Raw genomic sequence first — 55,879 nt, 5'->3', positions numbered from 1 at the left:
CGAGATCGTGCGCGTCAGCACCCGCTCCTCCTCGCTCTTGTTCTGGCCGAAATAATAGAGGCCGAGCGGACGATCATGCGCGTTCACATAGTCGATTGCGTCGTCGATCGTCTTGTAAGTCTTGACCGGCAGAACGGGACCGAAAATCTCCTCCTGCATCACTTTCATGTCGTCGGTCGGGTTGCGAACGATGTGGAGGGGCATCTTGTGGCCGTTCGAACTCGCGAAATCCTCTTGCCCCGGGTTGACCTCGATCACCTCGGCACCCTTGTCGCGCGCGTCGGCGAGGTAACCCTGCAAGCGGTCGAAATTGCGCGTGTTGATGACCGAGGTGTAATCGTCGTTCGCGAGCAAGGTCGGATAGAGCGACGCTGCGCCCTTGCTCACGCTTTCGATCACCTCCTCTTCCTGATCCGCGGCGACGAGCAGATAGTCGGGCGCGAGGCAGATCTGGCCCGCGTTCATCAGCTTGCCCATCGCGACGCGCTGCCCCGCGAGCGCCTTGTCGGCGCTGCGCCCGATGAAGGTCGGCGACTTGCCGCCAAGCTCGAGCGTCACCGGCACCAGATTATCGGCGGCGGCGCGCATGATATGCCTGCCGACGCTCGTCGCGCCGGTGAAGATCAGATGGTCGAAGGCGAGCTTCGAAAAGGCGATCCCGACCTCGGGGCCGCCGGTAAACACCGCCATCTCGCTCTCGTCGAAATAGTCGGCGACGAGCCGCGCCATCAGCGCTGACACATTCTCTGTAAATTCGCTGGGCTTGATCATCGCGCGATTGCCCGCAGCGAGGATGCCCGCCATCGGCACGAAGACCATGCCTACGGGGAAGTTCCACGGGGCAACGACACCCACGACGCCTTTCGGCTGATAGACCACCTCGGCCTTCGCGCCGAGCAGACCGAGCGGGAAAGTCGGCTTCCTTTTCTCGCCCTTCGCCCAGCTCGCCATATGCTTCTTCGCATGTTTGAGCGCGCTGACCGAGGGCAGGATGTCGGTCATCAGCGTCTGGTCGCGGCTGCGATGCCCGAAATCCTCGCTCACTGCCTTCGCGAAATCCTCGGCATGATCGACGAGCATCGCGATCGCACGATCGAGGCGATCGGTTCGCACCGCGAGGCTTTCGGGCATGGCGGCGGTGAAGCTCGCCTTCTGCGCGACGAGGATCTGCTGCATCCGCGCGATCTCTCCGTCGATTCGGTTTTCCATACTTGCCTCCCGTCCTTGTTTCGCTCGTCAGATCATGACGGCGATCGGGTTGCAAGATGAAACCCGCGCACCATCGCAACGCCAACTACGGCATTGCCGCAATTTCTCGCTTGAATAAGCCACGGCATTGCCGTATATAACGAAAATGCACGCGGTCATCGAAACCAACGCCTATCTCTCGGCCGCGAAGGACGCAGGCATGAGTGACCACGAGCGGACGGCGGTCGTCGATATGATTGCCGCCAATCCGCAAATTGGGGAGATCATGCCGGGATGTGGAGGAGCTCGCAAGCTCCGCTTTGCCAAGCCAGGCAAAGGCAAGTCAGGCGGTTATCGCGTCATCAGCTATTTTGCGGGCGATGACATACCGGTCTTCCTCCTCACAGTGTTTGGCAAGGGAGAAAAGGTTTCGCTGTCGCAGGGCGAGCGCAATGCTCTCGCTGCCCTGACGAAGACACTCAGGAGCACGCTGTAGGAGGTTATCATGACCAAGCGAGCATATGACAAGATCACCGCCGGTCTCAACGATGCGATCGCCTTCGCGGAAGGTGACACCACGCGGGGCAGGGTTGTGGCCGGGCCGGATATCAAGGCCATTCGCGGCAAGGTGAAGCTGTCTCAAGCCGCCTTTGCCGAGAAACTCCACATCAGCGCCGCCACGCTGCGCGATTGGGAGCAGGGCCGCCGGGTGCCCGAAGGACCAGCGCGCACGCTGCTCGGCATGGTCGACGCTGATCCGGAAGCAGCGTTCAAGCTGCTGGCGAAGGTGGCGGGGTGACGGATAACCGTCACGCTTCCCACCCCCTTCCGGTCGCTCACCGCATTACGGCGACAGCCAAATCAACCTTCCGAACGTCCTCCCGAAAAACTTCTTTCCTACAATATCCCGCTATGCTTCAAGATTGCGGATGAGCAGCATTTTTTCCATGCCAGCCCGCGATCCACCCGCCCCGGCGAGCGCCAGTCCGGCACGGGACCGCATTGGGCTGAACTTCCCTGAACTTTGAAATGACGGCGCCAGATCGCGGGACCGATCCTCGCTACGGCTCCTCAGAAGGGTAATACCAAGCAGCGGTGATCGGCCCCTACCCCTTTCGCATTTGCAGCATTTGGGCTAATCGACCCACCGACCAACTTTCCCACCGGAGTCTCTCGTCATGACCGCCACCGATCCCGTCGTCTTCCTGTCCTATGCCCGCACCCCGATGGGCGGCATGCAGGGCGTTTTGTCGGATGCGAGCGCGACCGATCTCGGCGCCACCGCGGTCAAGGCGGCGGTCGAGCGCGCCGGGGTGAAGGGCGAGGATGTCGAGCGCATCTATATGGGCTGCGTGCTTCCCGCAGGGCTCGGCCAGGCGCCGGCGCGGCAGGCGGCGATCAAGGCCGGGCTGCCCAAGTCGGTGCAGGCGACGACCGTGAACAAGGTCTGCGGATCGGGGATGCAGACCGTCATCATGGGCGCCGAGGCACTCGCCGCGGGCAGCATCGACCTCGCCGTCGCGGGCGGCATGGAGTCGATGACCAACGCGCCCTATCTGCTCAAGAAGCATCGCTCGGGCGCGCGCATCGGCCACGACACCGCCTATGACCATATGTTCCTCGACGGGCTGGAGGATGCTTATGACGCGGGCCGCGCGATGGGGACGTTCGCGCAGGACACCGCCGATGCCTATCAGCTCAGCCGCCAGGCGCAGGACGATTATGCGATCGAATCGCTGCGCCGCGCGCAGGCCGCGATCGCCGACGGCGCCTTTGCCGCCGAAATCACCCCGGTCACGCTGACCACCCGCAAGGGCGAGGTCGTCGTCGATACCGACGAACAGCCAGGCAAGGGCAATCCCGACAAGATCCCGACGCTGCGCCCCGCCTTTGCCAAGGACGGCACGATCACCGCCGCGACCAGCTCGTCGATCTCCGACGGCGCCGCCGCCGTCGTGCTGACCCGCCAGTCGGTCGCCGAAAAGAAGGGCGCAAAGCCGGTGGCAAAGCTCGTCGCGCACGCCGCGCACGCGCAGGAACCCAAGGACTTCACCGTCGCCCCGATCGGCGCGATCAACAAGGTGCTGGCAAAGGCCGGTTGGTCGATCGGCGACGTCGACCTGTTCGAGGTCAACGAAGCCTTTGCCTGCGTCGCAATGTTCGCGATGCACGACCTCGGCATCCCGCACGACAGGATCAACGTCAACGGCGGCGCGACCGCGCTCGGCCATCCGATCGGCGCGAGCGGCACGCGCATCATCGCGACGCTGATCGCGGCGCTGCAGAACCGCGGCAAGAAGCGTGGCATCGCCAGCCTGTGCATCGGCGGCGGCGAAGCGACCGCGGTGGCGATCGAGCTGGTCTGACGAACCGTCGACGCTCAACCGCGACATTTTGCGACACTAATGTCCTGAAACTAAACGCGGCATTCCGGACCGGTTCAAGCGCGCTCGCCTAATCCTTCTCCTGTCATCGGGCAGATCCCCTCCCCCCTGACGGCAAGACAAGGAATGGCACATGAAGAGCAAATTTCTCACCGCCGGCCTGATCGCCGCCATGATGATCCCGGCGGCGGCCTCGGCCGCGACCTCGCCCGGCGAACTGCGCCGCGACCGGCAGGACATTCGTCAGGAAAAACGCGACGTCCGGCAGGCAGTTCGCTATGGCGACCGGCGCGACGTCCGCGAAGAACATCGCGAATTGCGCGGCGCGCGTCAGGAATATCGCGAAGACGCGCGCGACTGGAAGCGCGACCGCCGCTACGCCAATTGGCACGCGCCGTTCCGCTATCGCAGCTTCGCGGTCGGAACCCGGCTGGGCACGCGCTATTATGCGCCCGCCTATCGCCTGGCCTATGACGCACGCTGGCACCTTCCGCGCGCCGGCGCCGGGCTGACCTATGTTCGCCACTATAACGACCTGCTGCTCGTCAACCTGCGCAGCGGTGCGGTTGTACGCGTGCATCGCGGTTTCTTCTGATCCGCAGAGGACTCGAAACGGAGCAAAGGCCGGGCGGACAAGCGCCCGGCCCTCGTCAAATCAGTCGCCCCAGATATGGCCGGTTTCGATCCAGCCCTTGCGGCCCCTGACGTCGAAGCGGCACCAGCCGTCCTTGCAGTCGGTGATCCGGCCGACGACGCCGGGTTCGGCGCGATAGGCGACCGCGGCGCCGGGCGTCGGCGATTCGCGCATCGGGCGGATTTCGCCGGTGACGATCGCGGTGCGCGTGCGGCTGAGCAGGCGCGCCGCCATCCACCCCTGCGCGCCGTCGGGGTCCTCGACCTTGCGCCACAGATCGTGGCGCGCGATCACTTTCACCGGCAGATCCTTGCGCCGATATTCCCACAAAACCGGCACGTCCATCGACGGCCCCTTGCGCATCCGCGCGCGATCGACGCTGATCGACGCCCAATAGGGCAATTGCACCTCGTCCGATGCCTGTGCCGCCGCCGGCGCATAGCGCGCGACCGCCACGACGATGCCCGGACCGATAGCGGCGACGGCCACAATGACAGCGAGCAAATGGCGGATTTTCATGCCACCGCCTTGTCAAAATCCGCGCGCCTTTTCAACCGGTCGCAACAGCGCGGCGGCCGATCGTCCACAGGCTTGTCGCGACTTGGGGTCAGGACCTGTTAATTGCATGTTCGAGGCGTCGAAATGGCGAAGATATCGCCTCCGCGCGGGCGCAGCGGGTAGTGGTTCTGCCCGCAAGACCGCGCGGAGGCGAGATCGAAGCCATTTCGGCGTCCCTTCGGGATTTGGCCGATCCCCGCCTTCGCGGGGACAGGCTTTGTCCATTGCTTCGTTGGCAAGCCTTGAAATATCGACATATTCCTACGCCTTGCCTCCTCGCACCGAACAAAATCGCTTCAAACCTCGAACGTGCAATTAACAGGTCCTCACCCCGGCCTCTTGACCCCCCGCGCGGCGCGCGCTCTATCGGCGGCCATGCCCGACTCGCCTCGCCCGAAACGCCCGCGCGTCATCGTCACCCGCCAGCTGATGCCCCATGTCGAAGGCCGCATGGCCGAATTGTTCGACGCGGTGCTGTCGGCGCACGACCACGCCTTCTCGACCGAAGAACTCAAGACAGCGGTGCGCGACTGCGACGTCCTCGTCCCCACGGTGACCGACCGGATCGACGCGGAGATCATCGAAGCGGCGGGCGACCGGCTCAAACTGATCGCCAATTTCGGCGCCGGGGTCGATCATATCGACCTCGCTGCGGCACGGGAGAAGGGGATCATGGTCGCGAACACCCCCGGCGTCTTTACCGAGGATACGGCCGACATGACGATGGCCCTGATCCTCAGCGTCCCGCGCCGCTTGGCCGAGGGTGAGAAGCTGATGCGATCGGGGAATTGGCAGGGCTGGGCACCGAGCGCGATGCTCGGCCACCGCGTCGGCGGAAAATTGCTCGGCATCGTCGGCATGGGGCGCATCGGCCTCGCGGTCGCGCGGCGCGCGCGCGCCTTTGGCCTGTCGATCCATTACCACAACCGAAAGCGCCTGCCCGAAGCGATCGAGGAGGAACTCGGCGCGAGCTATCACGCGAGCCTCGACACGCTGCTCAGGATCAGCGACGTGGTGACGATCCACTGCCCGCACACCAGCGAAACGCACGAGATGGTGAATGCCAGGCGCATCGCGGCGATGAAGCCGAGCGCCTATCTGATCAACACCGCGCGCGGCGAGATCGTCGATGAAAAGGCGCTGATCGCGGCGCTGAAAGCAAGGCGCATCGCGGGCGCGGGCCTCGACGTTTATGCGCGCGAGCCCGACGTCGACCCCGATTTGCTCGCCCTCGACAATGCCGTGCTGCTCCCCCACCTCGCCTCGGCGACGATCGAGGGACGCGAGGCATCGGGCGAAAAGGTCATCGCCAACATCCGCGCCTGGGCCGACGGCCACCGCCCGCCCGACCAGGTGCTGGAGGGGTGGGTTTAGCGCTGTTTCCGCGCGTCAACCGCTGTTCATGGCCGCTCTGGATTGTTTCGCTTCGCTCGCAATGACGATGCTCTATTGAACTGCGTCATTGCGAGGAGCGCAGCGACGAAGCAATCCAGAGCGTCACTCGCTGCCGTCAATGATCACTGGCCACAGATCGTTCCAAAGCGGGTTGTCCGCCTCAATCAGCGCCAACTTTTTGGCGCGGCTTCCGGCCTTGATCTGCTTCTCGCGCGCGATGGCCGCTTCCATTGTCTCGTCCCTCTCGAACCACACGAGAATTTTGCAGCCATAGCGTTGCGAGAAGCCTCCAAGACCCTCGCGGTGCTGCCAGACACGGCGAACGAGCAGTGATGACACCCCGGTATAAATGGTCCCGTTGCGCCGGTTCGCCATCATATATACCGCAGGCTGACGTTCGCGCATGGCTCCTCTGGATTGCTTCGCTTCGCTCGCAATGACGGTGGATATTAATCCCCCGTCAGAATCCGGTCGACCAGCTCCTTCACCGTCGGCGTGAAATTGTTCGAATAAAAGGGATCGGTCTTGAAGTTGAACGCGGCGTGGCCCGCGAACATCAGATTCTGTTCGACGTCGCCGCCGTGCGCGATGTCCTGCAGCGTTTTCTGGATGCAGAAGCTGCGCGGGTCGGCGAGGTAGCCGGTCGAATAATCGTCATGGTCCTTCCACGCCGAAAAGCCGCAGTGCGACAGGCAGCCCATGCAGTCGGCCTGGTCCTTGCGGATCATGTCGCGGTCGCTTTCGGTGACGAAGACCACCGTATTGTCGGGGGTCTTGAGCGCTTCGGTATAGCCTTCGGCGAACCAGTCGCGCGCGCGGTCGCGGTCGTGCGGCGTGACCCAGAAATTCCTGCCCTTCACCCCGACGTCGAGCTGGACGACATGGTCGCCGGCTTCCTGTTTCGAATAGGGAATCTGGCGCTCCGACCGCGCTTCGAGGTCGCGCAGGAAGGGGTTGCGCACCGCGCTCGAGTAAAAGCCCGTTGGCGAAAAGCGGTGGAGCAGCACATCGCCTTCGTCGAGCGTGCGCAGCCGGTCCTTCCAGTCCTGCGGAATCGGGCTTTCCCGCGTCAGCAGCGGGCGCGTGCCATATTGAAAGGCGATCTGGCCGAGCTCCGGATTGTCGATCCAGTCTTCCCAGTCGCGCAGATACCAGACGCCGCCCGCCATCACGATCGGCACCTCGTCGGCGATGCCTTCGGCGCGCATCGTGTCGCGCAGCGCCTTGACGCGCGGATAGGGATCTTCGGGCTTCAACGGGTCCTCGGCATTCGACAGGCCATTGTGTCCGCCCGCGAGCCACGGGTCTTCATAGACCACCGCCGCCATCAGATGCGCGACCTTGTGATAGGCGCGCTTCCACAGCGCGCGAAAGGCGCGCGCCGAAGAGATGATCGGCAGATAATGGACATTGTGGCGCGCCGCGATCTCGCTGAGCTTGTAGGGCATGCCCGCGCCGCAGGTGACGCCGGTGACGAGACCCTTGGCGCGTTCGAGCACGCCTTCGAGAACCTGCTGCGCGCCGCCCATTTCCCACAGGACATTGATGTTGATCGCACCCTTGCCGCCGGCGATGTCGTGCGCACGCCTGACCTGCTCGACCGCGCCGTCGATCGCATAGGCGACCAGTTCCTGATGCCGCTCCTTGCGCGTGAGCGCGCGATAGATTTGCGGGATGATCTTGCCTTCGGCGTCATAGCTGTCGGCGTTGACCGCCGAAACGGTACCGATCCCGCCCGCAGCGGCCCATGCGCCGCTCGACGCATGGTTGGTCGCCGACACGCCCTTCCCGCCCTCGACGAGCGGCCACACTTCACGGCCGCCGTAAACGATGGGCTTCAAACCTTTGAACACTGTAAACCTCTTTCTCTCCGCCGGCGCGCAGCACGCTGCCGGTCCCCGATTTCCGTTTCCGTAAGCGGAAGACGGCGCCCCTTGTCAATCAATCCCTGTCCGGTGCCCGCTGAACGGGCTGTAACCTTCCAAGGATAAACTATAGAGATTTTCGTAGGCCGCGACCATGATTGATTCGTCGAAGCGTTGGGCGGCAACGCGCCGATTATCGGCGCCGACGGCGCACCGCAGCGCCCGGTCTTCGGCCATTCGCGCCAGCGCGGCGCGAAACCCGGCCTCGGCGGCCGCGACGAAGGGCCGGTTGGCCTTTGACACCATCGCCGCGACGTCGCCGACATTCGGGCTGACCACGGGGAGTCCCGCCGCCATCGCCTCGATCACCGCGATCGGCGCCTGCTCGCTGCGCGACGACAGGGCGAGCAGGTCGAAATGCCCGATCCAGCGCGCCGGCTCGGCCATGAAGCCGGGCAGAACGAGGCGATCGGCGATGCCGCACGCCGCGGCCTCGGTGCGGATCGCATCGCGCTCCGGCCCCTCGCCGACGATCACCAGCCGGACATTGGCGGGCAGCGCCGCGACCGCGCGCACGAGGCGCGGCAGATCCTTGACCTTGCGCAAGCCGGCCACGGTTCCGATCACGACCTCGCCCTCACGGCGCCGAAGGCCGGGGATCGCAATGCTCGGCGGGGCAGCATAGGCGGCAACGTCGATGCCGTTGCGGATCAGGCGGGTGCGCTTTCCGGCGCCCCATTCGCGGGCGGCGATGCGCTGAAGCACCGTCGATGGCACCACGACCGCCGCAGCCGTCGGCAGCGCGGCGCGGCGGAACAGGCTCCGCTTCCAGTCGCGCCGGACACTCTCATCCTCGTTGAAGCCGTCCTCATGGTGGATCAGATCGGGCATGGCGCCCGGCCAACGCGATCCATGGACACGGCGCGCCATCACCCCGTCCATCGCGCCCCAATTATAGCTCAGCACCAGATCGAAGTCGCAGAAATAGCGCGCCAGTTCGCGATAGCGAGCGAGCGAGGGCTTGCCGTGCAGTTCCGGTGCGTCGGAGGGAAAATCGACGGTGATCGCGGGATCAATCGCCGCGCGCGCGCCGAGCGCCCCGGGCACGGCGGACAGGATCGTGTGATGCGCCCGATCGCCCATCAGGTTCATCAGGCGAACCGCGCGCGCCTCCTTGCCGCCGAGCGAAAAGCTCGAATGAAGATGGAGTATCCGGATCGGCCAGCGAGACCGGGCTTCGTTGCGAGCGCTCACGCGGCCGGAAGCTCCGCCATCCAGGCGTCGATCGCCGCGCGCGCCTCGGCCTCGTCCAGCGTCGGCGCATGGCCGACCCCCGGCACCTCGACGAGCCGCGCGTTCGGAAGCGCGTCGGCCATTTTTCGCGCCGCGCCCGCCGCCAATATGTCGGAGAGCGCGCCGCGCAGGATCAGCACCGGCACGTCGCCGAGCGCGCGATAGGCGGGCCAGAGGTCGATCCCCTGCTCGTCGCCGGCGAGCCGCAGCGGCGCCGCGATCTGCTTGTCGTAGTCGGTGACGATGCGCCCCTCTGGGGTCAGCCGGTGTGTGCGCTTGGTCAGCCGCAGCCAGTCGTGGATACCGTAACCCGGATAGATGGCGCCGTTGAGTTCGGCAAAGGCGCGCGCCGCGTGCACCCAGGTCGGCTGGCTGCCGCCCGCACCGATATAGTCGCGGATGCGCTCGAGCCCGGCCTTTTCGAGTTCGGGTCCGACGTCGTTGAGCACCGCGCCGGCCAGCCGCCCCGCCATGCTCGCCGCCATCAGCATCGAGACGAGACCGCCGAGCGAGGTGCCGATGGTGGCGAAGCGGTCGATCCCCAATTCGTCGAGGAGCGGCACGACGTCCTGCACATAGGTGAGCGGCACATAGGTCATCGGGTCCTTCGCAAAGGCGCTTTCGCCGCGCCCGCGAAACTCGATCACGATCGTCCTGCGATGCCGGGCGACGTGCGGCGCCAAATCCTCGAAATCGCGGACATTGCGCGCGAGGCCGGGCATACAGAGAATGGGCGGCGCCGCGGCGGCCTCCTCCGGCCCGTCATAGACGCGCGCGTGCAGCCGGACGCCGTCGGCCGACCACCAATAATGGTCGCTCCAGTCGCGGCTGATCTCGTCCTTGACCGAAATGGGCCATCCCCCTTTTTTCGCCTGTCTCGCGCGCATCTATCGCCAACCCCGGCGCGCGGCGCAAGCGGTCGTTCGCAGCGCCGCCAGACGGTTGCCGCGCCCGCCTTTCGTCGATAAGAGCCGGGGGATGCTCCAGCCAGCGACAGATGCCCGTGTCCCGCCGATCGGCGCATTTCCGTGTGGCGGACGGTTGCGGCGATGAGCGAAGAATTGATCTCCCACGAACCGGCGACCGGTGCCGAATTGTGGCGCGGCGGCATCAGCGACGTCGACGCCGAAGTCGCCGCCGCGCGGCAAGCGTGGCCCGGCTGGGCCGCGAAGCCGCTGGCCTATCGCGCCGAAACGCTGCGGCGCTTTGCCGATCGCGTGAAGGCGGATGCCGAAAGCTTCGCCGACCTGATCGCGCGCGAAACGGGCAAGCCGCTGTGGGAAGCGCGCACCGAGGTCGAATCGGTAGCGGCCAAGGTCGATATTTCGGTAAAGGCCTATGCCGAGCGGACGCCGAACCGCCGCATCGAGGGCGCGATGGGCCTGCGCCACGCGGTGCGCCACAAGCCGCACGGCGCGCTCGCGGTGCTCGGCCCGTATAATTTCCCCGCGCACCTGCCGAACGGCCACATCGTCCCGGCACTGCTCGCGGGCAATTCGGTCATTTTCAAGCCATCGGAAAAGACCCCCGCGGTCGGCGCGAAGCTCGCCCAGCTATTCCATAGTGCGGGTGTTCCCGAAGAGGTGCTGCGGCTCGTCATCGGCGGCCCCGACCAGGGCAAGGCGCTCGCGGGGCATGACGGCATCGACGGCCTGCTCTTCACCGGGTCGGCGCGCACCGGCGTCGCGCTCAACCGCCAGTTCGCCGACCGCCCGGGCAAGATCCTCGCGCTCGAAATGGGCGGTAACAATCCCATCGTCGTCTGGGACACGCCCGACATTCGCACCGCCGCGATGCTCGTCGTCCAGTCGGCCTTTCTGAGCGCGGGGCAACGCTGCACCAATGCGCGGCGCCTGATCGTCCGGCAAACGGTGGCCGAAGCGCTGATCGACGAGGTGCGCAACCTGACGAACCGCCTGATCGTCGACCATCCACACGCCGACCCCGCACCCTATATGGGGCCGGTGATCGACAATGAGGCGGCCGACGGCCTCACCGAAAGTTTCCTGATTCTGATGTCGAACGGCGGCCAGGTGATCCGCCACATGACGCGGCCGATCGCCGACCGCCCCTTCCTGACCCCCGGCATCATCGACGTGACGGCGATGCCCGAGCGTCCCGACATCGAGCTGTTCGGGCCGCTGCTCCAGCTCGTCCGCGTCGACAGCTTCGAGGCTGCGATCGCCGAGGCGAACAACACCGCTTTCGGCCTGTCTGCGGCGCTGATCGGCGGCACGCCCCAGCTCTACGACCAGTTCTGGGCCAATGCCCGCGCCGGCGTGATCAACTGGAACCGCCCGACCAACGGCGCCTCGTCGGCGGCGCCCTTCGGCGGCATCGGCCTGTCGGGCAACCATCGGCCGAGCGCCTTCTACGCCGCCGACTATTGCGCCTATCCGGTCGCGAGTTCGGAAAGCGACGCGCTGCGCGCCTCGATCGGGGTCGGCCTGCGCGAGAGCGACCACGACGCGCCGAAGCTCGTGCGCAAGGGCTTTCTATAGCGCTCCGTCATTGCGAGCGGCGAAGCCGCGCGGCAATCCAGAGCTTCGCGAGGCCGCCCTGGATTGCTTCGCTCCGCTCGCAATGACGAGAGGAGATGGGTCGTTCGCCTATCCCCCCAAATTTACCTTCACCGGGGGCAAAAAAGGCTGCTTTGCGTTTCCTTCGCCGCCGAACCATTTTGGCGGCATGACAAAAGCCCCTGCCCCTCTCCCGTCCGCGGGCAAGCTGTGGCTCGTCGGCGCCGGCCCCGGCGACCCCGATCTGTTGACGCTGCGCGCGGCGCGGCTGATCGAGAGCGCCGACCTGATCGTCCACGACGGCCTGGTCGGCGAAGGCGTGCTCGCGCTGATCCCCGCGCGTGTCGAACGGATCAGCGTTGCCAAGCAGCGCAGCCGCCACACGATGAAGCAGGAGAGCATCAACGAACTGCTCATTCGCGAAACGCGCGCCGGCAAGCAGGTGGTGCGGCTGAAGGGCGGCGATCCCTTCATTTTCGGCCGCGGCGGCGAAGAGCTCGACGCGGCGCGCGAGGCGGGCATCGCGTGCGAAGTCGTCCCCGGCATCACCGCCGCCGCGGGCTGCGCGGCGCAGGCCGGCCTGCCGCTCACGCACCGCGAGGATGCGAGCGCGGTCAGCTTCGTCGCGGGCCAGTGCAAGGATCTGACCGATCAGGACTGGTCGGGGCTCGCGGGCCATGGCCGCACGCTCGTCATCTACATGGGCCTCGCGACCGCCCCCGCCATCGCCGACAAGCTGATCGCCGACGGCGTGTCCCCCGGCCTCCCCGTTGCGGTTGTCGAGCGCGGCACGAGCGCCGACGCGCGCGTGCTGCGCACCTTGCTCGCCGACCTCGGCGACCTCGTCGCGCGCGAAAAGGTGCAGAGCCCCGCACTGATCATCGTCGGCAAGGTCGCCGCGCGAGCCGACGCGCTCGATTGTCTCGGCGCTCCCGGCGCCTTTTCTTCGATAAGGGATTTTTCATGCGACTTCTGACCGGCAACGATCTGAAGAGCGGCGCGGTCATCTGGTGGACGGGACGCGACTGGTCGCTTCACGTCGAGGATGCCGCCGACGTCGGCGAGGCCGGCGAGGCGATATTGCAGGCGGAGGAAGGCGCGCGCCGCGTCAACACCCCCTATATCATCGACGGCACGCCGACCCCCGGCGGCCCGCGCCCCGCGCATATCAAGGACCGCATCCGCGCGCTCGGCCCGACCGTGCGCCCCGACCTGACATTGAAACCTGCCGACCCCGCTGCCGGCGACTGGGTGATCTGATGCCGATCATTCCAACATCCGTTCGTCCTGAGGAGCCATTGAGCTTGTCGAAATGGCGTCTCGAAGGGCTGTGTGCGCACCCCGTCCTTCGAGACGGGTCTTCGCCGAGGCTCAGCCCCTCCTCAGGACCAACGGTTTATTTTGGCGAGGCCCACAATGTATGAATATGACCGCTACGATCAGGCGATGGTCGACGCCCGCGTCGAGGATTTCCGCGACCAGACCCGCCGCCGCATCGCCGGCGAGCTGACCGAGGACCAGTTCAAGCCGCTCAGGCTCAAGAACGGCCTCTATCTTCAGCTCCACGCCTATATGCTGCGCGTCGCCATCCCCTATGGCACCTTCAATTCGCGCCAGATGCGCAAGCTCGCCGACATCGCGCGCAAATATGATCGCGGCTATGGCCATTTCACGACGCGCCAGAATATCCAGTATAACTGGATCAAGCTGGAGGAAGCGCCCGACCTGCTCGCCGAGCTGGCGACGGTCGAGATGCACGCGATCCAGACGAGCGGCGAGAGCATCCGCAACATCTCCGCCGACCAATATGCCGGCGCCGCCGCCGACGAAATCTGCGACCCGCGCCCCTGGGCCGAGCTTTTGCGGCAGGCGACGACCTTCCATCCCGAATTCAGCTATCTGCCGCGCAAGTTCAAGATTGCGGTGATTTCCTCGAAGGAAGATCGCGCGGCGCTGCGCTGGCACGACTGCGCGCTGCGCATCGTCCGCAACGAAGCGGGCGAGGAAGGCTTCGAAGTCTATGCGGGCGGCGGCATGGGGCGCACCCCCTTCATCGCATACAAGATCCGCGACTTCCTGCCTTCGGGCCAGATTTTCTCCTATCTGCAGGCGATCCTGCGCGTGTGGAACATGCACGCGCGCCGCGACAATATCCACAAGCAGCGGATGAAGATCCTCGTCCACGACCTTGGCGAAGAGGAATTCCGCCGTCAGGTCGAAGAGCAGTTCGAACATTTCCTGACGCTCGGCACCGACTTTCCGCAGGCCGAATACGACCGCATCGCCGCCTTTTTCGCGCCGCCGCCGTTCGAGACCGGCCTGTCCGACGACATCGACCTTTCGGACCCCGACTTCGCGCTGTGGGTCGACCGGCAGGTGATCGCGCACAAGGCGCCGGGCTATGCCATCGCGAACATCAGCCTGAAACCCGTCGGCGGCATCCCCGGCGATATTTCGGCCGAGCAGATGGAGCGCGTCGCCGACCTCGCCGAACGCTACAGCTTCGACGAGATCCGCGCGACGCACGCGCAGAATCTCGTGCTGCCGCACGTCCGCAAGGCCGACCTCTATGCCGTATGGCAGGCGCTCGACGCGGCGGGGCTCGCCGATGCGAACCTCGATCTCGTCACCGACATCATCGCCTGTCCCGGCCTCGATTATTGCAGCCTCGCCAATGCACGCTCGATCCCGATCGCGCAGAAGATCGCGCAGCGTTTCGCCGACGCGGAACGCCAGCGCGACATCGGCGAGCTGAAAATCAAGATTTCGGGCTGCATCAACGCCTGCGGCCACCACCACGCGGGCCAGATCGGCATCCTCGGCGTCGACCGCAAGGGCACCGAAAACTACCAGCTGCTGCTCGGCGGTTCGGGCGCCGAAGACACGTCGCAGGCGAAGATCACCGGCCCCGGCTTCGACGAGGAAGGCATCGTCGATGCCGTCGAGCGCACGATCGAGCGTTATCGCGAGCTGCGCACCGACGGCGAGCGCTTCCTCGACACCTATCGCCGCGTCGGCATGGACCCCTTCAAGGAGGCTATTTATGGCTGAGGCAGCCCTGCGTTTCCGCAACGACGACCCGGTCGAAGAGCCCGCGGTCACGCTCGACGCTTTTATCGAGCAGACGAGCGCAAGTGCCGTGCGGATCGAGGCGGGCGACGATCCGCGCCGTCTGATCCCGCACCTCGGCCGCGTCAAGCTGGTCGAAGTCGGCTTCCCGCGCTTTCGCGACGGCCGCGGCTTCTCGACCGCGCGCGTGCTGCGCGAGGCGGGCTATGACGGCGAAATCCGCGCCGAGGGCGACATCCTCGTTGACCTCATCTTCTTCATGCGCCGCTGCGGCTTCGACAGCTTCGCCCCGCAGGCGCCGCTGGGTCGCGCCGACGTCGACGCGGCGCTCAGCCGCTACGACTATGTCTATCAGCACGCAGCCGACGGCGCGGTGCCGATCTGGAAGCTGAGGCATGGCTGATTTCAGAAAATCCGTTCGTGCTGAGGAGGGACTGAGCTGGTCGAAGGCCCGTCTCGAAGCACCGCGCGAAGCCCTTCGAGACGCCGTTTCGACAAGCTCAACGGCTCCTCAGGGCGAAGGGCAAGAAGGGCGCGCGGACCGGACCCGCGACCGGATCGACGTCGCGCCGCGCTTCACGCAGGCCGACGTCATCCGCCTCAACAATCTGTTCCGCGGCCAGGACGCGGCCGAGGCGGTCGCGAGCGTGCTCGGCGCGGGGCTGATCGGCGAAACCGCGATCGTGTCGAGTTTCGGCGCCGAAAGCGCGGTGCTGCTCCACCTCGTCACGCGGGTCGCCCCCGACATTCCGGTACTGTTCCTTGAGACCGGCAAGCATTTCCCCGAAACGCTGGCGTATCGCGACGAGCTGACGCAACGGCTCGGCCTCAACCTCGTCAATGTGACGCCCGACCCCGAGGAACTTGCAAAAAAGGACGAGACGGGGCTTCGCTGGTCCTACGACCCCGACGGCTGCTGCGAAATCCGCAAGGTGAAGCCGCTCGAAAAGGCGCTGACCGATTTCGACACCTCGATCACGGGGCGCAAGGGATTCCAGTCGTCGACCCGGCAAGGCCTGCCGCGCTTCGAGCTCGACGGCAACACCGGCCGGCTGAAATTCAACCCGCTCGCCAACTGGACGCGCGAGATGCTCGACGCCTATTTCGAAGCGCACGACCTGCCGCGCCATCCGCTCGAAGCCGAGGGTTACCCGTCGATCGGCTGCTCGCCCTGCACCTCGAAGGTCAAGCCCGGCGAAGACCCGCGCGCGGGCCGCTGGCGCGGCTGGGACAAGACCGAATGCGGTATCCACGAGGTGGTGACGCCGCTGGGCGACGACCCGGCGAACGATCCGGCGTTTTAGGCAAGGCCTGAATAGAAAAGGAAGACGTCGCCCCAGCGAAAGCTGGGGCCGCTATCGTTCTGACAGGACGCGGGCGATCCCAGCTTGCGCTGGGATGACGATTGGGACGGCTCGGATAATGATTAGAGAATATGCGGGATCAGATCATCCCAGCCGGGATTGCTTGCTTCGATCAATTCGATCTTCCACTGCCGTTTCCAGGCTTTCATCGCCTTTTCGCGGGCAATGGCTTCCTCGATCGTCGGATAGGTTTCGACGAGCACAAGCTTGTCCAATCCATATTTCCGGCAGAAAGCCGAGCCGCTTCCGCTCCGATGCTGGAAAGTGCGCGCTTCAATAATCGCCGTCACGCCGATATAGAGCACGCCGCGCGGCTTGTTGGTCATGATATAGACGTACCCGCCCCGCCGCATCCGAATAGCGTAGCAGACTCTGTTTCGTCATCCCAGCGAAAGCTGGGATCGCTGGCGTTCATTCAGGCCGATAGCGGCCCCAGCTTTCGCTGGGGCGACGGGGCAATAGGGACCTCACTCATAATCCGCATAGGCCTGGCTCTCGTCGGCCAGATCGCTGAACTTCGTCGTCTTCGCGTCGAAGTGCAGGCGCACCTTGCCCGTCGAGCCGTGACGTGACTTGGCGACGATCAGCTCGGCGAGGCCGAAGACGCGCTCCATTTCGGCCGCCCACTCCTCGTGCGCGGCGTGAATCTTGACGTCGTCGCCCTCGATCGGCCGTTTCGGCTCGCGCGCGGCGACATAATAATCCTCGCGGAACACGAAGAGCACCATGTCGGCGTCCTGCTCGATCGACCCCGATTCGCGCAGGTCGGAGAGCTGGGGGCGCTTGTCCTCGCGGCTTTCGACCTGGCGGCTGAGCTGTGACAGCGCCATCACCGGCACATTAAGTTCCTTCGCCAAGGTCTTGAGGCCGCGTGAGATTTCCGAGATTTCCTGCACACGATTGTCGCCGCTGCGCGACGACCCCTGCAACAGCTGGAGATAGTCGACGATGATGAAGCCGATGCCGTGCCGGCGCTGCAAACGACGTGCGCGGGTGCGCAGGCTCGCGATCGTCAGGCCGGGCGTATCGTCGATGTAGAGCGGCAGGGTCTGGAGCTGCTGCGCGGCGCGGGACAGCTGCTGGAACTGCTCCTTGCTGATCTTGCCCATGCGCAGCGCCTCGCCCGACACCCCCGACTGTTCGGCGAGGACGCGCGTCGCCAGCTGGTCGGCCGACATTTCGAGGCTGAAGAAGGCGACCTTCGCGCCCATATTCTTTTCGGGCGGAATCCCGTCCTCCTCGTCGCGGCGGAAGCGTTCGGCGGCATTATAGGCGATGTTGGTCGCGAGCGAGGTCTTGCCCATGCCGGGACGGCCGGCGAGGATCATCAGGTCCGAATTGTGCATACCGCCGATCTTGGCGTTCACGCTGCCGATGCCCGTGGTGATACCCGACAGGTGCCCGCCCGAATTGAGCGCTCGCTCGGCAGCCTGGAGCGCGGTCAGGCTCGCGGTGTTGAAGCTCTTGACCGACCCCATTTCGGCCTCGCCCCCCGCGACGCGGTAGAGCGCCGTTTCGGCCTCCTCGATCTGCGCCTGCGGATCGACGCTCTCGCTCGTGTCGAGCGCGCCTTCGACCATCGTGCGGCCGACATCGACGAGTTCGCGCAGCAGCGCGAGATCGTAAATCTGCCGCGCGAAGTCGCGCGCGCCGATCAGCCCCGCGCCGCTGCCGGTCAGCTGCGCGAGATAGCCGACCCCGCCGACCGCCTTCATCGCCTCGTCGGCCTCGAAATAGGGTTTGAGCGTCACCGGGGTCGCAATGCTGTTGCGTTCGATCAGTGCCATCGTCTGGGCAAAGATGCGCCCGTGCAGCGGCTCGAAGAAATGCGCCGCCGTCAGCTGCACCGGCAGATCCTCGACGACTCGATTGTCGATCAGAATCGCACCCAGAAAGGCGGCCTCGGCCTCGATATTGCGGGGCAATTGGCGGTCGTCCCCGGGGTTGGCCGGGGTGGGCAGGCGAGCGATTTCAGACATGGTCGCGCATCATGCGCCGAGCGCGGCGACGGCGCAACCGCGATCGCGCCGAGGGGGCCGCACCTGTGGACAGATCGGGGATAACTCGCCCCCTTGCCCTTCGCGACGCGCCCGGTAGAAGCCGGAACCATGGTCGAAGCCGATCCCTCGAAGCAGCGCATCATTTCGGTCGACCTCGACGAAAGCTCGATCGTCTGGCGCAATCCCGACGTCGAACAGGAACGCCGCGTCGCGATCTTCGACCTGCTCGAGGATAACAAGTTCGTCCCCCAGCGCGGCCACGACGACGGTTATGCCGGACCCTACCGGCTCAAGCTGCGTGTCGAGGACGGCCGGTTAATCTTTGAAATCGCTCGCGAAGATGGCTCGCCGCTCGAAGCGATCATCCTCGGCCTCGGGCGTTTCCGCCGCCCGATCCGCGACTATTTCGCGATCTGCGACAGCTATTATCAGGCGATCAAAACCTCGACCGCGCAGCAGATCGAAACGGTCGACATGGCGCGGCGCGGGTTGCACAACGAGGCTGCGGAGATGCTGATGGACCGGCTCGACGGCAAGATCGCGGTCGATTTCGACACCGCACGGCGGCTCTTCACGCTGATCTGCGTTTTGCATATCAAGAGCTGACGATGGCGATGGGGGCGACATTGTCGAGGCGCACGGGAGCGGGGGCGGATTGGCGCGGCAGGGTCGCGCGCTGGCTCCGCCGCCTCGCCGCGCTGGCCGCGCTCCTCCTCCTCGCGGTGGGCCTCGCGCTCTGGTGGGCAGCGCGCTGGACGCCGCCGCGCGCCAAATTTCCGCTGCAAGGGGTGACGATCGACGCGGGCAATGGCGCGGTGCATTGGGGGTCGATCAAGGCCGCTGGCGCCGATTTCGCCTATATTTTCGCGACCGACGGCGCGGATGGCGTCGATGCAGGCTATGCGCGCAACATGGCCGCCGCGCGCGAGGCGGGGATGCGCATCGGGCCGATCCACCGCTATAGCCTGTGCCAGCTCGCGACCGACCAGGCGGCGAATTTCATCCGCCACGTGCCGCGGCGCGCCGACGCGTTGCCCCCCGTCGTCTGGCTCGACTATGACGATCGCTGCCCCGACCGCCCGACGCGCGCGCTGCTGCTCAGCGAGCTGGCGACCTTCCTCGCGCAGATCGAGGCGCATATGGGCAAGCGCAGCCTGATCGCGCCCGGCCCCAATTTCGAGGCCGATTACAAGGTGACGCGCGGCATCGCGCGCACGACCTGGCTGCGCCGCGACTTTTTCCCGCCCGACTATGGTGCCCACCCCTGGGCGATGTGGCAGGCGAACGACTATATGCGATTGCCCGGCGCCGAAGGCACCGTCGGCTGGAACGTCGTCCGCCCCGAAGGAATGAGCGATGAACAGGAATGACGAGCGCGACGCGCTGATCGAGGCCGCGCGCGACGCGTCGAAGCGCGCCTATGCGCCCTATTCGGGCTATCACGTCGGCGCGGCGCTGCTGCTGAAAAATGGCGACGTCGTGACCGGCGCCAATGTCGAGAATGCGAGCTATGGCCTGACGCTGTGCGCCGAGACCGCTGCGGTGGCGAAGATCGCCAACGAAGGCTGGATCGGCGAACTCGCCGCGGTGGCGATCGTCGGCGGTCGCCCCGAGGGCGACGCCCTGCTCGGCAGCGATCCCGTCCACCCGTGCGGCCGCTGCCGCCAGATATTGAACGAAGCCGCCGAGCGGTCGAAGACCGACATCCTCGTCCATTGCGCCTCGGGCGACGGCAGCGCGGTGAAGAGCTATCGCCTCAGCGAACTCCTCCCCGCCGCCTTCGGCCCGAAGGATCTGGGTCTGATCGACTAACGCCAGCCTGTTTCCCTCCTCGTCATGCTGAACTTGTTTCAGCATCCATGGCCCGGCGCTATCCAGCCAGGATGGCACCAGTTGCTTTTCGCACAAAGACACAAAGCCACGAATAAGAAGGCTTGGGCCGACAGGTCCATTTCCCCGTCAACGGTGCGGCCGGCCACAGGATTGCAAGGGAGAGCCGTTTCGCGGCCGGCGCGACGTCTTCGTGGCTTTGCGTCTTTGCGCGAAACAAAAAGGCGCGGCACCGAAGGACAGGCAAGGCCTTGGTCCCCGAAGCAACTTGGCGATTATTCCCTGGACATTCGTAGGCCCCCCTCACTCCGTCATTGCGAGCGAAGCGAAGCAATCCAGAGTAGCGTAAACCGCTCTGGATTGCTTCGCTTCGCTTGCAATGACGAGATCAGGGATGCGAGCGAGGCAATCGCCAAGCAACTTCAGGGTGACGATCCATGGAAAGGCTCGCCCTTCCATAGACCGCTTGCGCAATGCGCAGCACGCCGACAAGAGACATGCATGGCCATTCTTTCCGACCGCTGGATTCGCGAAGCCGCCCAGACGCAGGGCATGATCGAACCGTTCGTCGAGGCGCAGCGCCGCGACGGCTGCATCAGCTACGGCCTCTCCTCCTACGGCTATGACGCGCGCGTTGCCGACGAGTTCAAGATCTTCACCAATGTCGACAGCGCGGTCGTCGATCCCAAGGATTTCGCTTCGAACAGCTTCGTCGACCGCAAGACCGACTGCTGCATCATCCCGCCGAACAGCTTCGCGCTGGCGCGCACGGTCGAATATTTCCGCATCCCGCGCGACGTCCTCGTCATCTGCCTCGGCAAGTCGACCTATGCGCGCTGCGGCATCATTGTGAACGTCACCCCGCTCGAGCCCGGCTGGGAAGGCCATGTGACGCTCGAATTTTCGAACACCACCCCCCTGCCCGCCAAAATCTACGCGAACGAAGGCGCGTGTCAGTTCCTCTTCCTGCAGGGCAACGAGCCGTGCGAGACGAGCTACGCCGACCGCGCGGGCAAATATATGGGGCAGAAGGGCGTAACGCTGCCGAAGCTGTAGCGACGCCGTCAAATCATCGTCATTGCGAGCGAAGCGAAGCAATCCAGAGTTGCGTAAACCGCGCTGGATTGCCGCGTCGCCTCCGGCTCCTCGCAATGACGGATTGCTTGTCTTGGCACGAAAGTTTGATAACGTTCCCATAAATCAGAACGGGGGACGAGGATGTGAAACTTCGCGCGATCGTGCTGGCGCTGACGGCGCTGCTTTCCACCACTGCCGCCCACGCCGATGGCTTCCTCCGCGCCGAGGGCACGCAAATCGTCGACGACAGCGGCGAGACGGTGATCCTGCGCGGCATGGGGCTCGGCGGCTGGATGCTGCAGGAAGGCTATATGCTGCGGCTCGGCGAGATCGGGCAGCAGCACCGCATCCGCGCAAAGCTCGTCGAGCTGGTCGGCGAGGAGCGCACCGCGACCTTCTATCGCGCGTGGCTCGACAATCACACGACCGAGGCGGACATCGCGGCGATGGCGGTGTGGGGTTTCAATTCGGTGCGGCTGCCGGTCCATTTCAACCAGCTCACCCTGCCCGTCGAGGCCGAGCCGCGCGCGGGCGAGGATACATGGCTCGAAGAGGGCTTCGAGCGCATCGACCGCCTGCTCGCATGGAGTAAAGCGCACCATATCTATCTGATCCTCGACCTCCATGCCGCGCCGGGCGGACAGGGCAACGACCTTGCCATTTCCGACCGCGATCCCGCAAAGCCCTCGCTGTGGGAGAGCGAGGAAAACCAGCGCAAGACCGTCGCGCTGTGGGCGAAGCTCGCCACGCGCTACAAGGACGAGCCGTGGATCGGCGGTTACGACCTGATCAACGAGCCGAACTGGAGCTTCGCAACCCCCGGCAAGGGTAATGGCTGCGACGAAACCGAAAACAAGCCGGTCTGGGCGCTCCAGCGGCGCATCACCGCGGCGATTCGCGCGGTCGACGCCAACCATATGCTGATCGTCGAGGGCAATTGCTGGGGTAATAATTACAAGGGGCTGCCGCCCGCGTGGGACGCCAACATGGCGCTGAGCTTCCACAAATATTGGAACCGCAACGACGCCGCGAGCATCGCCGGCATCGTCGCGCTGCGCGAAAGCTATGGCCGCCCGATCTGGCTCGGCGAATCGGGCGAGAACAGCAATGTCTGGTTCCGCGATGCGATCGCGCTCGTCGAAGGCCAAGGCATCGGCTGGGCCTTCTGGCCGCTCAAGAAAATCGGCTTCAACCAACCGCTCGAAATCGACCCCGGCGCGGGCTGGGCCGCCATCGTCGCATGGATGACCGGCAAGGGACCGAAACCCGGCGCCGACGCCGCCTTTGCCGCGATGATGCAGCTCGCCGAAAACAGCCGCTTCGACAGAAATATCCCGCACCCCGATGTGATCGACGCGATGATGCGCCAGCCGCACGACCCGAGCGCGCGCGCCTTTGCGCCGCACCGGCTGACCGACAGCCCGCTCGTCGTCCGCGCCGCCGATTACGACCTCGGCCCCGCGGGCGTCGCCTATGCCGACACGGTCGACGCCAATTATCATGTCGCGACCGGCGGCGAGCGGGTGCTGTGGAACAACGGCACGACCTATCGCAACGACGGCGTCGACATCGCGCGCGACGCCGATGGCGTGCCCTATGTCACCGATTTCGTGACCGGCGAATGGATGCGCTACAGCATCGACGCGGGAAAGGGCGGACGGGTTGCCGTCGCGATCCGCGCGCGCTCGGCGACGGGCGGGAGGCTGGCGCTCGGCGAGCGGGAAGTTGCCCTGCCCGCCGCCGACAGGTGGCAAGAGCTGACCATCCCCGACGTCGCGCTGGCGGACGGCTCGACGGCGCTCGTGCTGCGCGCGGTCGATTGCGCCGATTGCGAGGTCGAAAAGCTGACCCTCGCCCCGCGCTGACGCGCTACCGGCTTGGCAACCCACCCGCACTAGGCTAGCCTCCACTTGACGTTTACGTAAATGGGAGGGGTGCCATGGCGCAGGCCCGCGAATTCGACATCATCGTCTATGGCGCGACCGGCTTCACGGGCCGGCTCGTCGCCGAATATCTCGCGCAGCATTATGCGGGGCGGAAGGATGCGCCGAAATGGGCGATGGCGGGGCGCAGCCTAGAAAAGCTCGCCGAGGTCCGCGACCTGATCGGCGCGCCGGCCGACACGCCGCTCGTCGTCGCCGATGCGAGCGATCCGGCGAGCCTCGACATGATGGCGCACCGCACCCGCGTCGTGCTGACCACCGTCGGCCCCTATCAGCTCTACGGCGGTGCGCTCGTCGAGGCCTGTGCGAAGGCCGGCACCGCTTATGCCGATCTGTGCGGCGAGCCCGGCTGGATGCGCGAAATGATCGACGCGCATCAGGACCAGGCGAAGGCGTCGGGCGCACGCATCACCTTTTCCTGCGGCTTCGATTCGATTCCCTTCGACCTCGGTGTGCTGTTCCTGCAGGCCGAGGCGGTCAAGCGCCACGGCAAGCCTGCACCGCGCGTCAAGGGCCGCGTCCGCAAGATGCAGGGCGGTGCGTCGGGCGGCACGATCGCCAGCCTCACCGAAACGCTGAAGGCCGTCGCCAAGAATCCGTCGCTCGCGCTGCTGCTCAAATCCTCCTTCGCGCTGACCCCCGGCTTCGAAGGCCCGCATCAGCCGACCGGGCTGATCCCCGAATATGACCATGCGACGGGCACCTGGACCGCGCCCTTCGTGATGGCGCCCATCAACACCAAGAATGTCCACCGCACCAACTATCTGCTCGGCCACCCGTGGGGTGAGACCCTTGTCTATGACGAAATGGTGATGACGACGATCGGCGACGCCGGAAAGGCGATGGCCGAAGCGATGGCAAAGGCGAACCCGTTCGGCGAATCGAAGCTCAAGCCCGGCGAAGGCCCGAGCAAGGAAGAGCGCGAAAACGGCTACTACGACATCCTCTTCATCGGCGAATATCCCGACGGAACGACGATCCGCGCCAGTGTGCAGGGCGACCGCGACCCCGGCTATGGCTCGACGTCGAAGATGCTCGCCGAGACCGGGATGGCGCTGCTCGGCAACGAGGGCGTCGGCGGCATCTGGACGCCGGGCGCGCTGCTCGGGCAGGCGCTCATCGACCGGCTGACCGAACATGCCGGACTGACTTTCCAGATCGAGGACTAACAACGGAATGACCACCTCTCCCAGCGCGCTCGACGCGCTGCTCGCGACGCTGCGCACCGAAGACGGCCAGGCGAGCGCCCATATCGACGAAGGCTGGATGCAGGGCCGCACCGCCTATGGCGGGATCAGCTCGGCGGTCGCGCTCGCGGCGACGATGGCGCTGCATCCGACCGAAACCCCGCTGCGCTATGCCCAGATCAGCTTCGTCGGCCCGGTGGGCGGCGACTGCTCGGTGGGCACGCGCGTGCTGCGCCAGTCGAAATCGAGCCTGTTCGTCGATGCGGGCGTATCGAGCGACATGGGCTTCGGCACCGCGGCGCTCTTTGCCTTTTCGCCCGACCGGCAGAGCCATCTCGACCACAATCGCCTGACCATGCCCGATGCCCCCGATCCCGGCACGCTGAAGCCGGTGCCCGAGCACAAGGTGCGGCCGAGCTTCACGCGCCATTTCGACATGCGCCCGACCAGCGGGCCGCGCTTCGACTGGAAGAGCGAGGTCGGCGAATATCTGACCTGGGTGCGCTTCGTCGAAGAACCCGCCTGTCATCCGATGGTCGCGCTGCTCGCGATGGGTGACGCGCTGCCCCCGGCTGCGATGGCGCTGTTCACCGAATTCGGGCCGATCAGTTCGATGAACTGGACGGTGAACATGCTGACGGGAACGCCCACCACCGACGACGGCTGGTGGCTGCTGTCGGCGAAGACCGGCTATGCGCGCGGCGGCTTTTCGGTGCAGGACATGATGATCTGGAACCGCGCCGGCGAACCGGTGATGAGCGGCAGCCAGGGGATCGCGATCTACGCGTGACGCGGCAGCGCGACCGCCGCATCTAGCCCGCCGCCGGGCCGGTTGGACAACGTGAGGCTGCCGCCCTCCCCCTCCGCAATTTCGCGCGCGATCGACAGGCCCAGCCCGGCGCCGCCGGTCGCGCGATTGCGCGATTCCTCGCCGCGCGCAAAGGGTTCGACCAGCGCCGCGATCTGCGCCTCGCTGAGCCCCGGCCCGTCATCGGAGACGACGATCCGCACCGCATCGGCGTCGCGCATGACCGCGAGCCGCGCGCGCGCGCCATAGGCGATGGCATTGTCGATCAGATTGCGCAGCGCGCGCCGCAACAGCATCGGACGCGCCATCACCACGGCATCGGCAGCCTCGGCAACGCCGACGTCCTTGCCGCGTTCCCGATAATCGGCGGCGAGATCGCCGACGAGCGCGCGCAGCGCCACCGGCTCGGCCGCTTCGGTTCCCGACCCCGCGCGCGCCAGCGCCAATATATCGGTCAGCATCGCGGTCATTTCCTCGATCGACGCGATCATCTTGTCGCGCAGCCGGTGGTCCTCGACCTGCTCGACGCGAACGCGCAGGCTCGCGAGCGGGGTCCGGAGGTCGTGACCGACCGCGCCGAGCATCCGGTCCTTGTCGGCGAGCATCGCCGCGATCCGCGCGCGATAGGCGTTGAACGCGGCGATCAGGTCGCGCACGTCCGACGGCCCCTCTTCCTCGAGCGGCGGCGTGTCGCGCAGCGCGGGGCTGGCGCGGGCGGCACGCGCGAGATCGCGCAAGGGCCGCGCCGCGCGCCAGGCAATGAACAGGATCGGGACGAGCAGCAGCAGATAAAGCGTCAGCGTCTGCCAGATCAGGAAGCGTGGCAGCCGGTCGCCGCCCACCGGCAGGCGGCTGCGCACCGCATAATAACGGCCACCGACCTTCGCGACGACGACGACCGTCTGCCCGGGAAAGCCCGGCCGTTGCAACCGCCCGCGCGGGGGCAAGGCCCACGCCTCGATCGCATCGGCATGGACATCGGCTTCGGCCATCAAGCCGGCGACATAGTCGGCAAGGTCGGCTCGCGGCACCGCGGCGGGCGGCAGGCGCGGCGGCATCGTCGAGATGCGCAGCTTCTGAATCCGCTCGCGCGGGCCGCGATGGTCGTGTTCGTCGGCCTCGTGCTCGCCGCGCCGGTCGCGCTCGATCGCATCGACGATGCGCGCGACCGCCATGCCCCCGCCATGCGCGAGTATCTGCTGATTCTGTCCGCGCACAAGCAGGGCGAAATTGATCGCTTGCGCGACGAACAGCGTGACCGCGACGGCGAAGATCAACTGGCCGACCAGACTGCGCGGCCACAGGCGCAGCTTCATGACGCCGGTCCCAGCCGCCGGACCTCGCACGCCAGCGTGTAGCCGCCGCCCCACACGGTCTTCACATAATGCGGATGCGCGGGATCGTCCTCGATCTTCTTGCGCAGGCGGCTCACCAGATTGTCGATCGCGCGATCGAAGATGTCGGCCTCGCGCCCGCGCACCATGTCGAGCAGCCGGTCGCGGCTCATCACCTGCCGCGGATGGCGCACGAGCGCGTGGAGCAGATGATATTCACCCGATGAGAGTGCAACCTCGTTGCCCTCTGCATCGACGAGCACGCGCTCGACCTCGCGCAGCACCCACGGCCCGAAGGCATAGCTGGTGCCGCCATTGTCGATCGCGCGCCCGTTCGCCTGCGTCCGGCGCAGCACGGTGCGGATGCGCGCGACGAGTTCGCGCGGATTGAAGGGTTTGACGACATAATCGTCGGCGCCGATCTCCAGCCCGATGATCCGCTCGGTATCCTCGGCCCGCGCGGTCAGCAGGATCACGGGGACATTGCTCGTCTCGCGCAGATGGCGCGTCAGCGACAGCCCGTCCTCGCCCGGCATCATGATGTCGCTGACGACAAGGTCGATGCTTTTCGCGCGCAGCACCGAACGCGCCTCGGCGGCGCTCGCGGCATCGCTCACCGCAAAGCCCTGGCTTTCGAGATATTCGGACAGCGGCTCGCGGATCGACGGTTCATCGTCGATCAGCAGGATGCGGGGCGTGTCGCTGTCGGTCATCGTCGATCGTCTGCCTCAAACGGTGGTTCGCCCACCGGCCGGGGGCCGATGGGCGAGACCGTGCTGACAGGCCGCGGCGGCAAAGGCAATGCCAGGGAGGAGGGGGAGAAGCCTGCCCGTGCCGCCGCCTGCCTGCCGATCAGTTGGCGTCGGGCGCTGCGGCGCGCTTCGCCTTCCACTGGGCGCGCATCGCGTCGCGCGCCGCCCGGCGTTCCTCGGCGGTCACCTGACCATCCTTGTTCGTGTCCGCGGCGTCGAACCGCGCGAGCGCCGCGGTCTGGAACTCGGCCTGACTGATCGCCTTGTCGCCGTCGGTATCGGCCTTCATCATCATGTCACGGCCACCGCTCATCCCGTGATGTCCGCCGCGCATGCCATGATGGCCGCGCATGCCGCGTTCGCCGTCGGCGGCCGCCATGCGCTTGCCGCGCCAGCCGTCGCGCTTCGCCTCGCGGTCGGCGGCCCGCTGGTCCCATTCGGCCTTGCTGATGCTGCCGTCCTTGTCGGCGTCGAGCCGCTCGAACATCTTTGCATGCATTTCGGCACGCTTGGCCTCGCGGTCGCTCTGGTCGAGCTTGCCGTCGCCATTGGCGTCCATCTTTGCGAACTTCTCGGTTGCATGCGCCTGTGCCTCGGCGCGGGTCAGCACGCCGTTGCCGTCGGCATCGCCCATCTTGCCGCCCTGGGCGGCAAGCACAGGCACGGCGATCAACGCGGCGCCCAGGGTCAGAAAGCTGATCTTCTTTTTCACGTCACGAACTCCTTGTCGCGAGACTCCCGAAATCCATATCGGGGTTCCGATGAAGGCGTTCTAGGGGGTGTTTGTCCCACGCCCTTGCCGCGCTGGCGAAAATTTGTCGCAAATTGTCGCAAAAGAAGCTCGCCGTTCATGCCGGCGAAAGCGTCTTGCGAAGGTTCCGCGTCAGAAGAGCAGCCCCTTGAGTTCGCCGAGGACGACGCCGAGCGGCAGCGACAGGAACATCGCGGGGACGAAGGGCAGCAAAGCCGCGCCGAGCAGCATCAGCACGCTGCGCAAATCGACGGGCAGGAAGCGCATCGCATAGACGTTCGAAACGGTGCCATAGAGGTCGGCGGCGGCCGAGAAATCGGGTTCGTCGAGGATGTCGGCACCGGTCTTGCGGGCGGGCGCGAACCATCGGTTCTCGAACTGGCGTCCGAGTTCGCACGCGAGCGCCCCATAGGCCATCGTGCCATTGCGCCAGCACCGCATCAGCGGCGCGGAAAAGACAGTTAGCGGGCCGATGAACAGCAGCAGCGACAGCGCCACGGTGCCGCCGATCAACAGTCCGTTCGTATATTGCGTCGTTTCGCCCGCCGCATAGACCTGCGCGAAACGTCCGGCCGAGACCGCGCCGAGCGCCATGGCGAGCACCGCAAAAGCCCGCACCGACTGGGTCAGAAAGCCGAGCCCCGCCGCCTGATCGGGATGTGCCGCGTTCAGCCGCAGGTCGAGCCCGGCAACGATCCGCAGGAAGTGCGTCCAGAGCGCGATGCGCCAGATCCAGCCGAGGAACAGCACGACGAGCAGCGGCATCGCGACGAGCAGGTTCCACCAGCCGGCGAGCGACAGCCCCGCGCCGCCCGCGCCGCGCTGCCACGCCGACTGCATGAACAGCGACGCGTCGCCCAGATAGAGCGCGCCCACGGCGGCATAGGCGATCAGGATCGTCGCACCTTCGGCCCAGAGCGAATCGATCCGCGCGCGGATCGCCGCGAGTGCCGAGACGAACCGCGTCTCCGCCTCCTCGTCGAGCAGGCCCGAATGCAGGAAGTGGACCGCGATCAGTCCCAGCCGGCTCGCGCAGACCGAATAGCCCAGTACCAGCAGCGGCGCGGCGATCGCCAGCCGGGCGTGCGCCCCGAAATCATGTGCGAAGCTCTCCGCAGCCGTCCGCACGCCCGGGGCAAGCATGGTCAACAGGGCGAGCGGGACCCATCCCAGCATCAGCACGAGCAATAGCCGGCTGCCGCCGGTGCGGCATATCGGCACCGGCAAAGCAACGAGCGCCGTCAGGCGCCGGGGCGGACCGCCTGCGAAAAGCCCGTGATAGTCGGCCAAGGCCGACCATCGGTCGGGATCTGGCGTGCCGGCGGGCTGCGTATCGCTCATGAGCACCGGCTTACGCTCCGCCGGGCGAGCGGCAATCGGGCCTAATGCTGAGATGCCCTGCGCAGATGGCGATGATCGCGGGCGGGAAATTGCCGAGGCCAGATGGAACGCGCCACCGACCGGCACGCGCCTTACCCGGCAAACACGCGATCCCAGTCGCCCTTCATGCTCACGAGCGTGATTCCATAGTCGCCCGCCTTCTCCAGCGCTTCCGACAGCGGGCTTATCACATAATCGCGATCATATTCGAATTCGCGCGTCGCATCGTCGTGGTGGAGCAGCAGCGCAAGGCTCGCCCCTTCCCCCGACAGCGCATAGCGCATCATCGCAAGGTCGCCGTCGGAATTGCCGAAGACGAGGATGGGCCGCCGCCCGATATGGAGCGCGATATTGACGGGCTTGACCTCACGGTCGTCGAAGCTGGCGAGTGCCGCTTCCTTGACGATCACGCCCTTGTCGCCACGCATTTCGAAATGAAGCCGCTCGCTCGACCCGACCACCTGCTCGGGCGGAATGCCGTAAACATTTTCGGCAAAGCCACGGATCAGGTCGATGCCGCCGCCCGACACGATAAAGCATTTGAAGCCGTTCGCGCGCAGATAGTCGAGCAGTTCGAGCTGGGGCACATAGACCAGATCGACGAAGCGGCGCCCGAGCTTGGGATTGGTCGCGCGGCCCAGCCATTCGCGCGCAATGGCCGCAAACTCGTCGACCGTCGTTCCGCCATGCACAGCCGCGACCACTTCGAGCAGCCCGCGCTTTCCCAATTGCTTGATCGCGGGCAGGTCGCGCTCGACATAAGGTTTGAAGGGCACCCGACCGGCGAGTTCGGGCTCGCGCTTTACGAGCGCATCGAGCCGCTCGCTTGCGAAATAGAATTGCGGCAGAAAGGGCCGCTCGCACCACAGCGTCCCGTCATTGTCGAAGGCCGCGATGCGCTGCGGAGCGGGAACGAAGTCCGCGCCGCCCGGATCGGTCACGCGGGCCACGAAGTCGAGAATCGCCGATTTCACCTTGCCGGCGCGCCACGACGGCAGCGGATCTTTTGCCATGAACAAATGCCTCTTCCCTGCGCCGAGGCACCGGCCACCGGCACCCTTGCAACGAGGATAGCAACGCGCGGCGAGGCGCCCATCGGGGAAATCCCCGACATCGAAGCGCATTTGGAAGAAAGAGCCTGGAGCGGGTAGCGGGAATCGAACCCGCCTAGCTAGCTTGGAAGGCTAGAGCATTACCACTATGCTATACCCGCGTTTCCAAGGCTGGCGGCGATTGCCATTTTGGCGCGCCAGCGTCAAGCGGAACGCGCGGGCGCGATTGAGAACATCGTGGCAACATGCTATTTCGCGCGCGTGACGGACGATGGATCAGGCGATGGAGTCGCGGCGGACGCACCGGTCCGCAAGATCATCCATGTCGATATGGACGCCTTTTACGCATCGGTCGAGCAGCGCGACGACCGCAGCTTGCGCGGTCGTCCGGTCGCGGTCGGGGGCTCGTCGCGGCGCGGCGTCGTTGCCGCGGCCTCCTATGAGGCGCGCAAGTTCGGCGTGCGGTCGGCGATGCCGAGCATTACCGCGAAGCGCCAGTGCCCCGAGCTTATTTTCGTGCCGCCACGTTTCGAGGTCTATCGCGACATCTCGCATCAGATCCGCGCGATCTTCCGCGATTATGCCGACGAGGTCGAACCGCTGTCGCTCGACGAGGCCTATCTCGACGTCACGCGCGACAAGGCGGCGCTCGGCAGCGCGACCGCGGCGGCGAAGGCGATCCGCCGCCGCATTCTCGCCGAAACCGGCCTCACCGCCTCGGCGGGCGTGTCCTACAACAAGTTCATTGCCAAGCTCGCGTCGGACCAGAACAAGCCCGACGGGCTGACAATCATCCCGCCGGGCAAGGGCGCCGCCTTTGTCCAGACGCTGTCGATCCGCCGCTTCCACGGCATCGGCCCGGTAACCGCGGCGAAGATGGAGGGGCTCGGCATCTATTCGGGTGCCGATCTCGCCGCGAAGGACATGGGCTGGCTCACGGCGCATTTCGGAAACAGCGCCGAATGGCTCCACAATCTTGCGCGCGGGATCGACCATCGACGGGTCAGGTCGAACCGGCCGCTCAAATCGCTCGGCGGCGAACGGACCTTCTTCAACGACCTCGTCACCGATACCGAAATCCGCGAGGCGCTCGCGCATGTCTGCACCGTCGTTTGGGACCGCGCCGCGAAAAGGCACGCGCGCGGGAGGACGGTGACGCTCAAGCTGCGCTACGCCGATTTCAAGACGATCACGCGCGCGAAATCGGTGCCGTTCGCGATCAAGGACGGCGCGGGCCTGCTTGCGGCCGGCGAAGCGATCCTCGCGCCGCTGCTCCCCGTCGAACAGGGTATCAGGCTGCTGGGGGTGACGCTGAGCAGGTTCGAGGGCGAAGAGGATGAGGGAGAAGCGGCGGAGCGGGCCGATCTGTTGAGTTTGATTTGATTCGCACAAAGCCACGAAGCCACAAAGACTCGCAAAAATCCGTTCGCCCTGAGCTTGTCGAAGCCTGTCCTGAGCGCCTGCCTTGGCAGGCAGTCGAAGGGGGCCGCTCTTTCTCTGACGCCACAAGAAGGACGGTGCTTCGACAAGCTCAACACGAACGACAAAGAGGGAATCTTTGTGGCTTCGTGGCTTTGTGCGAGTTCCGATCAACCGGCCATCTTGGCGAAAGCCGGGATGGCGATCAATCAACCGCCGCGAACCGCCGCTCCTTGGTCGCGGTGAAGCGAATGGCGGGGTGGCGCTGGGTCACATAGCCGACTTCCCACGCATCCTTCGCCATGAACACCGGCGCGCCATCGCGGTCGGTCGCGGCCGCACCGCGGTGGTCGGCCTGAAACGCCTTCAGCGCCACCGGATCGTCGCTCGCGATCCAGCGCGCGGTATCCCACGGGCTCGCCTCGAGCTTGGCCTCTACCTTATATTCGGCCTCGAGCCGACTGATGAGCACGTCCAGCTGGAGCTGGCCGACGACACCCACGATCATATTGGCGCCTATTTCGGGATAGAAGACCTGGATGATCCCCTCCTCGGCCATGTCGTCGAGCGCCTTCCTCAGTTGCTTGGTCTTGGTCGGATCGACGAGCGCGACGCGGCGCAGGATTTCGGGCGCGAAGTTCGGCAGGCCGGTGATCGTGACGTCGCTGCGCTCGGACAGCGTGTCGCCGACGCGCAAGGTGCCGTGGTTCGGAATGCCGATGATGTCGCCGGGCCATGCTTCCTCGGCCATGTCGCGGTCCTGCGCGAGGAAGAGCATCGGGCGGCTGATCGCGATCGCCTTCCCCGTCCCGCCCTGCGTCAGCCGCATCCCGCGCTCGAACTTGCCCGAGCACAGCCGCATGAAGGCGATGCGGTCGCGGTGCGCGGGGTTCATGTTCGCCTGCACCTTGAAAACGAAGCCGGTCACGGCGGCGTCGTCCGGGTCGACCGGCGCCGGCTCGGCCGGCTGCGGCTGCGGACCCGGCGCGTGCGCCGCGAGCGCGTTCAGCAGATCCTCGACCCCGAATTCCTTGAGCGCCGAGCCGAAATAGACGGGCGTCAGGTCGCCGTTCCGATAGGCCGCGACGTCGAAGGGCGCATAGCAGGCCGACGCGAGTTCGGTTTCCTCCTTGAGATGCGCGAGCGCGCCGGGCGACAGCTTCGCGGCGAGCGCCGGATCGTCGAGCCCCGCCACCGGCAGCCGCTCGCCCGCATACATGCGCGACGCATCGGCCTTGTCGGGCAGCATCAGCGCCGGATCGACGAGATCGTAAATCCCCTCGAACGTCCCACCCATGCCTGCCGGCCAGTTCATCGGACAGACGTCGAGCGCAAGCCGGTCGGCAACCTCGTCGAGCAGTTCGAACGGCGGCAGGCCTTCGCGGTCGACCTTGTTGACGAAGGTGAGGATCGGCACCGAGCGCAGGCGGCACACCTCGAACAGCTTCAGCGTCTGCGGCTCGATACCCTTCGCGGCGTCGATCACCATCACCGCGCTGTCGACCGCGGTGAGCGTGCGATAGGTATCCTCGCTGAAATCCTCGTGCCCCGGCGTGTCGAGCAGGTTGAAGACCAGCCCGGCGTGCTCGAAGGTCATCACGGAGGATGTGACCGAGATGCCGCGCTGCTGCTCGATCTTCATCCAGTCGGAGCGCGCGCGCCGCGCGGCCCCGCGCGCCTTCACCTCGCCCGCCATGTGGATCGCGCCGCCCGCGACGAGCAGCTTCTCGGTCAAGGTCGTCTTGCCCGCGTCGGGGTGAGAGATGATGGCGAAGGTGCGGCGGTCTGGGTGCGTGCTGGACATGGCGCGGGCGCCTAGCAGCTGCCGGACGACGTGGGAAGGGTCTGCCCCCTCACCCCTCGCTTTCGCTGATATCCTCGAGCATGTCGGGGTCCAGCACACGCACGCGGCCCTGTTCGAGCGCGATCACCCCCGATTCCTCCCACGCCCGCAGCTGGCGGTTGATATGTTCGCGGCTCATGCCTGCAAAATTGCCGAGTTCGGTCTGGCTGAGCTCGACGCGCTGCGCGGTTTCGACGTCCTTGCGCAGCAGGCGCTTCAGATAGCGCGCGAGCCGCGGGCCCGAGGCATAGGCACGGTCGCTTTCGATCGTCTGGTCGGCGGTGCGCAGCCGCCGCGCGAGCTGGCCCATCAGCGACCAGGCGAATTCGGGATGGCTCGCCGCGAAATCGCGCATCGCGTTGCGCCCGAGCTGGAGCGCGCTCCCCGCGCTCGTCGCGATCACCGACGCGGTGCGCTCGCCGCCGTCGAGCAGCGCGATCTCGCCGAGCACCGCGCCCGGCTCGGCATAGGCGAGCACGATTTCGCGCCCGTTCGCGGTCAGCATCGACACGCGCGCGCTGCCTTCGGTCAGGATGAGCAGGCTGTCGCCGGGTTCGCCCTGGACGAGCAATTCCTTGCCGCGCTTGAAGCTGATCTGCACCGCGCGGGCGGCGATGTCGTCCCAATCGGCGGGGCCGAGCCCGGAAAAGATGCTGTCGGGGTCCTGAAGCGCGGCGAGTTTCGCGAAATCCATGTCCCCACAGCCCCTTTTTTCCGGCTATACCAGCCGGCTCTGCTTCACCGCCGCCTCGACGAACCCCTTGAACAGCGGATGCGGATCGAACGGCTTCGACTTCAGTTCGGGATGGAACTGCACCCCGATGAACCAGGGATGGTCGGGCCGCTCGACGATTTCGGGCAACATGCCATCGGGCGACAGGCCTGAAAAGGCCAGGCCGCCTTTTTCCAGCCGGTCGCGATAGGCGCCGTTGACCTCGTAGCGGTGCCGGTGACGCTCGCTGATGTCGTTCGCCCCATAGATGCTCGCGACATGGCTGTTCGGCGACAGCTTCGCTTCATAGGCGCCGAGGCGCATCGTACCGCCGAGATCGGTATCGGCGCCGCGCTTTTGCAGTCCCTCGTCGCTCATCCATTCGGTGATCAGGCCGACGACCGGCTCGTCGGTCGGGCCGAATTCGGTGCTCGACGCGTCGGCGATGCCGCTCGTGTTGCGCGCCGCCTCGATGCACGCCATCTGCATGCCGAGGCAGATGCCGAGGAAGGGCACACCGCGTTCGCGCGCGAATTTGACGCTCGCGATCTTGCCTTCGGACCCGCGCTCGCCGAAGCCGCCGGGGACCAGGATGCCGTGCATCGGTTCGAGCTTGGCGACAAGATCCTCCTCGCCCTTTTCGAACATCTCGGCGTCGAGCCAGCGGATGTTGACCTTGACCCGGTTCGCCATGCCGCCGTGAACGAGCGCTTCGTTGAGGCTCTTGTAGGCGTCGGGCAGCGAGACATATTTGCCGACGACTCCGATCGTCACCTCGCCCTCGGGATGCCGCTTGCGGTCCATGATGTCGTACCAGCGCGTCAGGTCGGGATCGGGCGCATCGTGAATGCCGAAGGCGCGCAGCACCTCGCTGTCCAGCCCCTCGCCATGATATTGCACCGGCACCGAATAGATCGAATCGGCGTCGAGCGCCGGGATCACCGCTTCCTTGCGCACATTGCAGAATTGCGCGATTTTCGCGCGCTCGCTGTCGGGCAGCGGCTTTTCGCAGCGGCAGAGCAGGATGTCGGGCTGGACGCCCAGCGAGGCGAGTTCGCGCACGCTGTGCTGCGTCGGCTTGGTCTTCAGCTCGCCCGCGGCGGCGATATAGGGGACCAAAGTGACGTGGACCGAGACCGAATTTTCGCGCCCGATCTCGTTCCTCAACTGGCGGATCGCCTCGATGAAGGGCAAGGATTCGATGTCGCCGACCGTCCCGCCGATCTCGCACAGCACGAAATCGAGGTCGTCGGTGTCGGCCTGCGCAAATTCCTTGATCGCGTCGGTGACGTGCGGGATCACCTGCACCGTCGCGCCCAGATAGTCGCCGCGGCGTTCCTTGGTGATGATCTGCTGATAGATGCGGCCCGACGTGACGTTGTCGCTCTGCCGCGCCGCGACACCGGTGAAGCGCTCGTAATGGCCCAGGTCGAGGTCGGTTTCGGCGCCATCGTCGGTCACATAGACCTCGCCGTGCTGATAGGGCGACATCGTCCCCGGATCGACGTTCAGATAGGGATCGAACTTGCGAATGCGCACGCGAAATCCCCGCGCCTGCAACAGGGCCGCGAGGCTTGCCGCCATCAGACCTTTGCCAAGGGAGGAGACCACGCCGCCGGTGATGAAAATGAACCGCGCCATGGGAGGAAAGACTTACTCAATAGGAGGGTGACGGCGCAAGCCGTCGAATCACATGCGGCGAAATATTTTCCGCCGCGCGGGGTGGAGCCGAAGGTGCGAGCCGCCGGCCTATTGCTTTGCGGGAGCGCTCTCTGCCGGCGCCTCAGCGGGCTGGTTCGCCGCCGCTGCTGCGGCGGCGAGCGGATCGTCGCTTGCCGGTGCCTGCGCCGGTGCCGCGCCGGTGAGCGAGCCGCTCGCGCTGCCCGACTGCTGCTGCGCGGTCTTCGACAGCGACGTGTCGATCGTCGAACCGCTGCGCCCGACCGAGGCCATCGCCGCGAGCACGATCGAGAGGCCGACGAACAGCGTCGCGAGGACAGTCGTCGCGCGGGTCATGAAGTCCGCCGCACCGCGCGCCGAAAGCAGGCCCGCCGGGCTGCCGCCGACGCCCAGGCCGCCGCCTTCCGACTTCTGCATCAGGATGACGCCGATCATCGCCGCCGCGATCACGGCCTGGACGACGAGCAGGAAGGTAAAGAGGCTGGACATCATATTTCCCGAAAAGCTGTGCGGCCCCTAAAACGGACCGCGCTCGCGGGGCACATAGAGACGAAGGCGCGCGGCTTCAAGCGCGAAGCGCTTCGGACGTCGCCGGCGCGGACATCAAAGAATTTCGTGGAGGACGTGGCGCACCCCGAAATCGGTGCGTTCGCCGACGCCGACCGCCAGGAGACCGTTGAGCCAGCCATATTCGGCGCTCGCGGTTTCGAAAACGGGGGCGATTCGCAGATAATAGCGCGACGGGTCCGCGTCGGGCCGGCCCGGATCGGCGAAAGTCGCCCGGACGTCGTCGGGGATCACGCTGCGCCCCGTGTAGGAGAGATAGATGAGCTCGCCATCGTCGGTCTGCCACACCGCGCGCGCATCGAAGGTGCCGACCGAAGCCGCGTCGCCGAGCCGTCCGCCGCGTGACCAATTGCCGCCGCCCGGCAGGACCACACCATTGATTCGCGGCCCGAAAAACCGCCCGCCGCTGATATAGCCGAGCCGGTGATCGCCGAAGGGCGATGTGCCGAGCGCCACGATTCCACCGCCGACTTCGAACTCGACCGTGCAAAGATGGCGGCTCGCGAGCGCAGCGGCCGGGCCACCAAATTTTTCATCGTCCATCTTGCGAATCCCCTTCCAATGCTATGGACAGCATAAAACCATTAGTATACTAAGGGTCAATCAGATTGACGGATCGGGACCCGCATCCCGGTAACGCCGACACCATAAGGATAGGGAGGGTTCCAGATGAAGGCTCTGAACAGGATTCTGCTGTCGGGCGCCGCGACGGGCGCGATGCTGATGGCGGCCGCCCCGGCGATGGCGCAGGACGCCGCGGCGGACGCACCGCTCGCGCAGCAAGACAATGCCAACGAGATCATCGTCACCGCGCAAAAGCGCGAGCAGAGCCTGCAGGACGTGCCGATCTCGATGGAAGTGGTCAGCGGGCAAAAGCTCGCCGACTTCAACTCGAACGACATCAAATCGGTGATGAACTACACCCCGAACGTCTTCGTTCAGTCGACCGCGGGCAACGACGTCATCTATATTCGCGGCTTCGGCTCGCCACCGGCCAATTTCGCCTTCGACCAGTCGGTCTCGCTCTATGTCGACGGCGTCTATGCCGGCCGCTCGCGCCAGGCGCAGGCGCCCTTCTTCGACCTTCAGCGCGTCGAGGTACTGCGCGGCCCGCAGGGCGCCTTGTTCGGCAAGAACACCGCCGCGGGCGCCGTCAGCGTCGTATCGGCCGGCCCGACGAGCACGCCCGAAGGCGAGTTCACCGCGCTCTATAATTTCGACCAGAAAGGCGTCGACGTCTCGGGCTATGTTTCGGGACCGATCAGCGAGACGCTGAGCGCGCGTCTCGCGTACAAGATCGTCCAACAGGACGGCTATATCTATAATCGCGCGACCGATCACGACGATCCCGAAATCCGCCAGCAGCTCGCGCGCCTGACGCTCAAATGGGAACCTTCGACCGACTTCGACTATATGGTGAAGGCCGAATATGCGAATAAGGACGTGATCGGCGGCATCACCGTGTCGAGTCCGCTCGACAGCCCGCAGGACCCGCACACCAACCGCTACCTCGAACGCTCGGCGCTCGGCGACGAGGGAACGCAGACCGAGTCGGTCATGCTGTCGGGCACCGGCAATATCGCGCTCGGCGACTATACGCTGACCTCGGTGACCGGCTACAGCTGGTTCAACGCCAACATCGTCAACGGTTTCGACCAGACGATCCCGAACAGCGGCGGTGCGGTAACCAACAATTCGGTTTACAACAGCTTCCCCGAACGCTTCGACCAATTCTCGCAGGAACTGCGCATCCTGTCGCCGACGGGCCGCACCTTCGAGTTCATCGCCGGCGTCTATTACGACCATTCGAACTACAGGCTCGATCAGCTCCAGGGCTTCGACATCGAGGATCTGTTCGGCAGCCCCTATTTCGGCCGCATCGACAGCCGGTTCAAACAAAAGGCCGAAAGCTGGTCGGTGTTCGGCCAGGGCACGCTGAACATCACCGACGCCTTCCGGGCGATCGGCAGCCTGCGTTATACGCACACGAGCAAGGACGGCAGCTTCGCCTCGCACCTCGTCTATGGTCCGTTCGCGATCCGTCCGATTTCGAGCGCCGAGGGTTCGATCAGCGAAGGCAATGTCGATCCCTCGATCACACTGCAATATGACATCGCGCGGCAGGTGATGCTCTATGCGACCTATGGCCGCGGGTCGAAGTCGGGCGGCTTCGTATCGAACACGCTCGGCACCACCGACGCCACCTTCACCTTCGAGCCCGAACGCTCGACCAACTATGAAGCGGGTATCAAGTCGACGCTGGCGGGCGGCGCGGTCGTCGCGAACCTGTCGGTCTACAAGACGCAGTTCAAGGATCTGCAGGTGTCGGTCTATCAGCCCGCCTCGTCGAGCTATCTGACCGGCAATGCAGCAAGCGCGACGTCGAAGGGCATTGAGGGATCGCTCAGCCTTTTCCCCTTCCGCAATTTCGACATCACCGCCTCGGGTGCCTATCAGGATATCAAATATGACGATTATCCGGGCGCGGCCTGCCTTGCGTCGCAGCCCGCGACCTGCACCCCGGCGACCAACAACCTCGCCGGTTACAGCCCTGCCTATACGTCGAAATGGACCGGCAGCGTCACCGCGCACGGCCGCATCGAATTTGCGAACGACCTGAAACTCGACATCACCGGCGTCGCCGCGGGCCGGTCGAAATATTTCGACTCCGACGACCAGAGCCCGATCTACGGCTTGCAGAAGGGCTATGTGAAGCTCGACCTGCGCGTTCAGCTCTCGGATCGGGACGAACGCTGGCATCTCGCGCTCGTCGGCAAGAATCTGACCAACGAACTCACAACGGGAAGCGCCTTCCGCCTGCCCTTCCCGATTACCTCGGTGTCGCGCGCGATCCTCTACCTGGAACCGGCGCGCAACATCTCGGTCGAGGCCGGGTTCAAATTCTGACGATGCCCACTGGTGCGGCCGCGATGATCGACGTCTATTTCACCCCGACCCCCAACGGCCACAAAGTCTCGATCATGCTCGAGGAGACCGGACTGCCCCACCGGTTGCTCAAGATGGACGTGCTCGCGGGCGACCATCTGACGCCCGAATATCGCCGCATCAACCCGAACGGGCGGCTGCCCGCGATCGTCGATCACGATCCCATCGGCGGCGGCGCGCCGCTGCCGGTGTTCGAGAGCGGCGCGATCCTGCTCTATCTGGCGGAGAAATCGCGACAATTGCTTCCCGAAAATCCACGCCGCCGCAGTCAGGCGCAGCAATGGCTGATGTGGCAGATGGCCAGTTTCGGCCCGATGCAGGGACAGGCGCATCATTTCATCCGCTACGCGCCCGAGGGGCAGGACTATCCCGTCGAACGCTATCGCAACGAGACGATCCGGCTGCTCCACGTTCTCGATGGCCGCCTGCGCGAAGCCGACTATCTGGCCGAGGAGTATAGCGTCGCCGACATTGCGACGTGGCCATGGGCGCGCGCGACTGGCGCGATCGGCCTTTCGCTCGAAGATTTCCCCGCCGTCGCGGCGTGGTTCGAACGGATCGCCGAGCGTCCCGCGGTCATCGCCGGAACCGGCATCAAAAATGCCGCCAACCTGTCGAGCGCGCGCCCGGTGCTGACCGAGGAGCAATGGTCGAACCTGTTCGGCCAGAATATGCTCGCCGCGCCGACGCGCTGACCGCCTGGCGGGGGCGGCGGCTCAAACGGTGCCGGCGTGGCCCCACTGATAGTCGATCCTGCCCCCGAGCCGCCGGACGGCAACCCAGTCGCCGCCCGCCAGCCCGTCGTCCTCGATCAGCCGGATCACGCCGGCGGCAATATCCTCGGGTTCGCACGCCTCGTTGTTCGCGAGCACCTGCTTCATCCACTCGGACTTGCCGCCCGCGCCCGTGGTGTCGAGGATCGGCGTTGCGACGAGCCCCGGGAGCATCCCCGCGACACGGACATTGCATTCGTCCTTCAGGGGCGCGCAGCAGCGCGTGAACATCATCACCGCCGCCTTGGTCGTCGCATACATCGCGTCGTAGAATCCGGTGCCGAGCGCGACCGTCGATACGGTGTTGACGATCACCCCGCCCCCGCGCGCCTTCATCGCCTGCACCGCGATCTGCGTCGCCGCGACCAGCGAGGTCAGATTGACATCGACGATCCACCTGATCCGCGCCGCATCGACATCGGGGAATTGCGGCAAGCCCGATACGACGCCCGCATTATTGTGCAATATGTCGACATCGCCATGCACCTTGAACCAGGCTTCGGTCGCCGGGATGTCGGAGAGGTCGAGCGCGTGCGCCATCGCGCGGGCACCCTCCGCTTCGACGAGGTGCGCGGTTTCGGCAAGCGCCTCTTCCTTGACATCGACCAGCGCGATCTCGGCCACGCCGCGCGCCGCGAGCAGCACCGCGGTCGCGCGGCCGATGCCGCCTGCTGCCCCGGTCACGATCGCGCGCTTTCCCTTGATCTCCATCACACTCTCCCATCTTGGTTTGCGTCCCATCGTAAAGCACATTGACAGATAAACTTAAATACCTAAGCATTTCCGAGAAACGAGAATCGCACCAATTTGGGGAGAGCCATGACGCAAGCCACCGCGATCGAAGCGGGCGCCGCGCCGTCCGGCCGCGCCATGACCGCGCGGCGCGGCGTCGCGCTGGCGATGCTGTTCCTCGTCGGCACGATCAACTTCGTCGACCGCCAGCTCCTGTCGGTGCTCGTCGAACCGATCCGCGCCGACATGCGGTTCAGCGACACGCAATTCGGCCTGCTCACCGGCCTTGCCTTCGCACTCTTCTATGCCGCGATGGGGGTGCCGGTCGCGATGATCGCCGACCGCTGGAACCGCGTGAAACTGATCGGCATCGCCTGCATCGTGTGGAGCGGCTTCACCGCCGCTTGCGGGCTGGTGTCGAATTTCTGGCAGCTCGCACTGATGCGCTTCGGCGTCGGCGCGGGCGAGGCGGGCGGCACCGCGCCCTCGCTTTCGGTGATCGCCGATCTCTATCCCCCCGACCGGCGCCCGCTCGCGATCGGCCTGTTCACGCTGAACGGCCCGTTCGGCGTCTTCGTCGGCGCCGCCTTCGGCGCGTGGGCGGCGGCGCACATCGGCTGGCGCCATGCCTTTCTGGTCATCGGCATCGTCGGCATCGTCGTCGCGCCGCTACTCATCTGGCTGGTGCGCGAGCCCGCGCGCGGCGCGATGGACACGGGCAGGCCCGCCGACGAAGCGCTGCCCTTCGGCCAGAGCCTCGCGATGTTCGTGCGCCGCCGCTCGCTGCGCATGGTGATGATCGGCAGCGGGCTTGCCGCCTTCGTCAGCTATGGCATGCTCAACTGGATTCCCGCTTTCCTGATGCGGACGCAGGGGATGCCCCTCGACGCGATGGCAACCTGGTTCGCACCCGCCGCGGGCATCACGTTCGGCATTGGTATTTTGGGCGGCGGCTGGCTCGTCAGCCGTGCCGCGAAGCGATCGCCGCGCGCCTATGGGACGATTCCGGCGCTGGCGACCGCGATCCTGATCCCGACCTTCGCCGCTGCGCTGCTCGCGGGCAGCTGGCAGGTTTCGCTGGCGTTGATGCTCGCCCCGATGGCCGCCTGCACCGCCTATGTCGCGCCGGCGCTCGCGCTGGTCCAGAATCTGACCCCGCCGCGCAGCCGCGCGACCGCGGCCGCGGTGCTGATGCTGATGTTCAACATCGTCGGCCTCGGCCTCGGCCCGCTCTTCATCGGCATGGTCAGCGACGCGCTCAAGCCTGTGCATGGCGACGACAGCCTGCGCTGGGCGCTGATGGCCATCCTGCCCTTCGCGCTCGCCGCTGGCCTCGCGCAATATGCGATGACGCGCCATCTCGAAAAGGATTTCGCCGAATGACCGGCAGCAGGCCAAGGGAGAAAGGCATATGACCGAACAGGACGACATCCGCGCGATGGCGACGCGCTTTTTCGACGCGATCGAGGCGGGCGACATCGAAACCATGCAAAGCAGCTTCGCCCCCGACGCCGCGATCTGGCACAACACCGACGAAAAGATCGTCACCCCCGCGCAGACCGCACAGACGCTGACCGGCATGGTCGCGCGGATCAAGGATCGCGAATATGCCGACCGCCGGCTGATCACCTTTCCCGGCGGCTTCGTCCAGCAGCATGTGCTGAAGGGAAAGCGCGTGCAGGACGAGGTCGAGGTGCGCCTGCCCTGCGCGATCGTCTGTGCGGTCAAGGACGGCAAGATCGCCCGCCTCGACGAATATTTCGATAGCGCCCACGTCGCCGCCTTTCGCAAATATGCCGACGCCTGAGGAGTAAGATATGCCCGTGTTGCGCCAGGTGCCCCGCGCCGACGTCACCGACGAAACCGTCCTCGCCTATTACCAGCGCCTGTTCGGCGACCGCGATCCGGTGGCCGAGCCCGGCACCGCGACCGGCACGCCCGGCGACTGGTGGACAGTCTACGCGCTGTCGCCCGACATCTTCAAACATGCGGTCGACGGCTTCGCCGTCTATCGCAACCCCGCGCGCTCGATCGACCCGGTGCTGCGCGAGCTCGGCCAGACGCGCGCCGGCTGGGTGAAGGGCAGCCAGTTCGTCTTTTCGCAGCATTGCAAGTCGCTGCGCGGCCTCGGCGTCAGCGAGGAGAAAATCGCGGCGGTTCCTTATTGGACGGTCGCCGAATGCTATAACGATCAGGAGCGCGCGGTACTCGCCTATGCCGACTGCCTGAGCCAGGCGGGCGGGCGCGTTCCGACCGAAGTGTTCGACAAGCTCAAGAGCTTCTGGACCGACGAGCAGATTTTCGAATTCACTTACATCACCTGCCTCTACGACATGCATGCGGTGATCACCCGCGCCTTGCGCATGGAATATGACGCACGCGAAGACCCGATCGTCGAGGTCGCGGCGCCCGAAGGCTTCGATGCCGCCGACTTCCTGAGCGCGCCGCGATCGAAGTCTGAATGAGGACAGACTCAAACCGTCAATCTAATTGACAGTTTGCGCGCGATCCGATAGAAGGATCACCGAGAGGATGGCCATGAAATTCTATAATTCGGTCGGCCCCAATCCCCGCGTCGTGACCTTGTTCATGGCGGAAAAGGGAATCGAACTGCCGCAGGTCGAGGTCGATCTGCGCGGCGGCGAGAACCGGCGCGCACCCTATAACAGCGAGGTCAATCCCGCGGGGCAGACGCCGGCGCTCGAACTCGACGACGGCTCGGTGCTCACCGAAATCACCGCGATCTGCGAATATCTCGAGGAACGCTTCCCCGATCCGGCGCTGATAGGCACGACGGCGGAGGAGCGCGCCAAGACCCGCATGTGGACGCGCCGCGTCGACCTCAAGATCTGCGAGCCGCTGACCAACGGCTTCCGCTTCGCCGAGGGCTTGCCGCTGTTCGAACCGCGGATGCGCTGCCTTCCCGAAGCCGCGGCGGGGCTGAAGGCGGTCGCGCAGGACGGGCTCAAATGGCTCGACCCGCTGATCGCCGGCCGCGACTATATCGCAGGCGACCGGCTGACGCTTGCCGACATCATGCTCTTCGCCTTCCTCGATTTCGGCGCGGGCGTCGGTCAGCCGCTCGACCCCGCGAACAGGAATATACTGCGCTGGTTCGAAGGCATGAAGGTCCGGCCGAGCGCCAATCCCGGCTAAGACGCAAAGGAGACGGACGATGGCAGAAGCGAACAAGGAATTCGAATTTTGCGGGGTCAACCACCTCGCGCTGGTGTGCAAGGACATGGCGAGGACGGTCGAATTCTACCGCGACCTGCTCGGCATGCCGCTGACCAAGACGATCGACCTTCCCGGCGGCCGCGGCCAGCATTTCTTCTTCGACATCGGCAACGGCGACAGCCTCGCCTTCTTCTGGTTCAAGGGCGCGCCCGAGGCCGTCCCCGGTATTTCGGCGCCCGAAGCGCTGCCGACGCAAGGCAATTTCATGTCGGCGCACGGGTCGATGAACCATATCGCGATAAACGTTCCCGCCGAACGCTTCGATGAATATTATAACCGGCTCGTCGAAAAGGGCGTCAAGGTCACCAAGATCCTGAACCACGACAATTCGCCGACGCAATCCTCGGACGAAGTCAACGACGACGTCTTCGTGCGCTCGGTCTATTTCTTCGACCCCGATGGCGTGTGCCTCGAATTCGCGGCGTGGACCAAGGTGTTCGACGAAAGCGACGTCGCGCACGACCCCGTCCGCGCCGACGGCACCAAGGCCGAAGGCATGATCACCGGCCGCACGCCGGTGCCGGCCGAATGATTCTGTTCAGATGCACTCCTCTGGCCCGGCCTTCGCGCCGGGCTTTTTTTTGAGGGTGGCCGGTTGCGGGCGGCAGCGGACATAAGGGTCCTCCCCGGCACGGGGAGGAACATCCGCTAACCACCCCCAACCAGTCGTTCGCCCAGAGCCCCCCTACCCCACGGCCCGCTCGCGTCCTTCCCAATAGGGCGCGCGCAGTTCGCGGCGCAGAACCTTGCCCGACGGATTGCGCGGCAGGGCGTCGATGATTTCGACGCTTTTCGGCGCCTTGTAGGCCGCGATGCGTTCGCGAGCCCAGGCGATCACCGCGGCGGGCTCGACGCTCGCTCCCGCCGCCGGAACGATCAGCGCCTTCACCGCCTCGCCCCATTTGTCGTCGGGAACCCCGATCACCGCGACGTCGGCGACGCCGGGACAGCCCATGATCGCGCTTTCGACCTCGGCCGGGTAGACATTCTCGCCGCCCGACACGATCATGTCCTTGATCCGGTCGTGGACGAAATAGAAGCCGTCGGCGTCGCGATAGCCGACGTCGCCGGTGCGCAGCCAGCCCTCGACCACCGTATCGGCGGTCGCCTCCGCACGGTTCCAATATTCCTTCATCACGATGTCGCCGCGGATCGCGATTTCGCCGATCTCGCCATCCGCAAGCGGCCGCCCCTCGCCGTCGAGGATCGCCATTTCGGTCTGCGGCCACGGCTTGCCGCATGAGGTGAGCTTGCCCGGCAGATCGTGCGCTGCGGGCGACAGATAGGAGCCGCCGCCCGAGCTTTCGGTCATGCCGTAAAATTGCACGAAATCGCAGCCGAAGGTCGCGCGCGCGCGGCGCAGCACATCCTGGGCGATCGGCGAGGCGCCATAGGCGATCGAGCGGAGCGCGGAATAGTCGCCCGCCTCCGCCTCGGGCTGCTGGAGCATCATCTGGATCATCGCGGGGGCAAGGAAGGCGTGCGCCACCCGTTCTTCGCTCATCATGCGGATCGCATCGGCGGCCGAAAAATCCTTGACGAGCACCAGCCGCCCGCCCTGCGCCAGCCCCGAGAAACTGACGTTCGTCCCCGCGACGTGGAACAGCGGCATCACGATCATCACCGTCTCGTCCTCGCCATAGGCGAAGCCGTCGACCTCGGTCGCCATTTCGAGGAAACGGCGGTAATTTTTGTTGGCGAGCACGACGCCCTTCGGCCGCCCGGTCGTGCCGCTCGTATAGAGCTGGAGCACGTCGTCGGCGAGCCGCGGCGCGTCGGCGGGCGGCGTCGCCGGGGCATCGGCCAGCCATGCGTCGAACGGCTCGAAAGCGGGATGCGCCCCATAGAGCGCGATCAGGCGCGGCTTGTTGTCGAGACCGGCCACCGCCGCGAGCGCGGTTTCGAAGAAATCCTCGCCGACGAAGAGCAGCTTCGGCGCCGCATCGCCGAGGATGAAGGCGACCTCGCCCGGCGCGAGGCGGCAGTTGATCGGCGCGAGACAGGCGCGCGCCCGCGCGGTGCCGAAGAAGAGCGGATACCAGGCGTCGTGGTTCTTGGTGAGCACCGACACCCGGTCGCCCGACGCGACGCCCGACGCGATCAGCGCGTTGGCGACGCGGTTCGAGCGCGCATCGAGTTCGGCAAAGCTCGTTTCGCGCACGCCGAACTTCACCGCGACGGCATTTCCCCGCTTTTTCGCCTGCGCCGCCGGGATGTCGGCCAGCGTCCTTATGGCGTCCAGATCGATCATTTCGCTCTCCCAACCTCAGTTTGATCTTGAATTAGATAGAATACTAAGCAAATGTTTGACCAGCCCCAAAATGCAAGAGGATCAGCCGTGTTCGACCATCCCATATTGCCCACGACGATCGTCGGAAGCTATCCCCAACCCGACTGGCTGATCGACCGCGAGCGGCTGAAGGCCAGCCTGCCGCCGCGCGTGCGCGCCGAAACGCTGTGGCGCATCCCTGCGCCGTGGCTCGCCGAGGCGCAGGAAGCTGCGACGCTGATGGCGATACGCGATCAGGAAGAGGTCGGCATCGACATCGTCGGCGACGGCGAGATGCGCCGCGAAAGCTATTCGAACCGCCTCGCGACCGCCTTGGCGGGGATCGACACCGAAAAGCACGGCACCGCGATCGACCGCACCGGCAATGCGAATCCGGTGCCGCTCGTCTCCGGCCCAATCCGCCGCTTCGCTCCGATCGAGGCGCAGGATGCGACCTTCCTCCGCCGCCATTCGACGAAGCCGGTCAAGCTCACTCTGCCCGGCCCCTTCACGATGACGCAGCAAGCCGAAAACGGCTATTATCCCGACGCACGGGCGCTCGCGATGGACTATGCCGACGCGGTCAATGCCGAGGTCAAGGACCTGTTCGCGGCGGGAGTCGATGTCGTCCAGCTCGACGAACCCTATCTCCAGGCGCGTGCCGATGCAGCGCAGGCCTATGCGATCGAGGCGATCAACCGCGCACTCGACGGCGTCGAGGGCACGACCGCGCTCCACATCTGCTTCGGCTATGCGATGGTCCATCATGGCGCGGGCGCGACGGGGCCCAAGCCCAAGGCTTATGATTTCCTCGCCGAACTCGAAGCGTCGGACATCGACGTGATCTCGATCGAGGCGGCGCAACCCGGGCTCGACCCCGCGATCCTCGCCGAATTGCCGACCAAAACGATCATGTACGGTGTTCTCGACCTGTCGATCCCCGAAGTCGAAACCCCCGAGGTCGTCGCCGGCCGCATCCGCGAGGCGCTGCGCCATGTCGATGCCGAGCGGCTGTGGATCGCTCCCGACTGCGGCATGAAATATCACAGCCGCGCGCATAGCCTGGCGAAGCTGAAGGCGATGGTCGACGGAGCGGCGCTGGTGCGCGCGGAATTGAAATAATCGAAGCTTCAATAAATTTGTCATCCCCGCGAAAGCGGGGATCCAGGGCCGGGTCAACCGGCGTACGCTCTGGATTCCCGCTTTCGCGGGAATGACAGGAAATTATTGATCGACGAATTCCGTCAGCAGCGGCACCACGGCCTCGGGCGCCTCGACGGTCGGCAGATGCCCTGCCCCCGCGATCACCTCCAACCGCGCTCCCGTGATCGCTTCCAAAATCTCCTCATGGTGCGCGCGGCTCGTGATGCCGTCCTTCTCGCCCCAGATCAGCAAGGTCGGCACGGCAATTTCGCCGAGCCGCGGGCGGCTGTCGATGCGGGCCATGATTGCGCGCTGCTGCGCGAGGAAGGCTTCGGCGCCGGTCTCTGCCGCCATTCGCCGTGCCAGGCCGAGCAGCGCCGCGTCGCCGCGCTTTTCCTCGGGGAACAGGATCGGGATGCGCTCCTCGACCACCTGATCGAAACGACCATTTTCCACGAGGTCGATATAGCCCTGCCGCCGCGCGGTCTGCGCGGGGCCGTCGGCCGAGGCGAGCGTCGAAATCAGCGCGAGCTTCGCGACGCGCTCGGGCGCGCGGCGCATCACCTCGAAGGCGACGAAGCCCCCCATCGCGTGCGCGACAAGGATGAATTCGGGCGGGGCATTGTCGAGCAGGCGCCGCGCGAAACCCTCGATCCTGTCGTCGCTGCGATTATCGGCGACGATCACCTCGCGGTCGCCCCACGCATCGAGCAGCGGTTGCCACACGGCTTCGGTAAGAAGCTGGCCGGTGACGAGGACGATGGGAAGAGTCATGATCAGAAATTCCTAGCTTGCTCGTCATTGCGAGCGAAGCGAAGCAATCCAGAGCGGTTTACGCGCAGGCTGGATTGCTTCGCTTCGCTCGCAATGACGGAACATCATTTTATACCACCCGATGCAGCAAGGGTTCGCCCGCCTCGAGCCGGCGGATATTTTCGTACGCGACCGTCAGGCTGCGGACGAGCGTTTCGGGCGTCAGCCACGCGATATGCGGCGCCAGCACGACATTCGGCAGGCCGAGCAGCGGATTGCCGCGCGGCAGCGGCTCCTCGCCGAACACGTCGAGCCCCGCGCCGCGCAAATGCCCCGTGGAGAGAGCGCGCACGAGTGCGGCCTCGTCGACCAGCTCGCCGCGCGCGGTGTTCACCAGCACCGCCCCCTTCTTCATCGCGAACGGGTCGATCGCCCCGCGCGTCTCGTCGGTGAGCGGCATGTGGAGCGACACGATGTCGCTCTGCACAAGCAAGCGATCGAGCGGCAAATACTGATAGGGCAACGCCTTTTCGCTGCGCGTCGTATAGACGATTTTCGCCCCCAGCGCCGCGAGCACCGGCGCGAGCCGCTGCGCCGAATGGCCGAAGCCGACCAGCCCGACGGTGCGCCCGGCGACTTCGCCGACCGCATCGAGCTCGGACGGATCGGCGGTCCATCCCTCGCCCGCGCGGGTGCGCGCGTCGAAGAAGCAGGTGCGGCGCAACACCGCCATCATCAGCGACAGCGCCATTTCGGCGACCGCCTGGCTGTTGGTGCCGGGCATGTTGCATACCGCGACCCCCGCCTCGCGCGCCGCGTCGAGCGCGATCGTATTCACTCCGACACCGAGCTTCTGGATCAACCTGAGCTCGGGCGCCGACGCGATGAACTCCGCCGTCACCGGCGTCAGCACATGCAATAGTGCGGTAATTTCGGAAGCCACCGCGTCGAGCGGCGCGGCCTCGTCGACATGAACGACCGTGCCGGGACCGAAAATCGCATCGACGGCAGCGCGAAAACCGGGGCTCGGGCGGGCGTGGAGAACGATCATGCCGCGACGCGCCCGATCGTTGCGGCGAAAGCGGAAAATCCTGCATATTCAGCGCCGACGCCCATCGCTTCCTCGATCCGCAGCATTTCGTTCCACTTGGCCATACGCTCCGAACGCGTGAAGCTGCCGACCTTCAACTGCCCTGCGTTCCAGCCGGTCGCGAGGTGCGCGATGGTGACGTCCTCGCTCTCGCCCGAGCGCGCCGAGACGATCGTGCCCCAGCCGCGCTGCGCCGCCGCATCGAGCGCCGCCTTCGCCTCGGTCACCGTGCCGACCTGATTGACCTTGATCAGCGCCGCATTGCACACCGCCGCTTCGCCCGCGCGCGCGACCCGCGCCGCGTCGGTGACGAGCACATCGTCGCCGATGATCTGCACCCGCTCGCCGATCGCTGCGGTCACCGCCGCCATCGTCGCCCAGTCGTCCTGTCCCGCCGGGTCCTCGATCGACAGGATCGGATAGCGCCCCGCCCATTCGACGATCCGCGCCGCCATGTCCTCGCCCGACAGGCGCCGGTCGTCGAGCGCGAGGCGGTAACCCGACGCGTCGCCGAACTCGTTCGCCGCGATGTCGAGCGAGATGAAGACATCCTCACCGGCGCGATGTCCGCTCGCCTCGATCGCCTGCGTCAGCGTATCGAGCGCGTCCTCGTTCGACGCGAAATTGGGCCACCAGCCCCCCTCGTCGGCGACCCCCGACAGCGGCCCCTTCGCCTCCATCAACCGGCCCGCCGCGCGATAAACGTCACCCGTGATCTCGAGCGCGCGGCGGAAACTGCCGGCATTGGGGCACATCACCATGAAATCCTGCACGTCGGTGCGCCGACCGGCGTGCGCGCCACCGCCGAAAATCTGGATTTCGGGGAGCGGGATGCGCACCGCCTTTCCGCCCGCCAGATAGCGCCACAAGGGCTCGCGTGCGTCCGATGCAGCGGCATGAAGCACCGCCATCGACACCGCGACGACGGCATTGGCGCCGAGCCGCGCCTTGTTCAGCGTCCCGTCGAGGTCGCACAGTGCCTTGTCGACCGCCGCCTGGTCGCGCGCGTCCATGCCCGCGATAGCGCCGGCAATCTCGGCGCCGATCCCCGCGACCGCGCCATTGACGCCGAAGCCGCCGAACGCCGTGCCACCGTCACGCAGGTCGATCGCTTCATGCGCGCCGCGCGACGCACCCGCCGGCGCGATCGCGCGACCGACTGCGCCCGATTCGAGCGTCACCTCGGCCTCGACCGTGGGCCGCCCGCGCGAATCCCAAAGTTGGCGGCCGGTGACGGAGGCGATACGCGAAGTCATTTCAAAGTCCTTTTCCAGTTGGCGACGAGCGCATCGAGCGCTGCGGGCGTCAAAAGCAGCGCGCGCGCCTGGTCGCGGACGATGCGCCGATGCTCGGGATCGGTCAGATAGGGTGCGGGCGATTTGCCCTCGACACGCGCGAGCAGCAGCGCGGCGGTGAGCTTTCCGGCGCGAAGCAGCAAGCCTGCGGCCTCTTCCCAGCCGATGCCTTCGCGATAGGCGGCAACCATCGCCGTTGCCGCTTCGCGCAGCCGCGCATCGCCGAGCCACACCGCCTTCAACAACAGATGCGTCGTACAGAAAGCCAGATCGAAGGCCGGGTCGCCATAGACGGCGCATTCGGCGTCGAGGAACACCGGGCCGTCGGCGCCCACCAGGATATTCTTGGGGCTGACGTCGCCATGGACGAGCGCAATCTTGCGCTCCGACAGATCCGCCGCGAGCGCGCGGAGCGCCGGTGCGAGTTCGGCGTCATGCTCGGCGACATAGAGCAGGAAAGGGTCGACGCGCAGCGCCCGAAACATCGCATCGGTCGGGAACGCGTCGCGCTCGGCGGCATCGCCCGCGGTCGCAGCATGCACCGCGGCGATCCGCGCGCCGACCGCCGCGGCAAAACCGGCATCGACGCGCCCCGCGATCAGTTCGTCCTTCCATACCGGCGCGCCGGGGATGAAGCGCATCGCAAAGCCATAGCCGGGCAGTTCGGCGAGCACTTCGGGCACCATGCGCGGATCGACGGCGCGCGCGCGGCGCAGCCAGCGCACCTCGCTCGCGCCGCGCTCGACCGGCGCGTGCCAGTCGGCGGCGACGCGAAGCTGTTCGAGCGGGCGCTTGACCACGACCGGGCCGTCCACCGTCGCGACCTTCCACACGTCGCACGACACGCCACCGGTCAGCGGCTCGGGCACCGCGCCCTTCGCGACGGACAGCCCGGCGCCGCGCAGATCGTCGATGATGGCGGCACCCGCCGTTTCCACTTACAGCTTCTCCCTGATCCACGCGCCGACCAGATCGGCGGCGTTCCGGCGCTCTTCGATCGAATCCTCGAAATAATGCGCGCCCTTGATCAGTTCGAGTTGCTTGTCGGCCGAACCGAGGAAATCGAAGATCTTGCGGGCATCGCTCGGGAAGACGCCGGTGTCGGCCGTTCCCTGGACGACGAGCGCCGGCGTGTCGTGCTTCGCAAGGTGCGGCTGCCCCTGGCACGGCGAGGTTTCGAGGCTCCACATGTTGAGCCACGTCTTAATCGTGTTCGCGCGCCCGATGCTCGGGGTGCGGTTGGCGACCGCGGGGTCGCCGCGATAGCACCAGTTGGGCTTGCGGTCCGACGGGTCGATCGCCGGATCGACGCAGCGGATGTCGCCCCAGCAGCGGAACATCGGAAAGATGCGGTCGGGAATGCCCGCCGCGTTAAGGCGCTTGAGTTCTGCCTTCGCCCAGTCGGTGATCCGCTGGTTGCGCGCGCGCTGTGCGGCGCGATATTTCGTGATGAACGCGTCCGAATAGGGCGGACCATTGTCGGGGTTGAAGGGGTCGAGTTGGGGGTCGGTCAGCGTCGGATCATTCTCGTCGATCACCGACGCGTCCATCCAGTCGGTCAGCACCTCGGGCCGTCCCTGGTGCGCGTTGAAGCTGATATAGAGGTCGCCCTTGACGAGCTCAGCCAGCGCGTCCTGCCCCGCGGGCGGAAGGCGGTCGGTCAGGGTCGGCGCGATCGCTTCGGCCTGATAGGCGCCCATCAGCGAGCCGCCGCCCGAATTGCCGAGGATGACGATCGCCTCGACGCCGGCTTCTTCCTTCAGCCACTTCATGCCGACGCCGATGTCGAGAATCGCATGTTCGAGCAGGAACTGGTCCTCCATGCCGCGATAGCGCGTGTTCCAGCCGAGAAAGCCAAACCCCTGCCGCGCGAACCAGGGCGCGATATAATGTTCGGAGAAATCGACATTATAGTGCGTCGCGATGATCGCGACCTTCGGGCGCTTGCCGCTTTCGGTCCAATAGATGCCTTGGCACGGGTGTCCGCCCGCCTGAATCCGCGGTGCGGTCGGCGACACGCGGCCGATGAATTGCGCGTCCAGCCCTTCGATCCCGTTCGGGTCCATCAGTCTCTCTCCTGCTTGCAGTATTTCATCATCGGGGACCATGTCAGCGGCTCGCCTCGAACGGCAGCTCATAGCCCTCCAGCCCGACGCGGATCGCCTTCTTGTCGATCTTGCCGGTCGGGCCGAGCGGGATTTCTTCGACGAAGATGATGTCGTCGGGCATCCACCATTTGGCGATCTTGCCGTCGAGATATGCCCTGAGATCGTCGGCGCAGGCGCTCGCGCCGTCCTTGAGCTGGCACAGCAGGATCGGCCGCTCGTCCCATTTCGGATGCGACACGCCCACCACCGCTGCAATCGCGACCGCCTCGTGACCCGTCGCGATATTTTCGATCTCGATCGAGCTGATCCATTCGCCGCCCGATTTGACGACATCCTTCGCGCGGTCGGTGATCTGCATATAGCCTTCGCCGTCGATCGTGCTGACGTCGCCGGTGTCGAAAAAGCCCTCGGCGTCGAGCACGTCGCCGCCCTCGCCGCCGAAATAGCCGCGCGCGATCGTCGGCCCCTTGATCATCAGCCGGCCCGGAGTCTTGCCATCGTGCGGGAGGCGGTTGCCGGCATCATCGACCAGCTTCATTTCCAGCCCGCAGAGCAGCCGCCCCTGCTTGAGCTTATAGGCCATCTGTTCGGCATCCGACTTCGCGGCGACCGAGGCGTGCGGCACCGATACGGTACCGAGCGGCGAGGTTTCGGTCATCCCCCAGCCCTGGATGACATCGACGCCATAATCGTCGCGGAAGGTGCGGATCAGCGATTCGGGGCAGGCCGAACCGCCGATCGTCACGCGCTCGAGCGTCGTGAAGCGCTTGCCATTCTCCTGCATATATTGCAGCAGCATCTGCCACACCGTCGGAACCGCCGCCGAGTAAGTGACGCCCTCCGCCTCGATCAGATTATAGATGGATTCGCCGTCCATTCGCTGCCCCGGCAGCACGAGCTTCGCGCCGACCGCCGGCGCCGAATAGACGACGCCCCACGCATTGGCGTGATACATCGGCACGACGAGCAGCACCGTGTCGCGCGCCGACAGCGCGAGCGCGTCGCGCTGCAACGTCATCAGCGCATGGATATAGTTCGAGCGGTGCGAATAGAGCACGCCCTTCGGATTGCCCGTCGTGCCGCTGGTGTAGCACAGCCCGCATGCAGCATTTTCGTCGAAGCCGCCCCAAGCATATTCGGCCGAATGCCCGGCGATCCAGTCGTCGAACGCAACCGCATCGAAGCTGGTCTTCGGCAGCGAAGCGCGGTCGCAGAAAAAGATCACCTTCTCGATCGACGGCACCTGCGGCAACAGCGCTTCGACCAGGTCGGCGACCGCCGGGTCGGCGATCAGCAATCGGTCCTCGGCATGGTTCGCGATATAGGCGATCTGTTCGAGGAACAGCCGCGGGTTGAGGGTGTGCAGCACCGCGCCCATGCCGGCGGCGCCATACCAGGCGGCAAGGTGCCGGGCGCCGTTCCACGCCATCGTCGCGACGCGGTCGCCGGGCTTGATGCCCTCGGCCGCGAGCGCATTCGACACGCGTTTCGCATCGGCATGAACCTCCGCATAGGTCGAGCGGACCACCCGTCCTTCGGCATCGCGCGACACGATTTCGCGGGCTCCGTGCCATGCCGCGGCATGGTCGAGGATGCGGTCGACCGTCAGCGGCACATTCTGCATCAATCCGTCCATGACGACGCGCCTCTCCCTTGCTTGCCTGCGGCCGATAGCGGCTCTCCCGTCAGAAAGATAGTATGCTAAGCATTTTGACTTTGCAAGAGCGCCGCGCCTTGCCTCGCTTCCCCCCTTCTTCTAGCGTTGCGCAGGTCGGCACCCGGCCCGACGTCAGGGGCTTATCGCGACAGCGTCATGCGGACCAATCAACTCATTATCGCGCTTTTCCAACGCTTCTGCTGGCTCGACGAAGGGCTGCAGGCGCGGCTTCACGACCGCGGGTGGCCCGACGTCAGCCGGCCGCAATCGATGGTGATGACCAATATCGTCAGCGGCATCGTGCGCCCGTCGGACATTGCGCGCAACCTCGGCGTGTCGCGCCAGGCGATCCACAGCACGATCGGCCAGCTCGTCGAGCTCGGCATCCTTCAGCTCGACGTCGATCCGACCGACCGGCGCCACATGATCGCCTCGCTGACCGACCTCGGCGCCCGGATGCGCCGCGATGCGCAGCAGGCGATGGACGAGCTTGCCGAGCAGCTTGCCGACAAGCTCGGCCACGACCGCTTCGCCGCGCTGCTCGAAACGCTCGAGGCCGATTGGGGCGAGAATATCGCGCGAAAGGCGGAACCCGCCAAAGCGCGCGGCGGTTAGGCGGCGAGCACCCCCGCGACCTTGACCAGCCGCGCCGCCGTCATATCGACGAGCGAGGCGGGCAGCGCCTCTTTCAAGCTGCCGTCCTCTTCGAACCCCGCATGTGCGAGCGGCACGAGCACCTGCTCGGGGATCACGAGCATCTGGATCGTCGTCAATATCTGCCGCAGATGCATCAGCCCGCGCAGCCCGCCGAAGGGGCTGATCGACGCCGACATGATCGCCGCCGCCTTGCCGCGAAAGGCGGTCAGCGCGACGAGTCCTTCATCGCCCGTGGGACGCGAGGCCCAGTCGATCGCATTTTTGAGCAGCGCCGGCACCGATCCATTATATTCGGGCGAGACGATCAGCAGCCCGTCCTGCGCCGCGAGCAGTTCCTTGAGCGCCAGCGCATCGGCGGGAAAGGCGGTCTTTTCGAGATGATCCGAATAGATCGGCAGATCGAATGCGTCGAGATCGACCATGGTCACCGCCGCGCCATGCGCTTCGAGCCGCGCCGCCGCGAGGCGGGCGAGCGCCCGGTTATAGCTTCCCTCGCGCGTGCTGCCGGCGATCACGGCAATGCTGGTCATAGAGTCTCTCCGAACCAATGATTAGAATGCTAACCTGTTCGGGATGCTCCTGCAACGCCGCGCCGCCGCGATCAAGCCTTGATTT

General features: G+C 65.8%; 56 protein-coding genes and 1 tRNA gene (2 of these 57 running past the window's edge). 28 read left to right on the top strand and 29 right to left on the bottom strand.

Annotated features, from left to right (window positions below; genetic code table 11):
- On the bottom strand, positions 1–1,209 hold the 5' portion of the coding sequence (locus tag CHB69_RS02600; RefSeq protein WP_089214382.1) for a coniferyl aldehyde dehydrogenase. Its footprint begins 234 nt before the window's first position; only the first 1,209 of its 1,443 coding nucleotides appear in the window; the start codon lies at positions 1,207–1,209; its stop codon lies off the left edge, out of view.
- Between the two features lie 145 nt (positions 1,210–1,354).
- Here CHB69_RS02600 and CHB69_RS02595 point away from each other — a divergent pair, with 145 nt between their 5' ends.
- The 4 genes from CHB69_RS02595 (at position 1,355) to CHB69_RS02580 (ending at position 4,167) form a co-directional block, all read left to right on the top strand.
- Positions 1,355–1,684: a type II toxin-antitoxin system RelE/ParE family toxin gene (locus CHB69_RS02595; RefSeq protein WP_089214381.1), complete on the top strand. Its 330-nt coding sequence runs from the start codon at positions 1,355–1,357 to the stop codon at positions 1,682–1,684.
- 9 nt (positions 1,685–1,693) lie between these two features.
- Positions 1,694–1,987 carry a helix-turn-helix domain-containing protein gene (locus tag CHB69_RS02590; RefSeq protein WP_089214380.1) on the top strand — a complete coding sequence of 98 codons (294 nt, stop codon included), beginning with the start codon at positions 1,694–1,696 and terminating at the stop codon, positions 1,985–1,987.
- A gap of 379 nt (positions 1,988–2,366) precedes the next feature.
- Entirely contained in the window at positions 2,367–3,554 is a 1,188-nt protein-coding gene (locus CHB69_RS02585; RefSeq protein WP_089214379.1) for an acetyl-CoA C-acyltransferase, read from the top strand.
- A gap of 151 nt (positions 3,555–3,705) precedes the next feature.
- Positions 3,706–4,167 carry an RcnB family protein gene (locus CHB69_RS02580; protein ID WP_089214378.1) on the top strand — a complete coding sequence of 154 codons (462 nt, stop codon included), beginning with the start codon at positions 3,706–3,708 and terminating at the stop codon, positions 4,165–4,167.
- A gap of 60 nt (positions 4,168–4,227) precedes the next feature.
- Here CHB69_RS02580 and CHB69_RS02575 read toward each other — a convergent pair whose 3' ends face one another.
- Entirely contained in the window at positions 4,228–4,725 is a 498-nt protein-coding gene (locus tag CHB69_RS02575; protein WP_089214377.1) for an SH3 domain-containing protein, read from the bottom strand.
- 414 nt (positions 4,726–5,139) lie between these two features.
- Between CHB69_RS02575 and CHB69_RS02565 the strand changes: the two genes are divergently transcribed.
- Positions 5,140–6,138, top strand: a complete 999-nt coding sequence (locus tag CHB69_RS02565; protein ID WP_089214376.1) for a 2-hydroxyacid dehydrogenase — start codon at positions 5,140–5,142, stop codon at positions 6,136–6,138.
- Between the two features lie 123 nt (positions 6,139–6,261).
- Here the strand turns inward: CHB69_RS02565 and CHB69_RS02560 are convergent, their stop codons facing one another.
- The 4 genes from CHB69_RS02560 to CHB69_RS02545 form a co-directional block, all read right to left on the bottom strand.
- Positions 6,262–6,564 (bottom strand): GIY-YIG nuclease family protein, encoded by a 303-nt coding sequence (locus CHB69_RS02560; protein ID WP_089214375.1) that lies wholly within the window; start codon positions 6,562–6,564, stop codon positions 6,262–6,264.
- 44 nt (positions 6,565–6,608) lie between these two features.
- Positions 6,609–8,012, bottom strand: a complete 1,404-nt coding sequence (locus tag CHB69_RS02555) for an NAD(P)H-dependent flavin oxidoreductase (protein WP_089214374.1) — start codon at positions 8,010–8,012, stop codon at positions 6,609–6,611.
- Positions 8,013–8,096: 84 nt separating this feature from the next.
- On the bottom strand, positions 8,097–9,278 hold the full coding sequence (locus tag CHB69_RS02550; protein ID WP_245836470.1) for a glycosyltransferase: 1,182 nt from the start codon (positions 9,276–9,278) through the stop codon (positions 8,097–8,099).
- Positions 9,275–10,204 carry an alpha/beta fold hydrolase gene (locus CHB69_RS02545; protein WP_089214373.1) on the bottom strand — a complete coding sequence of 310 codons (930 nt, stop codon included), beginning with the start codon at positions 10,202–10,204 and terminating at the stop codon, positions 9,275–9,277. Before CHB69_RS02545 ends, CHB69_RS02550 begins: the two co-directional genes overlap by 4 nt.
- Positions 10,205–10,366: 162 nt before the next feature.
- Here CHB69_RS02545 and astD point away from each other — a divergent pair, with 162 nt between their 5' ends.
- The 6 genes from astD (at position 10,367) to CHB69_RS02515 (ending at position 16,209) form a co-directional block, all read left to right on the top strand.
- Positions 10,367–11,818, top strand: a complete 1,452-nt coding sequence (gene astD / locus CHB69_RS02540) for a succinylglutamate-semialdehyde dehydrogenase (RefSeq protein WP_089214372.1) — start codon at positions 10,367–10,369, stop codon at positions 11,816–11,818.
- A gap of 187 nt (positions 11,819–12,005) precedes the next feature.
- Positions 12,006–12,812 (top strand): uroporphyrinogen-III C-methyltransferase, encoded by an 807-nt coding sequence (cobA, locus tag CHB69_RS02535; RefSeq protein ID WP_089214771.1) that lies wholly within the window; start codon positions 12,006–12,008, stop codon positions 12,810–12,812.
- A complete protein-coding gene (locus CHB69_RS02530; protein ID WP_089214371.1) occupies positions 12,800–13,096 on the top strand; it encodes a DUF2849 domain-containing protein in 297 nt (98 codons plus the stop codon). The genes cobA and CHB69_RS02530 overlap by 13 nt, the downstream gene beginning before the upstream one ends.
- Positions 13,097–13,252: 156 nt before the next feature.
- Positions 13,253–14,887, top strand: a complete 1,635-nt coding sequence (locus tag CHB69_RS02525; protein ID WP_089214370.1) for a nitrite/sulfite reductase — start codon at positions 13,253–13,255, stop codon at positions 14,885–14,887.
- On the top strand, positions 14,880–15,308 hold the full coding sequence (locus CHB69_RS02520) for a DUF934 domain-containing protein (RefSeq protein ID WP_089214369.1): 429 nt from the start codon (positions 14,880–14,882) through the stop codon (positions 15,306–15,308). The genes CHB69_RS02525 and CHB69_RS02520 overlap by 8 nt, the downstream gene beginning before the upstream one ends.
- Entirely contained in the window at positions 15,301–16,209 is a 909-nt protein-coding gene (locus tag CHB69_RS02515) for a phosphoadenylyl-sulfate reductase (protein ID WP_245836469.1), read from the top strand. The genes CHB69_RS02520 and CHB69_RS02515 overlap by 8 nt, the downstream gene beginning before the upstream one ends.
- Before the next feature lie 122 nt (positions 16,210–16,331).
- On the opposite strand, the gene CHB69_RS02510 is transcribed toward CHB69_RS02515, so the two are convergent.
- Together CHB69_RS02510 and CHB69_RS02505 are read right to left on the bottom strand one after the other, a co-directional pair.
- Positions 16,332–16,622 (bottom strand): GIY-YIG nuclease family protein, encoded by a 291-nt coding sequence (locus CHB69_RS02510; protein WP_089214368.1) that lies wholly within the window; start codon positions 16,620–16,622, stop codon positions 16,332–16,334.
- Positions 16,623–16,736: 114 nt separating this feature from the next.
- Entirely contained in the window at positions 16,737–18,248 is a 1,512-nt protein-coding gene (locus CHB69_RS02505; protein WP_089214367.1) for a replicative DNA helicase, read from the bottom strand.
- A gap of 129 nt (positions 18,249–18,377) precedes the next feature.
- Between CHB69_RS02505 and CHB69_RS02500 the strand changes: the two genes are divergently transcribed.
- From CHB69_RS02500 to CHB69_RS02470, 7 genes are all read left to right on the top strand, one after another.
- Complete coding sequence (locus CHB69_RS02500) at positions 18,378–18,875, top strand: UPF0262 family protein (RefSeq protein WP_089214366.1); 498 nt, start codon at positions 18,378–18,380, stop codon at positions 18,873–18,875.
- Between the two features lie 20 nt (positions 18,876–18,895).
- Positions 18,896–19,639 carry a glycoside hydrolase family 25 protein gene (locus CHB69_RS02495; protein ID WP_245836468.1) on the top strand — a complete coding sequence of 248 codons (744 nt, stop codon included), beginning with the start codon at positions 18,896–18,898 and terminating at the stop codon, positions 19,637–19,639.
- On the top strand, positions 19,626–20,081 hold the full coding sequence (locus tag CHB69_RS02490) for a cytidine deaminase (RefSeq protein ID WP_089214364.1): 456 nt from the start codon (positions 19,626–19,628) through the stop codon (positions 20,079–20,081). The genes CHB69_RS02495 and CHB69_RS02490 overlap by 14 nt, the downstream gene beginning before the upstream one ends.
- Before the next feature lie 519 nt (positions 20,082–20,600).
- Positions 20,601–21,155: a dCTP deaminase gene (gene dcd, locus CHB69_RS02485; protein WP_089214363.1), complete on the top strand. Its 555-nt coding sequence runs from the start codon at positions 20,601–20,603 to the stop codon at positions 21,153–21,155.
- Positions 21,156–21,319: 164 nt separating this feature from the next.
- Complete coding sequence (locus CHB69_RS02480) at positions 21,320–23,041, top strand: cellulase family glycosylhydrolase (RefSeq protein ID WP_212541878.1); 1,722 nt, start codon at positions 21,320–21,322, stop codon at positions 23,039–23,041.
- Between the two features lie 74 nt (positions 23,042–23,115).
- A complete protein-coding gene (locus CHB69_RS02475; protein ID WP_089214362.1) occupies positions 23,116–24,288 on the top strand; it encodes a saccharopine dehydrogenase family protein in 1,173 nt (390 codons plus the stop codon).
- Positions 24,289–24,295: 7 nt separating this feature from the next.
- Entirely contained in the window at positions 24,296–25,096 is an 801-nt protein-coding gene (locus CHB69_RS02470; RefSeq protein ID WP_089214361.1) for an acyl-CoA thioesterase, read from the top strand.
- On the opposite strand, the gene CHB69_RS02465 is transcribed toward CHB69_RS02470, so the two are convergent.
- From CHB69_RS02465 to CHB69_RS02440, 6 genes are all read right to left on the bottom strand, one after another.
- Positions 25,087–26,430, bottom strand: a complete 1,344-nt coding sequence (locus CHB69_RS02465; protein WP_089214360.1) for a sensor histidine kinase — start codon at positions 26,428–26,430, stop codon at positions 25,087–25,089. The genes CHB69_RS02470 and CHB69_RS02465 overlap by 10 nt on opposite strands.
- Positions 26,427–27,161, bottom strand: coding sequence for a response regulator (locus tag CHB69_RS02460; RefSeq protein ID WP_089214359.1), 735 nt, complete (start codon positions 27,159–27,161; stop codon positions 26,427–26,429). The genes CHB69_RS02465 and CHB69_RS02460 overlap by 4 nt, the downstream gene beginning before the upstream one ends.
- Before the next feature lie 139 nt (positions 27,162–27,300).
- Positions 27,301–27,912 (bottom strand): EF-hand domain-containing protein, encoded by a 612-nt coding sequence (locus CHB69_RS02455; protein WP_170935403.1) that lies wholly within the window; start codon positions 27,910–27,912, stop codon positions 27,301–27,303.
- Between the two features lie 171 nt (positions 27,913–28,083).
- Positions 28,084–29,292 (bottom strand): hypothetical protein, encoded by a 1,209-nt coding sequence (locus CHB69_RS02450; protein WP_089214358.1) that lies wholly within the window; start codon positions 29,290–29,292, stop codon positions 28,084–28,086.
- 131 nt (positions 29,293–29,423) lie between these two features.
- Positions 29,424–30,344: an HAD family hydrolase gene (locus CHB69_RS02445; RefSeq protein WP_089214767.1), complete on the bottom strand. Its 921-nt coding sequence runs from the start codon at positions 30,342–30,344 to the stop codon at positions 29,424–29,426.
- A gap of 126 nt (positions 30,345–30,470) precedes the next feature.
- A tRNA-Gly gene (locus CHB69_RS02440) sits at positions 30,471–30,544 on the bottom strand.
- Between the two features lie 100 nt (positions 30,545–30,644).
- Here CHB69_RS02440 and dinB point away from each other — a divergent pair.
- The gene (gene dinB / locus CHB69_RS02435) at positions 30,645–31,766 is read left to right on the top strand and encodes a DNA polymerase IV (RefSeq protein ID WP_281252635.1); all 1,122 of its coding nucleotides are present in this window, start codon (positions 30,645–30,647) and stop codon (positions 31,764–31,766) included.
- Between the two features lie 241 nt (positions 31,767–32,007).
- Here dinB and CHB69_RS02430 read toward each other — a convergent pair whose 3' ends face one another.
- The 5 genes from CHB69_RS02430 to CHB69_RS02410 form a co-directional block, all read right to left on the bottom strand.
- Positions 32,008–33,606, bottom strand: a complete 1,599-nt coding sequence (locus CHB69_RS02430) for a peptide chain release factor 3 (RefSeq protein WP_089214357.1) — start codon at positions 33,604–33,606, stop codon at positions 32,008–32,010.
- Between the two features lie 49 nt (positions 33,607–33,655).
- Positions 33,656–34,339, bottom strand: coding sequence for a Crp/Fnr family transcriptional regulator (locus tag CHB69_RS02425; protein WP_089214356.1), 684 nt, complete (start codon positions 34,337–34,339; stop codon positions 33,656–33,658).
- Positions 34,340–34,363: 24 nt separating this feature from the next.
- Positions 34,364–35,998: a CTP synthase gene (locus tag CHB69_RS02420; protein WP_089214355.1), complete on the bottom strand. Its 1,635-nt coding sequence runs from the start codon at positions 35,996–35,998 to the stop codon at positions 34,364–34,366.
- A gap of 108 nt (positions 35,999–36,106) precedes the next feature.
- Positions 36,107–36,529 (bottom strand): preprotein translocase subunit SecG, encoded by a 423-nt coding sequence (secG, locus tag CHB69_RS02415; RefSeq protein WP_089214354.1) that lies wholly within the window; start codon positions 36,527–36,529, stop codon positions 36,107–36,109.
- A 111-nt stretch (positions 36,530–36,640) separates the two neighbouring features.
- The gene (locus CHB69_RS02410; RefSeq protein ID WP_089214353.1) at positions 36,641–37,147 is read right to left on the bottom strand and encodes a DUF3237 domain-containing protein; all 507 of its coding nucleotides are present in this window, start codon (positions 37,145–37,147) and stop codon (positions 36,641–36,643) included.
- Between the two features lie 126 nt (positions 37,148–37,273).
- Here CHB69_RS02410 and CHB69_RS02405 point away from each other — a divergent pair, with 126 nt between their 5' ends.
- Together CHB69_RS02405 and CHB69_RS02400 are read left to right on the top strand one after the other, a co-directional pair.
- Positions 37,274–39,511, top strand: a complete 2,238-nt coding sequence (locus tag CHB69_RS02405) for a TonB-dependent receptor (protein WP_089214352.1) — start codon at positions 37,274–37,276, stop codon at positions 39,509–39,511.
- A 23-nt stretch (positions 39,512–39,534) separates the two neighbouring features.
- Positions 39,535–40,245: a glutathione S-transferase N-terminal domain-containing protein gene (locus CHB69_RS02400; protein WP_089214765.1), complete on the top strand. Its 711-nt coding sequence runs from the start codon at positions 39,535–39,537 to the stop codon at positions 40,243–40,245.
- Positions 40,246–40,266: 21 nt separating this feature from the next.
- Here the strand turns inward: CHB69_RS02400 and CHB69_RS02395 are convergent, their stop codons facing one another.
- Positions 40,267–41,034: an SDR family NAD(P)-dependent oxidoreductase gene (locus CHB69_RS02395; protein ID WP_170935402.1), complete on the bottom strand. Its 768-nt coding sequence runs from the start codon at positions 41,032–41,034 to the stop codon at positions 40,267–40,269.
- A 108-nt stretch (positions 41,035–41,142) separates the two neighbouring features.
- On the opposite strand from CHB69_RS02395, the gene CHB69_RS02390 reads away from it, so the two are divergent.
- From CHB69_RS02390 to CHB69_RS02370, 5 genes are all read left to right on the top strand, one after another.
- A complete protein-coding gene (locus tag CHB69_RS02390; RefSeq protein ID WP_089214350.1) occupies positions 41,143–42,438 on the top strand; it encodes a spinster family MFS transporter in 1,296 nt (431 codons plus the stop codon).
- Between the two features lie 28 nt (positions 42,439–42,466).
- A complete protein-coding gene (locus CHB69_RS02385) occupies positions 42,467–42,862 on the top strand; it encodes a nuclear transport factor 2 family protein (protein WP_089214349.1) in 396 nt (131 codons plus the stop codon).
- Between the two features lie 10 nt (positions 42,863–42,872).
- Positions 42,873–43,520: a carboxymuconolactone decarboxylase family protein gene (locus CHB69_RS02380; protein ID WP_089214348.1), complete on the top strand. Its 648-nt coding sequence runs from the start codon at positions 42,873–42,875 to the stop codon at positions 43,518–43,520.
- 67 nt (positions 43,521–43,587) lie between these two features.
- Positions 43,588–44,211 carry a glutathione S-transferase family protein gene (locus CHB69_RS02375; RefSeq protein WP_245836467.1) on the top strand — a complete coding sequence of 208 codons (624 nt, stop codon included), beginning with the start codon at positions 43,588–43,590 and terminating at the stop codon, positions 44,209–44,211.
- A 19-nt stretch (positions 44,212–44,230) separates the two neighbouring features.
- The gene (locus CHB69_RS02370; protein WP_089214347.1) at positions 44,231–44,824 is read left to right on the top strand and encodes a VOC family protein; all 594 of its coding nucleotides are present in this window, start codon (positions 44,231–44,233) and stop codon (positions 44,822–44,824) included.
- 153 nt (positions 44,825–44,977) lie between these two features.
- On the opposite strand, the gene CHB69_RS02365 is transcribed toward CHB69_RS02370, so the two are convergent.
- Positions 44,978–46,543 carry a long-chain-fatty-acid--CoA ligase gene (locus CHB69_RS02365; RefSeq protein WP_089214346.1) on the bottom strand — a complete coding sequence of 522 codons (1,566 nt, stop codon included), beginning with the start codon at positions 46,541–46,543 and terminating at the stop codon, positions 44,978–44,980.
- A 51-nt stretch (positions 46,544–46,594) separates the two neighbouring features.
- On the opposite strand from CHB69_RS02365, the gene CHB69_RS02360 reads away from it, so the two are divergent.
- Positions 46,595–47,683, top strand: a complete 1,089-nt coding sequence (locus CHB69_RS02360) for a uroporphyrinogen decarboxylase family protein (protein WP_425442395.1) — start codon at positions 46,595–46,597, stop codon at positions 47,681–47,683.
- A 102-nt stretch (positions 47,684–47,785) separates the two neighbouring features.
- Here the strand turns inward: CHB69_RS02360 and CHB69_RS02355 are convergent, their stop codons facing one another.
- The 6 genes from CHB69_RS02355 to CHB69_RS02330 form a co-directional block, all read right to left on the bottom strand.
- Positions 47,786–48,478, bottom strand: a complete 693-nt coding sequence (locus CHB69_RS02355) for an alpha/beta fold hydrolase (RefSeq protein WP_089214344.1) — start codon at positions 48,476–48,478, stop codon at positions 47,786–47,788.
- Between the two features lie 109 nt (positions 48,479–48,587).
- Positions 48,588–49,508 carry a 2-hydroxyacid dehydrogenase gene (locus CHB69_RS02350; RefSeq protein ID WP_089214343.1) on the bottom strand — a complete coding sequence of 307 codons (921 nt, stop codon included), beginning with the start codon at positions 49,506–49,508 and terminating at the stop codon, positions 48,588–48,590.
- The gene (gene eno, locus CHB69_RS02345; protein ID WP_089214342.1) at positions 49,505–50,803 is read right to left on the bottom strand and encodes a phosphopyruvate hydratase; all 1,299 of its coding nucleotides are present in this window, start codon (positions 50,801–50,803) and stop codon (positions 49,505–49,507) included. Before eno ends, CHB69_RS02350 begins: the two co-directional genes overlap by 4 nt.
- Positions 50,800–51,780 (bottom strand): phosphotransferase family protein, encoded by a 981-nt coding sequence (locus tag CHB69_RS02340; RefSeq protein ID WP_089214341.1) that lies wholly within the window; start codon positions 51,778–51,780, stop codon positions 50,800–50,802. The genes eno and CHB69_RS02340 overlap by 4 nt, the downstream gene beginning before the upstream one ends.
- The gene (locus CHB69_RS02335) at positions 51,781–52,908 is read right to left on the bottom strand and encodes an alpha/beta hydrolase (protein WP_089214340.1); all 1,128 of its coding nucleotides are present in this window, start codon (positions 52,906–52,908) and stop codon (positions 51,781–51,783) included.
- Between the two features lie 43 nt (positions 52,909–52,951).
- A complete protein-coding gene (locus CHB69_RS02330) occupies positions 52,952–54,586 on the bottom strand; it encodes a long-chain-fatty-acid--CoA ligase (RefSeq protein ID WP_089214339.1) in 1,635 nt (544 codons plus the stop codon).
- 177 nt (positions 54,587–54,763) lie between these two features.
- Between CHB69_RS02330 and CHB69_RS02325 the strand changes: the two genes are divergently transcribed.
- Complete coding sequence (locus tag CHB69_RS02325) at positions 54,764–55,222, top strand: MarR family winged helix-turn-helix transcriptional regulator (protein WP_089214338.1); 459 nt, start codon at positions 54,764–54,766, stop codon at positions 55,220–55,222.
- Here CHB69_RS02325 and CHB69_RS02320 read toward each other — a convergent pair.
- Together CHB69_RS02320 and CHB69_RS02315 are read right to left on the bottom strand one after the other, a co-directional pair.
- Positions 55,219–55,794, bottom strand: a complete 576-nt coding sequence (locus CHB69_RS02320; RefSeq protein WP_089214337.1) for an NADPH-dependent FMN reductase — start codon at positions 55,792–55,794, stop codon at positions 55,219–55,221. The genes CHB69_RS02325 and CHB69_RS02320 overlap by 4 nt on opposite strands.
- Before the next feature lie 71 nt (positions 55,795–55,865).
- Positions 55,866–55,879, bottom strand: partial view of a MarR family winged helix-turn-helix transcriptional regulator gene (locus CHB69_RS02315; RefSeq protein ID WP_089214336.1) — the end only. 493 nt of this gene lie beyond the right edge of the window; only the last 14 of its 507 coding nucleotides appear in the window; its start codon lies off the right edge, out of view; it ends in the stop codon at positions 55,866–55,868.

This window comes from Sphingopyxis indica (genome assembly GCF_900188185.1).
Classification (GTDB): Bacteria; Pseudomonadota; Alphaproteobacteria; order Sphingomonadales; family Sphingomonadaceae; genus Sphingopyxis; species Sphingopyxis indica.
This window is presented reverse-complemented; position numbering and strand designations above follow the sequence as displayed.

What these genes read in the sequence shown, in the direction of transcription:
- CHB69_RS02375 (WP_245836467.1), top strand. Translation starts at nt 43,588, where the DNA reads ATGGCCATGAAATTCTATAATTCGGTCGGCCCCAATCCCCGCGTCGTG.
- CHB69_RS02465 (WP_089214360.1), bottom strand. Translation starts at nt 26,430, where the DNA reads ATGAAGCTGCGCCTGTGGCCGCGCAGTCTGGTCGGCCAGTTGATCTTC.
- CHB69_RS02400 (WP_089214765.1), top strand. Translation starts at nt 39,535, where the DNA reads ATGATCGACGTCTATTTCACCCCGACCCCCAACGGCCACAAAGTCTCG.
- CHB69_RS02530 (WP_089214371.1), top strand. Translation starts at nt 12,800, where the DNA reads ATGCGACTTCTGACCGGCAACGATCTGAAGAGCGGCGCGGTCATCTGG.
- CHB69_RS02475 (WP_089214362.1), top strand. Translation starts at nt 23,116, where the DNA reads ATGGCGCAGGCCCGCGAATTCGACATCATCGTCTATGGCGCGACCGGC.
- CHB69_RS02545 (WP_089214373.1), bottom strand. Translation starts at nt 10,204, where the DNA reads ATGCGCGCGAGACAGGCGAAAAAAGGGGGATGGCCCATTTCGGTCAAG.
- CHB69_RS02490 (WP_089214364.1), top strand. Translation starts at nt 19,626, where the DNA reads ATGAACAGGAATGACGAGCGCGACGCGCTGATCGAGGCCGCGCGCGAC.
- CHB69_RS02425 (WP_089214356.1), bottom strand. Translation starts at nt 34,339, where the DNA reads ATGGATTTCGCGAAACTCGCCGCGCTTCAGGACCCCGACAGCATCTTT.
- CHB69_RS02575 (WP_089214377.1), bottom strand. Translation starts at nt 4,725, where the DNA reads ATGAAAATCCGCCATTTGCTCGCTGTCATTGTGGCCGTCGCCGCTATC.
- CHB69_RS02430 (WP_089214357.1), bottom strand. Translation starts at nt 33,606, where the DNA reads ATGTCCAGCACGCACCCAGACCGCCGCACCTTCGCCATCATCTCTCAC.
- eno (WP_089214342.1), bottom strand. Translation starts at nt 50,803, where the DNA reads ATGACTTCGCGTATCGCCTCCGTCACCGGCCGCCAACTTTGGGATTCG.
- CHB69_RS02505 (WP_089214367.1), bottom strand. Translation starts at nt 18,248, where the DNA reads ATGTCTGAAATCGCTCGCCTGCCCACCCCGGCCAACCCCGGGGACGAC.
- CHB69_RS02360 (WP_425442395.1), top strand. Translation starts at nt 46,595, where the DNA reads ATGTTTGACCAGCCCCAAAATGCAAGAGGATCAGCCGTGTTCGACCAT.
- CHB69_RS02510 (WP_089214368.1), bottom strand. Translation starts at nt 16,622, where the DNA reads ATGCGGCGGGGCGGGTACGTCTATATCATGACCAACAAGCCGCGCGGC.
- CHB69_RS02380 (WP_089214348.1), top strand. Translation starts at nt 42,873, where the DNA reads ATGCCCGTGTTGCGCCAGGTGCCCCGCGCCGACGTCACCGACGAAACC.
- CHB69_RS02325 (WP_089214338.1), top strand. Translation starts at nt 54,764, where the DNA reads ATGCGGACCAATCAACTCATTATCGCGCTTTTCCAACGCTTCTGCTGG.
- astD (WP_089214372.1), top strand. Translation starts at nt 10,367, where the DNA reads ATGAGCGAAGAATTGATCTCCCACGAACCGGCGACCGGTGCCGAATTG.
- CHB69_RS02410 (WP_089214353.1), bottom strand. Translation starts at nt 37,147, where the DNA reads ATGGACGATGAAAAATTTGGTGGCCCGGCCGCTGCGCTCGCGAGCCGC.
- CHB69_RS02560 (WP_089214375.1), bottom strand. Translation starts at nt 6,564, where the DNA reads ATGCGCGAACGTCAGCCTGCGGTATATATGATGGCGAACCGGCGCAAC.
- CHB69_RS02420 (WP_089214355.1), bottom strand. Translation starts at nt 35,998, where the DNA reads ATGGCGCGGTTCATTTTCATCACCGGCGGCGTGGTCTCCTCCCTTGGC.
- CHB69_RS02525 (WP_089214370.1), top strand. Translation starts at nt 13,253, where the DNA reads ATGTATGAATATGACCGCTACGATCAGGCGATGGTCGACGCCCGCGTC.
- CHB69_RS02445 (WP_089214767.1), bottom strand. Translation starts at nt 30,344, where the DNA reads ATGGCAAAAGATCCGCTGCCGTCGTGGCGCGCCGGCAAGGTGAAATCG.
- CHB69_RS02370 (WP_089214347.1), top strand. Translation starts at nt 44,231, where the DNA reads ATGGCAGAAGCGAACAAGGAATTCGAATTTTGCGGGGTCAACCACCTC.
- CHB69_RS02460 (WP_089214359.1), bottom strand. Translation starts at nt 27,161, where the DNA reads ATGACCGACAGCGACACGCCCCGCATCCTGCTGATCGACGATGAACCG.
- CHB69_RS02365 (WP_089214346.1), bottom strand. Translation starts at nt 46,543, where the DNA reads ATGATCGATCTGGACGCCATAAGGACGCTGGCCGACATCCCGGCGGCG.
- CHB69_RS02565 (WP_089214376.1), top strand. Translation starts at nt 5,140, where the DNA reads ATGCCCGACTCGCCTCGCCCGAAACGCCCGCGCGTCATCGTCACCCGC.
- CHB69_RS02590 (WP_089214380.1), top strand. Translation starts at nt 1,694, where the DNA reads ATGACCAAGCGAGCATATGACAAGATCACCGCCGGTCTCAACGATGCG.
- CHB69_RS02395 (WP_170935402.1), bottom strand. Translation starts at nt 41,034, where the DNA reads ATGGAGATCAAGGGAAAGCGCGCGATCGTGACCGGGGCAGCAGGCGGC.
- CHB69_RS02595 (WP_089214381.1), top strand. Translation starts at nt 1,355, where the DNA reads ATGCACGCGGTCATCGAAACCAACGCCTATCTCTCGGCCGCGAAGGAC.
- CHB69_RS02450 (WP_089214358.1), bottom strand. Translation starts at nt 29,292, where the DNA reads ATGAGCGATACGCAGCCCGCCGGCACGCCAGATCCCGACCGATGGTCG.
- CHB69_RS02330 (WP_089214339.1), bottom strand. Translation starts at nt 54,586, where the DNA reads ATGGACGGATTGATGCAGAATGTGCCGCTGACGGTCGACCGCATCCTC.
- CHB69_RS02580 (WP_089214378.1), top strand. Translation starts at nt 3,706, where the DNA reads ATGAAGAGCAAATTTCTCACCGCCGGCCTGATCGCCGCCATGATGATC.
- CHB69_RS02355 (WP_089214344.1), bottom strand. Translation starts at nt 48,478, where the DNA reads ATGACTCTTCCCATCGTCCTCGTCACCGGCCAGCTTCTTACCGAAGCC.
- secG (WP_089214354.1), bottom strand. Translation starts at nt 36,529, where the DNA reads ATGATGTCCAGCCTCTTTACCTTCCTGCTCGTCGTCCAGGCCGTGATC.
- CHB69_RS02385 (WP_089214349.1), top strand. Translation starts at nt 42,467, where the DNA reads ATGACCGAACAGGACGACATCCGCGCGATGGCGACGCGCTTTTTCGAC.
- CHB69_RS02470 (WP_089214361.1), top strand. Translation starts at nt 24,296, where the DNA reads ATGACCACCTCTCCCAGCGCGCTCGACGCGCTGCTCGCGACGCTGCGC.
- cobA (WP_089214771.1), top strand. Translation starts at nt 12,006, where the DNA reads ATGACAAAAGCCCCTGCCCCTCTCCCGTCCGCGGGCAAGCTGTGGCTC.
- CHB69_RS02520 (WP_089214369.1), top strand. Translation starts at nt 14,880, where the DNA reads ATGGCTGAGGCAGCCCTGCGTTTCCGCAACGACGACCCGGTCGAAGAG.
- CHB69_RS02390 (WP_089214350.1), top strand. Translation starts at nt 41,143, where the DNA reads ATGACGCAAGCCACCGCGATCGAAGCGGGCGCCGCGCCGTCCGGCCGC.
- CHB69_RS02320 (WP_089214337.1), bottom strand. Translation starts at nt 55,794, where the DNA reads ATGACCAGCATTGCCGTGATCGCCGGCAGCACGCGCGAGGGAAGCTAT.
- CHB69_RS02515 (WP_245836469.1), top strand. Translation starts at nt 15,301, where the DNA reads ATGGCTGATTTCAGAAAATCCGTTCGTGCTGAGGAGGGACTGAGCTGG.
- CHB69_RS02335 (WP_089214340.1), bottom strand. Translation starts at nt 52,908, where the DNA reads ATGGACCCGAACGGGATCGAAGGGCTGGACGCGCAATTCATCGGCCGC.
- CHB69_RS02500 (WP_089214366.1), top strand. Translation starts at nt 18,378, where the DNA reads ATGGTCGAAGCCGATCCCTCGAAGCAGCGCATCATTTCGGTCGACCTC.
- CHB69_RS02350 (WP_089214343.1), bottom strand. Translation starts at nt 49,508, where the DNA reads ATGATCGTTCTCCACGCCCGCCCGAGCCCCGGTTTTCGCGCTGCCGTC.
- CHB69_RS02585 (WP_089214379.1), top strand. Translation starts at nt 2,367, where the DNA reads ATGACCGCCACCGATCCCGTCGTCTTCCTGTCCTATGCCCGCACCCCG.
- dcd (WP_089214363.1), top strand. Translation starts at nt 20,601, where the DNA reads ATGGCCATTCTTTCCGACCGCTGGATTCGCGAAGCCGCCCAGACGCAG.
- CHB69_RS02405 (WP_089214352.1), top strand. Translation starts at nt 37,274, where the DNA reads ATGAAGGCTCTGAACAGGATTCTGCTGTCGGGCGCCGCGACGGGCGCG.